At 71.4% G+C, this 49,673-nt stretch carries 47 protein-coding genes and 3 pseudogenes; 27 read left to right on the top strand and 23 right to left on the bottom strand.

Annotated features, from left to right (window positions below):
* Nucleotides 1–184: 184 nt before the first annotated feature.
* The 9 genes from pssA to U9R90_RS05855 form a co-directional block, all read right to left on the bottom strand.
* Nucleotides 185–1,045: a CDP-diacylglycerol--serine O-phosphatidyltransferase gene (gene pssA / locus U9R90_RS05895; RefSeq protein WP_411055313.1), complete on the bottom strand. Its 861-nt coding sequence runs from the start codon at nucleotides 1,043–1,045 to the stop codon at nucleotides 185–187.
* On the bottom strand, nucleotides 1,032–1,688 hold the full coding sequence (locus tag U9R90_RS05890) for a phosphatidylserine decarboxylase (RefSeq protein WP_411055312.1): 657 nt from the start codon (nucleotides 1,686–1,688) through the stop codon (nucleotides 1,032–1,034). Before U9R90_RS05890 ends, pssA begins: the two co-directional genes overlap by 14 nt.
* A 172-nt stretch (nucleotides 1,689–1,860) precedes the next feature.
* Nucleotides 1,861–3,066 carry an acyl-CoA dehydrogenase family protein gene (locus U9R90_RS05885; RefSeq protein WP_411055311.1) on the bottom strand — a complete coding sequence of 402 codons (1,206 nt, stop codon included), beginning with the start codon at nucleotides 3,064–3,066 and terminating at the stop codon, nucleotides 1,861–1,863.
* A 2-nt stretch (nucleotides 3,067–3,068) separates the two neighbouring features.
* Nucleotides 3,069–3,581, bottom strand: a complete 513-nt coding sequence (locus tag U9R90_RS05880) for a MaoC family dehydratase (RefSeq protein WP_411055310.1) — start codon at nucleotides 3,579–3,581, stop codon at nucleotides 3,069–3,071.
* 6 nt (nucleotides 3,582–3,587) lie between these two features.
* The gene (locus tag U9R90_RS05875; protein WP_411055309.1) at nucleotides 3,588–4,553 is read right to left on the bottom strand and encodes an HpcH/HpaI aldolase/citrate lyase family protein; all 966 of its coding nucleotides are present in this window, start codon (nucleotides 4,551–4,553) and stop codon (nucleotides 3,588–3,590) included.
* Nucleotides 4,550–6,577 carry a protein meaA gene (locus tag U9R90_RS05870; protein ID WP_411055308.1) on the bottom strand — a complete coding sequence of 676 codons (2,028 nt, stop codon included), beginning with the start codon at nucleotides 6,575–6,577 and terminating at the stop codon, nucleotides 4,550–4,552. The genes U9R90_RS05875 and U9R90_RS05870 overlap by 4 nt, the downstream gene beginning before the upstream one ends.
* A gap of 9 nt (nucleotides 6,578–6,586) precedes the next feature.
* Entirely contained in the window at nucleotides 6,587–7,924 is a 1,338-nt protein-coding gene (gene ccrA, locus U9R90_RS05865) for a crotonyl-CoA carboxylase/reductase (protein WP_411055307.1), read from the bottom strand.
* Between the two features lie 431 nt (nucleotides 7,925–8,355).
* The gene (locus U9R90_RS05860; RefSeq protein WP_411055306.1) at nucleotides 8,356–9,201 is read right to left on the bottom strand and encodes a TetR family transcriptional regulator; all 846 of its coding nucleotides are present in this window, start codon (nucleotides 9,199–9,201) and stop codon (nucleotides 8,356–8,358) included.
* 73 nt (nucleotides 9,202–9,274) lie between these two features.
* Nucleotides 9,275–11,059 carry a 3-hydroxyacyl-CoA dehydrogenase family protein gene (locus tag U9R90_RS05855; RefSeq protein ID WP_411055305.1) on the bottom strand — a complete coding sequence of 595 codons (1,785 nt, stop codon included), beginning with the start codon at nucleotides 11,057–11,059 and terminating at the stop codon, nucleotides 9,275–9,277.
* Between the two features lie 371 nt (nucleotides 11,060–11,430).
* Here U9R90_RS05855 and U9R90_RS05850 point away from each other — a divergent pair, with 371 nt between their 5' ends.
* Nucleotides 11,431–12,033, top strand: a complete 603-nt coding sequence (locus U9R90_RS05850) for a HEAT repeat domain-containing protein (protein ID WP_411055304.1) — start codon at nucleotides 11,431–11,433, stop codon at nucleotides 12,031–12,033.
* A gap of 62 nt (nucleotides 12,034–12,095) precedes the next feature.
* On the opposite strand, the gene U9R90_RS05845 is transcribed toward U9R90_RS05850, so the two are convergent.
* Both U9R90_RS05845 and U9R90_RS05840 read right to left on the bottom strand, forming a co-directional pair.
* Entirely contained in the window at nucleotides 12,096–12,611 is a 516-nt protein-coding gene (locus tag U9R90_RS05845; protein ID WP_411055303.1) for a GNAT family N-acetyltransferase, read from the bottom strand.
* 9 nt (nucleotides 12,612–12,620) lie between these two features.
* Complete coding sequence (locus tag U9R90_RS05840; protein ID WP_411055302.1) at nucleotides 12,621–13,142, bottom strand: SRPBCC family protein; 522 nt, start codon at nucleotides 13,140–13,142, stop codon at nucleotides 12,621–12,623.
* Between the two features lie 63 nt (nucleotides 13,143–13,205).
* Here U9R90_RS05840 and U9R90_RS05835 point away from each other — a divergent pair, with 63 nt between their 5' ends.
* The gene (locus tag U9R90_RS05835; protein ID WP_411055301.1) at nucleotides 13,206–13,802 is read left to right on the top strand and encodes a TetR/AcrR family transcriptional regulator; all 597 of its coding nucleotides are present in this window, start codon (nucleotides 13,206–13,208) and stop codon (nucleotides 13,800–13,802) included.
* Between the two features lie 78 nt (nucleotides 13,803–13,880).
* On the opposite strand, the gene U9R90_RS05830 is transcribed toward U9R90_RS05835, so the two are convergent.
* Together U9R90_RS05830 and U9R90_RS05825 are read right to left on the bottom strand one after the other, a co-directional pair.
* Complete coding sequence (locus U9R90_RS05830; protein ID WP_411055300.1) at nucleotides 13,881–14,282, bottom strand: RidA family protein; 402 nt, start codon at nucleotides 14,280–14,282, stop codon at nucleotides 13,881–13,883.
* 74 nt (nucleotides 14,283–14,356) lie between these two features.
* Complete coding sequence (locus tag U9R90_RS05825) at nucleotides 14,357–15,949, bottom strand: alpha/beta hydrolase (RefSeq protein WP_411055299.1); 1,593 nt, start codon at nucleotides 15,947–15,949, stop codon at nucleotides 14,357–14,359.
* 212 nt (nucleotides 15,950–16,161) lie between these two features.
* On the opposite strand from U9R90_RS05825, the gene U9R90_RS05820 reads away from it, so the two are divergent.
* From U9R90_RS05820 to U9R90_RS05775, 10 genes are all read left to right on the top strand, one after another.
* Nucleotides 16,162–16,605, top strand: a complete 444-nt coding sequence (locus U9R90_RS05820) for an SRPBCC family protein (RefSeq protein ID WP_411055298.1) — start codon at nucleotides 16,162–16,164, stop codon at nucleotides 16,603–16,605.
* A gap of 293 nt (nucleotides 16,606–16,898) precedes the next feature.
* Nucleotides 16,899–19,322, top strand: coding sequence for an MFS transporter (locus U9R90_RS05815; protein WP_411055297.1), 2,424 nt, complete (start codon nucleotides 16,899–16,901; stop codon nucleotides 19,320–19,322).
* A 379-nt stretch (nucleotides 19,323–19,701) separates the two neighbouring features.
* A complete protein-coding gene (locus tag U9R90_RS05810) occupies nucleotides 19,702–22,287 on the top strand; it encodes a SpoIIE family protein phosphatase (RefSeq protein WP_411055296.1) in 2,586 nt (861 codons plus the stop codon).
* A gap of 124 nt (nucleotides 22,288–22,411) precedes the next feature.
* Nucleotides 22,412–23,137, top strand: a complete 726-nt coding sequence (locus U9R90_RS05805; RefSeq protein ID WP_411055295.1) for a class I SAM-dependent methyltransferase — start codon at nucleotides 22,412–22,414, stop codon at nucleotides 23,135–23,137.
* 179 nt (nucleotides 23,138–23,316) lie between these two features.
* The gene (locus U9R90_RS05800) at nucleotides 23,317–24,150 is read left to right on the top strand and encodes a M55 family metallopeptidase (RefSeq protein WP_411055294.1); all 834 of its coding nucleotides are present in this window, start codon (nucleotides 23,317–23,319) and stop codon (nucleotides 24,148–24,150) included.
* On the top strand, nucleotides 24,143–25,459 hold the full coding sequence (locus tag U9R90_RS05795) for a M20/M25/M40 family metallo-hydrolase (RefSeq protein WP_411055293.1): 1,317 nt from the start codon (nucleotides 24,143–24,145) through the stop codon (nucleotides 25,457–25,459). Before U9R90_RS05800 ends, U9R90_RS05795 begins: the two co-directional genes overlap by 8 nt.
* 13 nt (nucleotides 25,460–25,472) lie before the next feature.
* Nucleotides 25,473–27,449, top strand: a complete 1,977-nt coding sequence (locus U9R90_RS05790; protein ID WP_411055292.1) for an LpqB family beta-propeller domain-containing protein — start codon at nucleotides 25,473–25,475, stop codon at nucleotides 27,447–27,449.
* On the top strand, nucleotides 27,446–28,390 hold the full coding sequence (locus U9R90_RS05785) for an LD-carboxypeptidase (RefSeq protein WP_411055291.1): 945 nt from the start codon (nucleotides 27,446–27,448) through the stop codon (nucleotides 28,388–28,390). Before U9R90_RS05790 ends, U9R90_RS05785 begins: the two co-directional genes overlap by 4 nt.
* 203 nt (nucleotides 28,391–28,593) lie before the next feature.
* Nucleotides 28,594–28,782 (top strand): hypothetical protein, encoded by a 189-nt coding sequence (locus tag U9R90_RS05780; RefSeq protein WP_411055290.1) that lies wholly within the window; start codon nucleotides 28,594–28,596, stop codon nucleotides 28,780–28,782.
* Nucleotides 28,783–28,851: 69 nt separating this feature from the next.
* Nucleotides 28,852–29,400, top strand: a complete 549-nt coding sequence (locus U9R90_RS05775) for a GNAT family N-acetyltransferase (RefSeq protein ID WP_411055289.1) — start codon at nucleotides 28,852–28,854, stop codon at nucleotides 29,398–29,400.
* A 35-nt stretch (nucleotides 29,401–29,435) separates the two neighbouring features.
* Here the strand turns inward: U9R90_RS05775 and U9R90_RS05770 are convergent, their stop codons facing one another.
* Nucleotides 29,436–29,789, bottom strand: a complete 354-nt coding sequence (locus U9R90_RS05770; protein ID WP_411055288.1) for a VOC family protein — start codon at nucleotides 29,787–29,789, stop codon at nucleotides 29,436–29,438.
* Between the two features lie 89 nt (nucleotides 29,790–29,878).
* Nucleotides 29,879–30,445, bottom strand: a complete 567-nt coding sequence (locus U9R90_RS05765) for a hemerythrin domain-containing protein (protein WP_411055287.1) — start codon at nucleotides 30,443–30,445, stop codon at nucleotides 29,879–29,881.
* A gap of 99 nt (nucleotides 30,446–30,544) precedes the next feature.
* On the opposite strand from U9R90_RS05765, the gene U9R90_RS05760 reads away from it, so the two are divergent.
* From U9R90_RS05760 to U9R90_RS05740, 5 genes and pseudogenes are all read left to right on the top strand, one after another.
* Nucleotides 30,545–31,027 (top strand): phage holin family protein, encoded by a 483-nt coding sequence (locus U9R90_RS05760; RefSeq protein WP_411055286.1) that lies wholly within the window; start codon nucleotides 30,545–30,547, stop codon nucleotides 31,025–31,027.
* Between the two features lie 75 nt (nucleotides 31,028–31,102).
* Nucleotides 31,103–31,432 (top strand): annotated as a pseudogene (locus U9R90_RS05755) (NAD(P)/FAD-dependent oxidoreductase); the annotation flags it as partial.
* A complete protein-coding gene (locus tag U9R90_RS05750) occupies nucleotides 31,422–33,269 on the top strand; it encodes a transketolase (protein WP_411055285.1) in 1,848 nt (615 codons plus the stop codon). The pseudogene U9R90_RS05755 and the gene U9R90_RS05750, both read left to right, overlap by 11 nt.
* A 29-nt stretch (nucleotides 33,270–33,298) precedes the next feature.
* Nucleotides 33,299–33,826, top strand: a pseudogene (locus tag U9R90_RS05745) (GvpL/GvpF family gas vesicle protein); the annotation flags it as partial.
* A 25-nt stretch (nucleotides 33,827–33,851) separates the two neighbouring features.
* Nucleotides 33,852–34,106 (top strand): annotated as a pseudogene (locus U9R90_RS05740) (gas vesicle protein K); the annotation flags it as partial.
* Nucleotides 34,107–34,141: 35 nt separating this feature from the next.
* On the opposite strand, the gene U9R90_RS05735 reads toward U9R90_RS05740, so the two are convergent.
* The 3 genes from U9R90_RS05735 to U9R90_RS05725 form a co-directional block, all read right to left on the bottom strand.
* Complete coding sequence (locus tag U9R90_RS05735; protein ID WP_411057650.1) at nucleotides 34,142–34,312, bottom strand: hydrophobic protein; 171 nt, start codon at nucleotides 34,310–34,312, stop codon at nucleotides 34,142–34,144.
* Nucleotides 34,313–34,399: 87 nt separating this feature from the next.
* Entirely contained in the window at nucleotides 34,400–35,221 is an 822-nt protein-coding gene (locus tag U9R90_RS05730) for a class I SAM-dependent methyltransferase (protein WP_411055284.1), read from the bottom strand.
* Between the two features lie 91 nt (nucleotides 35,222–35,312).
* On the bottom strand, nucleotides 35,313–36,773 hold the full coding sequence (locus U9R90_RS05725; RefSeq protein ID WP_411055283.1) for a bifunctional phosphatase PAP2/diacylglycerol kinase family protein: 1,461 nt from the start codon (nucleotides 36,771–36,773) through the stop codon (nucleotides 35,313–35,315).
* A gap of 120 nt (nucleotides 36,774–36,893) precedes the next feature.
* On the opposite strand from U9R90_RS05725, the gene U9R90_RS05720 reads away from it, so the two are divergent.
* Entirely contained in the window at nucleotides 36,894–38,513 is a 1,620-nt protein-coding gene (locus U9R90_RS05720) for an ABC-F family ATP-binding cassette domain-containing protein (protein ID WP_411055282.1), read from the top strand.
* 27 nt (nucleotides 38,514–38,540) lie between these two features.
* Complete coding sequence (locus U9R90_RS05715) at nucleotides 38,541–39,116, top strand: TIGR03086 family metal-binding protein (protein ID WP_411055281.1); 576 nt, start codon at nucleotides 38,541–38,543, stop codon at nucleotides 39,114–39,116.
* A 91-nt stretch (nucleotides 39,117–39,207) separates the two neighbouring features.
* Here U9R90_RS05715 and U9R90_RS05710 read toward each other — a convergent pair whose 3' ends face one another.
* Entirely contained in the window at nucleotides 39,208–39,648 is a 441-nt protein-coding gene (locus U9R90_RS05710; RefSeq protein ID WP_411055280.1) for a CBS domain-containing protein, read from the bottom strand.
* A gap of 167 nt (nucleotides 39,649–39,815) precedes the next feature.
* On the opposite strand from U9R90_RS05710, the gene U9R90_RS05705 reads away from it, so the two are divergent.
* Both U9R90_RS05705 and U9R90_RS05700 read left to right on the top strand, forming a co-directional pair.
* Nucleotides 39,816–40,046 carry a hypothetical protein gene (locus U9R90_RS05705; protein ID WP_411055279.1) on the top strand — a complete coding sequence of 77 codons (231 nt, stop codon included), beginning with the start codon at nucleotides 39,816–39,818 and terminating at the stop codon, nucleotides 40,044–40,046.
* Between the two features lie 38 nt (nucleotides 40,047–40,084).
* Nucleotides 40,085–40,879, top strand: a complete 795-nt coding sequence (locus U9R90_RS05700; protein WP_411055278.1) for an RNA polymerase sigma factor SigF — start codon at nucleotides 40,085–40,087, stop codon at nucleotides 40,877–40,879.
* A 70-nt stretch (nucleotides 40,880–40,949) separates the two neighbouring features.
* On the opposite strand, the gene U9R90_RS05695 is transcribed toward U9R90_RS05700, so the two are convergent.
* On the bottom strand, nucleotides 40,950–42,065 hold the full coding sequence (locus U9R90_RS05695; protein ID WP_411055277.1) for a PAS domain-containing protein: 1,116 nt from the start codon (nucleotides 42,063–42,065) through the stop codon (nucleotides 40,950–40,952).
* Between the two features lie 108 nt (nucleotides 42,066–42,173).
* Here U9R90_RS05695 and U9R90_RS05690 point away from each other — a divergent pair, with 108 nt between their 5' ends.
* The 4 genes from U9R90_RS05690 to U9R90_RS05675 all read left to right on the top strand — a co-directional run bounded on the left by U9R90_RS05690 (nucleotide 42,174) and on the right by U9R90_RS05675 (nucleotide 46,341).
* Complete coding sequence (locus tag U9R90_RS05690) at nucleotides 42,174–42,956, top strand: ANTAR domain-containing response regulator (RefSeq protein WP_411055276.1); 783 nt, start codon at nucleotides 42,174–42,176, stop codon at nucleotides 42,954–42,956.
* Between the two features lie 146 nt (nucleotides 42,957–43,102).
* Nucleotides 43,103–43,684 (top strand): hypothetical protein, encoded by a 582-nt coding sequence (locus tag U9R90_RS05685; protein ID WP_411055275.1) that lies wholly within the window; start codon nucleotides 43,103–43,105, stop codon nucleotides 43,682–43,684.
* A gap of 57 nt (nucleotides 43,685–43,741) precedes the next feature.
* Nucleotides 43,742–45,301: an aminotransferase class I/II-fold pyridoxal phosphate-dependent enzyme gene (locus U9R90_RS05680; protein ID WP_411055274.1), complete on the top strand. Its 1,560-nt coding sequence runs from the start codon at nucleotides 43,742–43,744 to the stop codon at nucleotides 45,299–45,301.
* Nucleotides 45,298–46,341, top strand: coding sequence for an MBL fold metallo-hydrolase (locus U9R90_RS05675; RefSeq protein ID WP_411055273.1), 1,044 nt, complete (start codon nucleotides 45,298–45,300; stop codon nucleotides 46,339–46,341). Before U9R90_RS05680 ends, U9R90_RS05675 begins: the two co-directional genes overlap by 4 nt.
* A gap of 61 nt (nucleotides 46,342–46,402) precedes the next feature.
* On the opposite strand, the gene U9R90_RS05670 is transcribed toward U9R90_RS05675, so the two are convergent.
* Together U9R90_RS05670 and U9R90_RS05665 are read right to left on the bottom strand one after the other, a co-directional pair.
* Entirely contained in the window at nucleotides 46,403–47,029 is a 627-nt protein-coding gene (locus U9R90_RS05670) for a DedA family protein (RefSeq protein WP_411055272.1), read from the bottom strand.
* Nucleotides 47,026–47,799 (bottom strand): MBL fold metallo-hydrolase, encoded by a 774-nt coding sequence (locus tag U9R90_RS05665; protein WP_411055271.1) that lies wholly within the window; start codon nucleotides 47,797–47,799, stop codon nucleotides 47,026–47,028. Before U9R90_RS05665 ends, U9R90_RS05670 begins: the two co-directional genes overlap by 4 nt.
* A gap of 101 nt (nucleotides 47,800–47,900) precedes the next feature.
* On the opposite strand from U9R90_RS05665, the gene U9R90_RS05660 reads away from it, so the two are divergent.
* The gene (locus tag U9R90_RS05660; RefSeq protein WP_411055270.1) at nucleotides 47,901–48,305 is read left to right on the top strand and encodes a hypothetical protein; all 405 of its coding nucleotides are present in this window, start codon (nucleotides 47,901–47,903) and stop codon (nucleotides 48,303–48,305) included.
* Here U9R90_RS05660 and U9R90_RS05655 read toward each other — a convergent pair.
* Nucleotides 48,290–48,928, bottom strand: a complete 639-nt coding sequence (locus U9R90_RS05655; protein WP_411055269.1) for a TetR/AcrR family transcriptional regulator — start codon at nucleotides 48,926–48,928, stop codon at nucleotides 48,290–48,292. The two genes, U9R90_RS05660 and U9R90_RS05655, sit on opposite strands and share 16 nt — an antisense overlap.
* A 142-nt stretch (nucleotides 48,929–49,070) precedes the next feature.
* Between U9R90_RS05655 and U9R90_RS05650 the strand changes: the two genes are divergently transcribed.
* The gene (locus tag U9R90_RS05650; protein WP_411055268.1) at nucleotides 49,071–49,514 is read left to right on the top strand and encodes a hypothetical protein; all 444 of its coding nucleotides are present in this window, start codon (nucleotides 49,071–49,073) and stop codon (nucleotides 49,512–49,514) included.
* Nucleotides 49,515–49,673 lie beyond the last annotated feature (159 nt).

Raw genomic sequence — 49,673 nt, 5'->3', positions numbered from 1 at the left:
CGGCCGGGCTGATTTCAGCCCGGCCGGCGTTTGAGGCCATCTTTCAGCCCGGCCGGCGAGGCCTTTCGGGAAGGGGCGGGGTGGGGGACAAAGCCCTGACGCCCGCCACGACCCGCCGTACCCCAACAACGCCGAAGGGGGTCCGAACCGTACGGTTCGGACCCCCTTCGGGGAACGCGGAAGGTTACGGCAGCTGCGCCGCCCGCGCCTCGCGACGGTTGTCGCGGAAGTTGTTGACACGGCGAGCCGTGGCGAACAACGGAATCACCGCACCGAGCACCAACTGCAGCGCACACCCCGTCTGCAGCAGCAGCTGACCACCGGGCGCCTCGAACGCCCAGGCCGCCAGCAACCCCATCGCGGACACGATCCACGCCAGCATCGCCACCGCCAGCGGCCCCCGCGGCTTCGGGTACTCGACCCGGCTGACCATCAGCCACGCCGTACCGATGATCGCCAGCAGCGTGGCGACGAACGGCAGCTCAAGCAGCACGATGGAGACGACCGTGAGCGCCCCGAAGGGGCTCGGCATGCCCTGGAAGGTGCCGTCCTTCACCGTGACGACGGAGAATCTCGCCAGTCGCAGCACGACCGCGAGCAGCACCACGATGGCCCCCACCGCGGCCACCCGCTGGTAGGCGCCGTCCGTGACCATGCCGTACACGAGCACGAAGTACGCGGGCGCGAGACCGAAGCTGATCAGGTCCGAGAGGTTGTCCAGCTCGGCGCCCATCGGCGAGCTGCGCAGCTTGCGTGCCACCAGCCCGTCGAAGAGGTCGAAGACGGCCGCGCAGAGCATCAGGATCACCGCGGTCGCGGCGGAGTGCCGGGCCATGCCGGTGACCTCGGTGCCGGTGACGTGCGGAATCAGGATGCCGGTGGTGGTGAAGTACACCGCCATGAAGCCACACGTGGCGTTACCGAGAGTGAGGGTGTCCGCTATCGACAGCCGCAGTGACAGCGGCATGTCCTCGGCGCGGTCCTCGCTCTCGTCCTCTGACTCCGGGACCCAGCCGGCCTGTGTGTCAGGATCAACCACGCTCAATGCGAGTCACCCCAGCCACGGTCTTCTGACCCACCTCGACGGCGACGTCGACCCCCTCCGGGAGATAGATGTCGACGCGCGAGCCGAAGCGGATCAGGCCGATGCGCTCGCCCTGCTCCACCTTGGTGCCCTGGGGGATGTACGGGACGATGCGCCGGGCGACCGCTCCCGCGATCTGCACCATCTCGATGTCGCCGAGCTCGGTGTCGAAGTGCCAGACGACGCGCTCGTTGTTCTCGCTCTCCTTGTTGAACGCCGGGACGAACCCGCCGGGGATGTGCTCCACGGACGTCACCGTGCCGGCCAGGGGCGCGCGGTTGACGTGGACGTTCAGCGGGCTCATGAAGATCGCGACGCGGGTGCGCCCGTCCTTCCACGGCATGATGCTCTGCACCACACCGTCGGCCGGCGAGATGATCTGGCCCTGGGCGATCTCTCGCTCAGGGTCGCGGAAGAACCACAGCATGCCCGCCGCGAGCGCCGTGGCGGGCACGGCCACGGCCGCGGCGCCCTTGGAACGGCGCGCGCGGGCGAGGCTCAGCGCTGCGGTGGCGACGGTCGGCAGGAGCCACGGCGATGCGCCACGCGCCAGACGACCCTTGAGGAAGCCTTCACGCGGTGCAGAGGTTTGGCTGTGGGGCATGGATGACCTTCGTAGCGGATGATGCCGCGCTTCAGAGGGGGGACGGCGGCGGCTTTCCCGGGATGGTATCGGTTGCGTGCCACAACTGGGCAAGCCACGAAGCCGAGTCGGCCGCCAAGAAGCGTTGACGGGGTGTGATCTTCGTCCCGACGAAAGCCCTCAAAAGGGACTTTCATCCCTGGAATCGGTACTCCTCGAGCAGTCGGCGGCCAATGATCATTTTCTGGATCTCGGCGGTACCTTCACCGATCAGCAGCATCGGCGCCTCGCGGTAGAGGCGCTCGATCTCGTACTCCTTCGAGAAGCCGTAGCCGCCGTGGATCCGGAACGCGTCCTCCACGACCTCCTTGCAGTATTCGGATGCGAGGTACTTCGCCATCCCTGCTTCAAGGTCGTTTCGCTCCCCGGAGTCCTTTTTGCGTGCTGCGTTTACCATCATCGCATGCGCGGCCTCGACCTTGGTCGCCATCTCGGCCAGCTTGAACTGGATCGCCTGGTGCTGGGCGATCGGCTTGCCGAAAGTGTGACGTTGCTGGGCATACGAGACGCCCAGTTCGAAAGCACGATGTGCGACACCACAGCCACGTGCGGCAACGTTGACGCGGCCGACTTCGACGCCGTCCATCATTTGGTAAAACCCTCGGCCGGTGGTCCCGCCAAGTACCCGATTGGCCGGAATGCGCAGTCCGTCCATGATCAACTCGGTGGTGTCCACCCCCTTGTAGCCCATCTTGTCGATCTTCCCGGGGATGGTGAGGCCGGGGCGGACCTCTCCGAAGCCGGGCTCCTTCTCGACGAGGAAGGTGGTCATCGACTTGTGCGGCGCGGTGCCCTCGGGGTGTCCTTCGTCACTTCGGCACAGGACGGCCACGAGTGTGGACGAACCGCCGTTGGTGAGCCACATCTTCTGACCGTTCAGGACGTACTCGTCGCCGTCCTTGACGCCCTTGGACGTGATCGCCGACACGTCGGAGCCGAGCGCCGGCTCGGACATCGAGAACGCGCCGCGCACCTCGCCCAGCGCCATCCGGGGCAGGAAGGTGTCCTTCTGCTCCTGGGTGCCGTGCTGCTTGAGCATGTACGCCACGATGAAGTGCGTGTTGATGATGCCGGACACGCTCATCCAGCCGCGCGCGATCTCCTCCACGCACAGCGCGTAGGTGAGCAGCGACTCGCCCAGACCGCCGTACTCCTCGGGGATCATCAGCCCGAACAGGCCGAGTTCCTTGAGGCCTTCGACGATCTGCGTCGGGTACTCGTCGCGGTGCTCCAGCTCGGTGGCGACCGGGATGATCTCCTTGTCGACGAAGTCCCGCACCGTGGACAGGATTTCCTGCTGGACGTCGGTGAGACCGGGGGTCTGGGCGAGTCGGCTCATCGTTACTTCTCCTGGCTCTTCAGCTCCGGGCGGCCGGGCTGCTCGCCGCCGCGCTCCTTGATGTACGTCTCGGTGGGGACCATCACCTTGCGGCGGAACACGCAGACCAGCGTGCCGTCCTGCTTGTATCCCTTGGTCTCCACATAGACGATCCCGCGGTCCGACTTGGACTTCGACGGCGTCTTGTCGAGCACGGTCGTCTCACCGTAGATCGTGTCGCCGTGGAAGGTCGGCGCCACGTGCTTCAGCGACTCGATCTCCAGGTTGGCGATCGCCTTGCCCGAGACGTCCGGGACCGACATGCCGAGCAGCAGCGAGTAGATGTAGTTGCCCACGACGACGTTCTTGCCGAAGTCCGTCGTCTTCTCCGCATAGTTGGTGTCCATGTGGAGCGGGTGGTGGTTCATGGTGAGCAGGCAGAAGAGGTGGTCGTCGTACTCGGTGACCGTCTTTCCCGGCCAGTGCTTGTAGACGTCCCCGACGGTGAACTCTTCGTAGGTGCGGCCGAACTGCATGGTGTCTTACGCCTCCGGGGCCTCGAACTTGGACGTGCGCTGCATGCCGGCGGCCCGGCCCTTGCCGGAGATGACCAGGGCCATCTTGCGGCTGGCTTCGTCGATCATCTCGTCGCCGAGCATCGCGGAGCCCTTCTTGCCGCCCTCTTCGGACGTGAAGTAGTCGTAGGCGTCCAGGATCAGCTCGGCGTGGTCGTAGTCCTCCTGGGAGGGCGAGAAGACCTCGTTGGCCGCGTCGACCTGGCCGGGGTGCAGCACCCACTTGCCGTCGAAGCCGAGGGCCGCGGCGCGCTGCGCGACCGCCTTGTAGCCCTCGATGTTCTTGATCTGGAGGTACGGGCCGTCGATGGCCTGCAGGTTGTGGGTGCGGGCGGCCATCAGGATGCGCATCAGGATGTAGTGGTACGCGTCCGCCGGGTAGCCCGGCGGCTGCTCGCCGACGACCAGGGACTTCATGTTGATGGACGCCATGAAGTCGGCCGGGCCGAAGATGATGGTCTCGGTACGCGGCGAGGCGGCCGCGATCTCGTCGACGTTCACCAGGCCCTTGGCGTTCTCGATCTGCGCCTCGATGCCGATCTTGCCGACCTCGAAGCCCATGGTCTTCTCGATCTGCGTGAGCAGCAGGTCCAGGGCGACGATCTGCTGGGCGTCCTGGACCTTCGGCAGCATGATGCAGTCGAGGTTCTGGCCGGCGCCCTCGACGACCGTGATCACATCGCGGTACGTCCAGTGGGTCGTCCAGTCGTTGACGCGCACGACACGGGTCTTGCCCGTCCAGTCACCCTCGTTCAGGAACTTCACGATGGTGTGCCGGGCGTCCGGCTTGGCCAGCGGCGCGCAGGCGTCCTCCAGGTCCAGGAAGACCTGGTCGGCCGGGAGGCCCTGGGCCTTCTCCAGGAAGCGCGGGTTCGAGCCGGGGACCGCGAGGCAGGAGCGGCGCGGACGAAGGCGATTCACGGGCTGGGTCATGCGGGGACCTCCAGAGGGTCGAGCTTGTTCGCTTTCCGGATCTCGTCGACGATACGGCCGATGATCTCCGTGATACCGAAGTCCTTCGGGGTGAAGACGGCGGCCACGCCCGCGCGCTTCAGTTCTTCGGCGTCGGCGTTCGGGATGATCCCGCCGACGATCACCGGGATGTCGGCGGCGCCCGCTTCGCGGAGCCGTTCCAGCACATCCGGCACCAGCTCGGCGTGCGAGCCGGAGAGGATCGACAGGCCCACGCAGTGCACGTCCTCCGCGAGCGCGGCGGAGACGATCTGCTCGGGCGTGAGCCTGATCCCCTGGTAGACCACTTCGAAACCGGCGTCACGCGCGCGTACCGCGATCTGCTCGGCGCCGTTGGAGTGCCCGTCCAGGCCGGGCTTGCCGACCAGCAGCCGCAGCCGCCCGGAACCCATCTCCTCAGCGGTCCTGGCGACCTTCTCGCGGACGACCGCGAGCGGGGTGCCCTCCTCGGCCGTGACCGCCACGGGAGCCGACGAGACGCCCGTAGGAGCCCGGAACTCGCCGAACACCTCCCGCAGGGCCCCAGCCCACTCGCCGGTCGTGACACCGGCGCGTGCGCATTCCAGGGTGGCCTCCATCAGGTTCGCGTCGGTGGCGGCGGCCTCCTTCAGCTTCTCCAGGGCCTTGCAGGGCCGCGGGTGGTTGAAGGGCGGCTGGTAGCGGTTGTCGCGCCAGTCGCGCAGCGCCGCGGTGACCCGGCCCTCGACGGCCGGGTCCACGGACATGATCGAGCCGTCCAGGTCCGCGGTGAGCGGGTTCGGCTCGGTGGACTCGTAGCAGTTGACACCGACGATCTTCTCGTCGCCCGACTCGATCCGCGCCCGCCGCTCGGCGTGCGAGGAGACCAGCTGGGACTTGAGATAGCCGGACTCGACGGCCGCCATCGCACCGCCCATCTCCTGGATACGGTCCATCTCGGCCAGCGAGTCGGTCACCAGGGCTGCCACCTTGGCCTCGATCACATGCGACCCGGCGAAGATGTCCTCGTACTCCAGCAGGTCCGACTCATGGGCCAACACCTGCTGGATGCGCAGCGACCACTGCTGGTCCCAGGGGCGCGGCAGCCCGAGTGCCTCGTTCCACGCCGGGAGCTGCACGGCACGCGCGCGTGCGTCCTTGGAGAGGGTGACGGCCAGCATCTCCAGGACGATCCGCTGGACGTTGTTCTCCGGCTGCGCCTCGGTCAGACCGAGCGAGTTGACCTGGACGCCGTAGCGGAAGCGGCGCTGCTTGGCGTTCTCGATGCCGTACCGCTCACGCGTCACCTGGTCCCAGATGCGGCCGAACGCCCGCATCTTGCACATCTCCTCGACGAAGCGGACGCCCGCGTTCACGAAGAACGAGATCCGGGCGACCACATCGCCGAACTTCTCCGGCGGCACCTGCCCCGAGTCCCGTACGGCGTCGAGCACGGCGATCGCGGTGGACATCGCGTACGCGATCTCCTGCACCGGCGTGGCCCCGGCCTCCTGCAGGTGGTAACTGCAGATGTTGATCGGGTTCCACTTGGGGATGTGCGCCACCGTGTACGTGATCATGTCGGTGGTCAGCCGCAGCGAGGGCCCCGGCGGGAAGACATGCGTCCCGCGCGAGAGGTACTCCTTGACGATGTCGTTCTGCGTCGTGCCCTGCAACTGGCTGATGTCGGCGCCCTGTTCCTCGGCGACGACCTGGTAGAGCGCCAGTAGCCACATGGCCGTGGCGTTGATCGTCATCGAGGTGTTCATCTGCTCCAGGGGGATGTCCTGGAACAGCCGCCGCATGTCACCGACATGGGAGACCGGGACCCCGACCCGGCCGACCTCGCCGCGGGCGAGGATGTGGTCGGGGTCGTAGCCGGTCTGCGTCGGCAGGTCGAACGCGACCGACAGGCCGGTCTGGCCCTTGGCGAGATTGCGCCGGTACAGCTCGTTGGACGCCTCGGCGGTGGAGTGACCGGCGTAGGTCCGCATCAGCCACGGCCGGTCCTTCTGGCGCTCTGTCATCGGGTGACCTCAGACGTTCCGGAAGCGGTTGATGGCGTCGATGTGCTGGGCGCGCTTCTCCTCGTCGCGCACACCGAGGCCCTCGCGCGGGGCCAGAGCCAGCACGCCGACCTTGCCCTGGTGGAGGTTGCGGTGCACGTCGTACGCGGCCTGCCCGGTGTCTTCGAGCGAGTACACCTTCGACAAGGTGGGGTGGATCTTGCCCTTGGCGATGAGGCGGTTGGCCTCCCAGGCCTCGCGGTAGTTGGCGAAGTGGGAGCCGACGATCTTCTTCAGGGACATCCACAGGTAGCGGTTGTCGTACTCGTGGTTGTACCCGGAGGTCGAGGCGCAGGTGACGATCGTGCCGCCCTTGCGGGTGACGTACACGCTCGCGCCGAAGGTCTCGCGGCCCGGGTGCTCGAAGACGATGTCCACGTCCTCGCCGCCGGTCAGCTCGCGGATGCGCTTGCCGAAGCGCTTCCACTCGCGCGGGTCCTGGGTGTGCTCGTCCTTCCAGAACTTGTAGCCCTCGGCGTTGCGGTCGATGATCGCCTCGGCGCCCATCTTGCGGCAGATCTCCGCCTTCTGGTCGCTGGAGACGACACAGATCGGGGTGGCGCCGCCGGCGAGCGCGAACTGGGTGGCGTAACTGCCGAGGCCGCCGCTGGCGCCCCAGATCAGTACGTTGTCGCCCTGCTTCATCCCGGCGCCGTTGCGGGACACCAGCTGGCGGTACGCGGTGGAGTTCACCAGGCCGGGGGCCGCGGCCTCCTCCCAGCTGAGGTGGTCGGGCTTGGGCATCAGCTGGTTCGACTTGACCAGGGCGATCTCCGCGAGGCCGCCGAAGTTGGTCTCGAAGCCCCAGATGCGCTGCTCGGGGTCGAGCATCGTGTCGTTGTGGCCATCCGACGATTCCAGCTCGACGGAGAGGCAGTGCGCGACGACCTCGTCACCGGGGTTCCAGGCGTTCACGCCGGGCCCGGTGCGCAGGACGACGCCCGCGAGGTCGGAGCCGATGACGTGGTACGGCAGGTCGTGCCGCTTGGTGAGCTCGCTGAGCCGGCCGTACCGCTCCAGGAAGCCGAAGGTGGCCATCGGCTCGAAGATCGAGGTCCAGACGGAGTTGTAGTTCACGGAGGAGGCCATCACGGCGACCAGAGCCTCGCCCGGACCGAGTTCGGGCACGGGCACCTCGTCGAGGTGCAGCGACTTGCGCGGGTCCTTGTCGCGGGTGTCCAGGCCTTCGAACATCCCGGTCTCGTCCTTGTGCACGGTGATCGCGCGGTACGACTCGGGGATGGACAGGGCCGCGAAGTCGGCGGCCGAACTGTCCTGCGATTGGATCGCGTCCAGGATTTCCTTCACGGGGTGCCTCCGGCGAAGCGTTTGTTTCGGGAACGCTTGAGGGGAACGTCGGGATGGTGCTGTGGAGGTGTGCCGTCGGTTCGGCGGAGGTGGTGCTTTGGCGGCGCCTTGGTGTGGCGCGGGAGGTGCCTGTGACGCAGGCGTCCGGGCGGTTGAGGGGACAGCCGGCGTACGGAGGTTCGCTGCACGCCGGCCGCCCGGACAACATCAACGTATGACACCCGGTGCCAGTCGGCAAGACACTGAGTGCCAGTAATTTCTCTCACCTGTCATCCGACGGCAACAAATGAGCGATGATCGATCATTGCAGGTCAGAGAGGGTGTTCGCGGTGCACACAAAGCGGACATAGAACGCAAAAGATACCGGACGGGCTCAATTTGAGCCCGTCCGGCGATTGATGACAAAGGGGGCTGGGGCGGAGCCCCGGAAGCTAGCCGCGCTCGCGCAGCGCGTTTTCAATCGTGCGCATGACCTCGTCCAGGGGTGCGTCCGTGCGGGCCACGGTCACCAGGACCTCGCCCTGCGCCCGCACCGAAGCCGCGGCGTGCGACTGCGTCTCCGACGAGCGACCCGCGCCGATGCCCGTGCCGAAGGTCTTGCGGACGATCGCGAAGGCCCGGTCGAGTTGGGTCTCCACATCGCCCTGGCCGCCCGCCCGCAGCCAGCGCCGCAGTACGTGGTTGTGCGCGGTGACCACCGCGGACGCGGCGACCTCGGCGAGCAGCGGGTCGTCGTTGCCGTCGTGGTGCGCGTGCTCGTCGAAGTGGCCGAGCAGATAGCGGGTGAACAGCCGCTCGTACCGGGCGACCGACGCGATCTCGCGCTCGCGCAGGGTCGGTACCTCGCGGGTCAGCCGGTAGCGCTCGACGGACACCGTCGGCTGGGCCGCGTACATCTTCATGACTTCCTTGATGCCGCGGCACACGGTGTCCAGCGGGTGCTCATGCGGCGGCGCCGCGTTCAGCACCGCCTCCGCGCGGATCAGGGTGTCGTCGTGGTCCGGGAAGATCGCCTCTTCCTTGGAGCGGAAGTGCCGGAAGAAGGTCCGGCGGGCGACCCCGGCGGTGGCGGCGATCTCGTCGACGGTCGTCGCCTCGTAGCCCTTCGTCGCGAACAGCTCCATGGCCGCGGCGGCCAGTTCCCGGCGCATCTTGAGCCGTTGCGTCGCGGCGCGGCTGCCCGCGGAGTTCTCCGGGGCGGCGTCGGGCGTGGCGGGCGTACGCGAAGGCCGTCGGCCAGGATCTGTGGGCTGGGGCATGCACCGAACGTACTGCATGTACGCAGTCGGGGGCGGACCCGGGACGGTACTGCCCGAGGGCTCGAGCAGCCCGCCCCAGTCCGCGTGCGACTCAGCGCCTGGCATATTCGCGGAAGCCGCGCCCCGTCTTCCGCCCCAGGCACCCCGCGGCCACCAGATGCTCGAGCAGCGGTGCCGGGGCCAGGCCCGGGTCGCGGAACTCGCGGTGCAGCACCTGCTCGATGGCGAGCGAGACATCGAGGCCGACGACGTCCAGGAGCTCGAAGGGCCCCATCGGGTAGCCGCCGCCGAGCTTCATCGCGGCGTCGATGTCGTCGAGCGTCGCATAGTGCTCCTGCACCATCTTGATCGCGTTGTTGAGGTACGGGAACAGCAGCGCGTTCACGATGAATCCGGCGCGGTCGCCGCAGTCCACCGGGTGCTTACGGACCTTGGTGCACACCTCGCGGACGGTGGCGTGGACATCGTCCGAGGTCAGCACGGTGCGGACCACCTCGACCAGCTTCATGGCCGGGGCCGGGTTGAAGAAGTGCATCCCGATCACGTCCTGCGGGCGCGAGGTGGCGCGGGCGCAGGCCACGACCGGCAGCGAGGACGTGGTGGTCGCGAGCACAGCGCCCGGCTTGCACACCTTGTCGAGCGTGGCGAAAAGCTGCTGCTTGACAGCCAGGTCCTCGGCCACCGCCTCGACGGCCAGATCGACCTCGGCGAAGGCGTCGAGCGTGCCCGCGGGGGTGATCCTGGCCAGCACCTCGTCGGCCGCGTCCTGGGTCATCCGGCCCTTGCTGACCGAGCGCGAAAGCGACTTGGCGATACGGGACTTGGCGATCTCCGCCTTCTCCAGGCCGCGGGCCGCGAGCACGGTCGCGTACCCGGCCTTGGCGAAGACCTCGGCGATACCGGACGCCATGGTGCCCGAGCCCGCGACACCGACCGACTCGACGCTGCGGCCCGGCGTGACCGGCGCGTCCGCCAGCGGCGTGAGCGCGTCCCGCACCACGGTGGCGCTGCCCGCCTCCTCGTACGTGTAGAAGCCGCGGCCCGACTTGCGTCCGGTCAGCCCCGCCTCGCTGAGCTGCCCCAGGATCGGGGCCGGTGCGTGCAGCCGGTCGTGGGAGTCGGCGTACATCGCCTCCAGGACCGTACGCGCGGTGTCGACGCCGATCAGGTCGAGCAGCGCGAGCGGGCCCATCGGCAGCCCGCAGCCCAGCTTCATCGCGGCGTCGATGTCCTCGCGGGAGGCGTACTTCGCCTCGTACATCGCGGCGGCCTGGTTGAGGTAGCCGAACAGCAGCCCGTCCGCGACGAATCCGGGCCGGTCGCCGACCGACACCGGCTCCTTGCCGAGGTCCAGGGCGAGCGAGGTCACGGCCTCGACCGCCTGCGGGTCGGTGAGCACCGAGGAGACCACCTCGACCAGCTTCATCGCCGGGGCCGGGTTGAAGAAGTGCAGTCCGAGCACCCGCTCGGGGCGTTCCGAGTCGGCGGCGAGCCGGGTCACGGACAGGGCGTTGGTGCCGGTGGCCAGGATGGTGTCCGGGCGGACGATCGCGTCGAGTTCACGGAAGACCTGGTGCTTGATCTCGTAGGACTCCGGGACCACCTCGATCACCAGATCGGCGTCGGCCGCCGCCTGCAGGTCGCAGAAGGTACGGAAGCGGGCCAGTGCGCCCTGCCGTTCCTCCTCGGTGAGCAGCTCGCGCCGCACGGCACGGGCCGTCGAGGACTCGACCGCGGACACCGCCTGGGCGGCCGCGGCCTCACTGATGTCGATGCCGATGACCTCGCGTCCGGCGCGGGCCAGCACCTCGGCAATTCCGGTGCCCATGGTGCCGAGGCCGACGACGGCCACGGTCTGCAGGGAGGGACGGTCCATCGCGGACTCCAGGAATGAGTGGGTGACGACTGAGAGGGCACACGCGGACGGGCGGAGGCGGGGTGCCGAGCAGTGACTGCTGGGTGCGCCAAGGCGGGTACCGCGTGCGGGAGTTGCGTGTCGTGGCCGGGCGCGGAAAGCGCGCCCGTAAGAGGCCGACGGGCTCTGTCCCAAGCCGCGTCGTACTGATCGTGCTGAATACCGAACCGACAGAGCACTCGCGGCGGCTGCGTCACCAGGCCGCCGAGAGGTGCGGGGGTAACCCGCTCGTATGAGCTTAACTGGCTGGTAACGAGCGCGCCAGTCCCAGGACGTTGTGAGTTGAATCGCTCGGGAAGGCTGGGTTCAAAGCACCCCCTAAGGTGTCAGCCATGGATGAGGAGTTGCGGACGGTAACGGAACGTTTACGGATGGAAGCCGCCGCGGCTTCCTCGACCGAGGGCGCCAAGGTGCCCCTCCAGGCGTACGAACGCCTACGCGCCACCCGTGATCTCGGCGAGCTCGCCCAGGTGCTCACCGAGCCGGGGCAGCCCCTGTGGGCGCGCGAGATCGCCGCCTTCCGGCTCGGCCGCGCCGGCGACCGGCGGGCCTTCGAGACGCTCGTCCTGCTCCTCAACCACCGCGACCCCGAGCGCTGCGCCGCGGCCGCCCACGCGCTGGCCCGGCTCGGGGACCCGCGCACCGCGCGGGCGGCGGCCGCCCTCGCCACCAACGAACTCCGGGTCGCCTACGCGCTGCACCCGGTGCGGCTGCTGACCGCGCTGCGCGCCCCCGAGTCGGTGCCCGCGCTGATCACGGTGCTGGAGCGCCGCCTGAGCACCCCGCGCGACCCGTACTGGCGGGTTTCGCTCGCCTGTGTCGAGGGGCTCGGCGCGCTGGGCGACGGGCGCGCCGGGCCCGCGCTGACGGCGGCTCGCACCCATCCGCGGCTCGCGGCGGCGGCCACGGCGGCCCTGGCGCGGGTCGGCGGCTGAAGCCTGTCTTCGAGAGCCTGTCTTCGAGAGCTTGTCTTCGAGGCAGGCTTTGGCGGTCGCCGTCAGGTCAGCTCCCGTACGTACCGCACCTCGGGTACGGACACGCCCTGCACCTCGAAGGGCTCCTCCGCGCCGTCCGGCGTGAACCCGGCGCGTTCGTAGAAGCGCCGGGCGCGGGCGTTCCGCTTCAGGACCCAGAGCAGCAGGCGCGGCCAGCCGGCCGCGGCCGCGGCGCGCTGGGTCGCTGCCATCAGCGCGCGCCCGGCGCCGGTGCCGATGTACTCGGGGTGGACGTACAGCGCGTACAACTCGCCGTCCGCGGTGTGCGTTTCACCCTCGCGGTACGGGCCGTGGCAGGCCCAGCCGACGACGCTGCCCGCCCGCTCGGCGACCAGATCGACGCGCGGCCCGCCCGCTGCGAGCCGCCGCCGCTGCCGGGCCGCGTCCTCGGCGACACTGAGCGCGTCCAGATACGCCTGCGGGACCATGCCCCGGTACGCGGTCTGCCAGCCCCGTATCCGGATCTCGGCCACGGCGTCGCAGTCTGCGTCGGTCATCTCCCGTATGCGCAGGTCCATGCGCGCACCCTAGGTGCGGGTGCCCTGGCCAGGCGACGGACTTTCCCGGCGGGCGGCCAGGCGGCGCAGCAGTCGGACGTACGGGCTCCAGCGGGACGGGCGCGCGACCGTGCCGGTGAGGGCGTGCTCGGCGCGGTCCAGGCTGTCCTCCAGTACCGCGTCATGGCAGGCGCGGTAGAAGAGGGGCCAGGCGAGCCGGGCCGGACCGCGGGGGCGCAGGGTGAGGGTGTGGCGCAGCACCGTGCGCTCCTCGTCGACCGGATGGACGGTGTACTCGTGGAACCCGTGAAGGCCCCGCGGCCCGCTGAAGGTGAAGCGGACCCACTGCTGTGGGGCGTACGCCGAGACGGTGTACCGGACGGGGCCGTGGCCGCCCCGTGCGCCGGGTGACAGCTCGCGGTCCAGGCGCATCGGCGGCCACGCGTCGCCGGGCCACAACAGGTCGCCGGGTCCGGCGAGTCCGTCCAGGAGGGCGCCGACCTCGCTCGGCTTGGCGGGCAGGAGTCGTTCGTGGACGTTGAGCACGGCCATGGTGCCTGGTACCTCCCGTAGTAGAGAGTGCTCTCTAGAATTATGGAGGGTACTCTCCAATACATGGCGAGGCCACCCCAATACGACATCCACCGACTCCTCGACGCGGCCCTCGCGCTGGCCGCGGACGCGGGCCCGCCCGCGGTGACCATGGCGGCGGTCGCCAAGGCAGCGGGCGCGCCCAGCGGTTCGGTGTACCACCGCTTCCCGTCCCGCGCCGCTCTGCTGGCCCAGCTGTGGCTGCGTACCGTCGAGAGGTTCCAGGAGGGCTGGTTCGCGGTGCTGGAGTCGGAGGACGACCCCCGCAGAGCGGCCGCCGCCAGCTCGCGCCATGTCGTCGCCTGGTGCCGCGGACACCGTGCGGAGGCGGCCGTCCTGCTCTACGGGGCCGCGGACTTCGGCCGGGACGGCTGGCCCCAGGAGTACGTGCGCCGCATGGACGAGGGCAATCGCCGCGTCCGCGACGCACTCGGCGCGCTCGGCGCGTCCCTCGGTGCGCGGGGGCAGTTGGAGGCCGACCGGATCGCCCTGGCCGTGCTCGACCTGCCGGTGACGGTCGTCCGACGGCAGCTCAGGTCGGGCGCGCCGATCGAGGCGCGTACCGAGGAACTGGCCGAGCAGAGCACGCTGGCCCTGCTCGTGGATGTGGGGGAGCGGTAGCGCTTGGTCAGCGCTCGTGGATGTGGGGGAGTGGTAGCGCCTGGTCAGCCCTCGCGGATGTGGGGGAGCGGCGCTTGGTCAGTGCTCACCGATCACCGCGAACGCCTCGATCTCCAGCAGGAATTCGGGCGCTACCAGCGCCGCGACCTGGACCGCCGAGGAGGCGGGGAGCCGCTCGGGGTCGATGAACTCGTCCCGCGCGGCCCGCACGGCGGGCATGAACGCGGTGTCCGTGACGAAGTACGTCAGCTTCACCACGTCGTCGAAGTCCGCGCCCGCCGCCGCCAGGCAGTGGCGCAGATTCCGGAAGACCTGCCGGGCCTGGGCCGCCGGGTCGCCCGGCCCGACCAGCTCGCCCGCCGCGTCCAGGGCGAGTTGGCCGGATATCGCGACGAACCTGCCGGTGCCCAGCACCACATGGGTGTACGCGGTGGCAGGGAAGACGCCGTCGGGGTCGGGGATGCGGGTGAGTCGGCTCATGGGCTCATCCTCGCCCATGACGGCAGCCGCGCTCAGCTGCATGCCCACCCCCGACGGCACTCAGGTCAGGCCGGTCAGGACCTGAAGCCCAGCAGGCCGTGCAGCGTGGAGCCGCCCGTGCCGTTGCCGGTGCCCGCCGCCTTGGCCGAGGTGGCGGCCTCCAGCGGCTTGGGGTCGGGCAGTGCTGCGCAGACCGCGTCCGCGTCACCGCCGTCCCCGCGCGGGACCGTACCGTCGGTCAGATACTGCGCCAGATAGCCGTCCAGGCACTCGCTTCCGCTGAGCGTGATGCCGTGGTTTCCACCGCCCTGCTCGACCACCAGGCTGGAGCCGTGCAGCTTGTGTTTGGTGGTCACCGCGCCCTCGTACGGCGTGGCCGCGTCATCGGTCGCCTGGAAGAGCAGCACCGGCGGCAGCGCCGAGTTGGACACGTCAGGCGGGGTCAGCGAGCCCGTCGGCCAGAAAGCGCACGCGGCGTTGTACCAGGCGTTGTTCCAGGTCATGAAGGGTGCCTCGGAGTGCACCTTCCACGTGGTGCGGCGCCACTGGTTCCAGTCGCGCGGCCAGGGGGCGTCACGGCACTCCACCGCGGCGTAGACCGAGTACCCGTTGTCGCCGCTGGCGTCCACCGAGGCGAAGTTCTCGTACGCCTCGACGAGCGGTTCGGTGTCCTTGTCGTTGACGTACGCCGCGAACGCCTCGGCCAGATACGGCCAGTAGCCGTTGTAGTAGCCGCCGGGCAGGAAGGTGTCCTCCAGCTCGGACGCGCCGACCTTGCCGCCCGCGGGCCGCTTGGCGAGGGACTTGCGCATCTTGTACCAGGTGGCCTCGACCCTGGCCGGGTCGGTGCCGAGCCCGTACGCCGCGTCGTGCCCCGCGACCCAGGCCGCGAACGCCTTGTGCCGGTCGTCGAAGGCGTAGTCCTGCTTGAGGTTGACCTGCTCCCAGATGCCGGTCGGGTCGACCACGGAGTCGAGGACGGCCCGGCGTACCCGCTCGGGGAAGAGCTTCGCGTAGACAGCGCCCAGATACGTCCCGTACGAGTAACCGAAGTAGTTGATCTTCTCCGCGCCCAGTGCCCGGCGGATGACGTCCATGTCCGTGGCTGAGCTGACCGTGTCGATGTACTTGAGGAGGTGGCCGTACTTCTTGCCGCAGGACTCGGCGAAGGCCTTCGCCCGGGCGAGGTTGGCCCGCTCCAGCTTGCGCGTCTTGGGCACCGACGCGGGCCGTACCGGAGCGAAGTGGTCCGGGCGGCAGTCGAGCGCCGGCTCGCTGGCCCCGACGCCCCTGGGGTCAAAACCGATCACGTCGTACTGTGCCGCGACCTTCTTGGGCAGCGACTTGGCCACGAATCCGGCCAGGTTACGGCCGCTGCCGCCCGGTCCACCGGGGTTGACCAGCAGCGGGCCCTGGTAGGTCTGCGCGGTGTGCGGCACCCGGGACAGCGCGATCTTGATCTTCTTGCCGTGCGGTTTCGCGTGGTTGAGCGGCACCTTCACCGAGGAACACTGCAACGTCGGATAGTTCGCCGTGGCGCAGTCGGTCCACTTCAAGGTGGTGCGCGGAGCCGGGGCGTCACCGGGACTGGCTGCGGACGGAACGGCCGAGACCATTCCGCCGACCACCGCGGCGACACCGAGCAGCGCCAGTGCGTGCTTTCTCATCTGGCCTCCCGAGCTGGGGGGTTCGGACTGTGCATGTCACAGCCCCCGGCGCATCGTGCCCGAAACCCAGCCCGGAAGGACATGTTCTGCCGAGATTTGACCAGATTGAGGGTCCGTCATGTGGCGCGTGGCCCACCCGCGCCGGTCCACAATAGGACGAAGCAGGACCCCCAGCACCCGAGCAGCACCCGAGCACCAGTGGAGGAAGTGCCATGGCACAGGTCGAGGCCGTGACCGAGCGGACCATCACGGCGGAGCCGGACGACGTCTTCGACGCGCTGGCCGACTACAGCGGCACGCGCGCGAAGCTGCTGCCCGAGCACTTCAGCGAGTACGAGGTGCGCGAGGGCGGCGACGGCAAGGGCACCCTCGTCCACTGGAAGCTCCAGGCCACCAGCAAGCGCGTCCGGGACTGCCTGCTCGAGGTCGACGAGCCGACCGACGGGCAGCTCGTCGAGAAGGACCGCAACTCCTCGATGGTCACCACCTGGACCGTGACCCCGGCAGGTGAGGGCAAGGCGCGCGTGGTCGTCACCACCGTGTGGAACGGCGCGGGCGGCATCGGCGGCTTCTTCGAGAAGACCTTCGCGCCCAAGGGCCTCGGCCGGATCTACGACCAGGTCCTCGCCAAGCTGGCGGCCGAACTGGAGAAGTGACCACCCCTGGTGACGCCGGAGACGTGACCATCCGGTGGCACCGGGTACGTGACCACCCGGTGGCACCGGAGACGTGGCCAGGCGGCTCCAGTGACCCCCGGCGGCGCCGGCGCACTCACCGTTTCGAGTGGTTCTCACCCCTGGGGCGTTAGCCCGCCCCAGGGGCTCCCACCGGCGATGACTCCCCCTCAGGCCCCGTTCCGTACACGCTCGTCGCGCTTGCTCCCAGTTGTCGCGTAATGCGAGAAATGGGCGGCGCATGGGTGGTGCGGACGCGACGATGGGGAGCTGACGTGGGTGGGACGACGCTGGTGCAGGCCGAGGCCGATAAGGCCGAGCGCACCGATCAGGTCGCGGTAGCCGACGCACCCCCGCCCCCGGCCGGCCCCACGCCTCAGCCGGCCCAGGTGGCCCACGCGCTGAGCCCGCGCCGGGTGCGGCTGGTCTTCGGCGGGCTGATGCTCGCGTTGCTGCTCGCGGCCCTGGAGCAGATGATCGTCGCCACCGCGCTGCCGAAGATCGTGGGGGAGTTGCACGGCCTGGACAAGATGTCCTGGGCGATCACCGCGTATCTGCTGACCTCCACCATCGTCCTGCCCATCTACGGCAAGCTGGGCGACCTCTTCGGGCGCAAGGGCGTCTTCCAGTTCGCGATCGTCGTCTTCGTCATCGGCTCGGCGCTGGCCGGCTGGTCCCGCACCATGGAGCAGCTGATCGCCTCCCGGGCGATCCAGGGCATCGGCGCGGGCGGCCTCTTCATCGGCGTACAGGCGATCATCGCCGACATCGTGCCGCCCCGGGAACGCGGCCGCTACATGGGCGTCATCGGGGCGGCCTTCGGCCTCGCCTCGGTCGCGGGACCGCTGCTCGGCGGCTTCTTCACCGACCACGCCTCCTGGCGCTGGTGCTTCTACTTCAACGTCCCCTTCGGGCTGCTGACCCTGGCGGTCGTCTCCGTCGTACTGAAGCTGCCCAAGCCGACCGCCAAGCCCCGCCTGGACGTTCTGGGCGCGCTGTTGCTGGCCGCCGCGTCAACCTGTGTGGTGTTGCTGACCAGTTGGGGCGGTACGGAGTACGCGTGGGGCGACCGCGTGATCCTCGGGCTCGCCGCGGGCGCCGTCGCCGCCACGCTGCTCTTCCTGCTCGCCGAGCACTTCGCCGCGCAGCCGCTGATCCCGCTGCGGCTGTTCCGTGACTCGACCTTCAACGTCACCAGTCTGATCGGGGCGGTCGTCGGGGTCGGTCTCTTCGGCGCGGTCAGCTACCTGCCGACCTTCCTGCAGATGGTCGACGGGGCGAGCGCTACCGAGTCCGGGCTGCTGATGCTCCCCATGATGGGCGGGATCGTCGGCGCCTCGATCATCTCGGGTCAACTCATCAGCCACACCGGGCACTTCCGGAGCTACCCGATCATCGGCGGGGCCGTCTCGGTCGTCGGCATGTGGCTGCTCTCCCGGCTGGAAGCGGACACCCCGCGGCTGCACTACAGCATCTGGATGGCCGTACTGGGCGTCGGCATCGGCCTGGTGATGCCGGTCCTGATCGTCGCCGTACAGAACGCCGTGCCGCCCGCCGACCTCGGCATCGCCACCAGTGCCAACAACTACTTCCGGCAGATCGGCGGCAGCGTGGGCGCCGCCGTGTTCGGCACGCTCTTCGCCAACCGGCTGGTCGACGCGCTCGGTGACCGGCTCCCGGCCGACGCCGACCTGCCCGACCCCGAGTCGCTCACCCCGACGCTGGTCCACCAGATGCCCGACGCCCTGCGCGACGGCTACATCCAGGCGTACGCCGACGCGATGCCGCGGATCTTCCTCTACCTCGTGCCGGTGCTTCTGCTCGGCCTGCTGATCGCCTTCTTCCTCAAGGAGACCCCCCTGTTGTCCAGCGCAGCGCACCACCCCGCATCCGACGCCGAGCCCGCCGCCGCCATCCCCCGGGCCCGTACGGCGCAGACCGCGGGGGTACCCGTCTGCGGCACCGTCCAGCACTCCGACGGCAGCAGTGTGCCCCGCGCGGCACTCACCCTCATCGATGTCACCGGGGAGCAGATCGGCCGGGGCGCCAGCGGCGAGGACGGCCGCTACGCCCTGTCGACGCCGGGCTCCGGCAGCTACGTACTGATCGCGGCCGCGGGCGGACACCAGCCGCAGGCCGTCTCGGTCACCGTCGGCGAGCGCCCGGTGGAACTGGACGTGGTGCTCGGCGGCGCCGGCCGCCTCGCGGGCCAGGTGGTCACCGCGGACGGCTCACCGGTCAGGGGCGCGGCGGTGACCCTCACCGACGTACGCGGCGAGGTGGTCGCCAGCACCCGCAGCGGACGCGAAGGGGGCTATGTCATCTCCGACTTGGTGGCCGGTGAGTACACCCTGGCCGGGAGCGCGCCCGCCTTCCGCCCGGCCGCGCTGCCGGTGAGCGTCCAGGCGTCCCGCGGGACCCGCCAGGACGTCGAACTCGCGGGCGGCGCCGTGCTGCGCGGCACTGTGCGGGCCGGTGGCGGCCGCGCGGTGGAGGACGCGCGCGTGACGCTTCTGGACGCGGCGGGCAATGTGATGGACACCCTCACCACCGGGCCCGACGGCACCTTCCGCTTCGTCGACCTGTCCTCCGGTGAGTACACGGTGATCGCGGCCGGATACCCGCCGGTGGCGACCGTGCTCCAGGTCGCCGGAGGCGGGCGCACGGAGCGAGACCTGCAGCTGGGACACGAGGACTGAGCTAGGGCCTGTCTGACAATTCCCGTCTGCCTCGCGACGCCATGCACGCGCCCCCAAGCTCTCGGCTGCGCTCGAGCAGGGAGGGACCCCCTTCGCCGCACCGGGCGCAGACCCAAGTACGTCCAGTACGAGGGTCTACACCCGGCACGCCGAGAGCACGCACCTCGGTGACGTCAGCTGCTGGCGCAGCGGGCGCGAGGCCGCCCTCCGGGCGACGACGGGAATTGTCAGACAGGCCCTAGGGGGCGCCACCGGGGCGCGCCCCGGGGCGCGCGGGCGATCGCCAATTAGCGCGTTGCCGCACATGGCAACCCGCGCTGGTCGTACCGTGGTTGTGGTGGCGCGGATCTTGCGCCGCCGCGGGAAGGAGCCCAGTCCAATGGAGCGTGGCACTCCACAGGGACCGACCGCACCGGCCGGCCGCATTCCGCTGGCCGTGGTCGTGGTGGACGACGCGGGCCTGGTGTCGCACTGGAGCGCCGGTGCGCGCAGGCTCTTCGGCCATGCCCGGGAGGAGGCCGTGGGGCGGGCGGCCGTCGATCTGCTGCCGGTCTCCGGCGCACTGCCCGACGCCGACGCGGAGCAACCCCGGGCGGCGTACGAGGACTACGGCGCGTACCAGGACTACGGCGCGCAGGACGAGCATCGGGCGTACGGCGAGGATCGGGCGTACGGCGAACGCGGTGCGTACGGCGAGCGAGGTGCGTACGGCGATCTCGGCGGTCCCGAGCTGGAAGCCTCGTTGGACGGCCAGACGCCCTACCCGGCAGCCGGACGGGCCCGCCTCTCGGTGCCGGGGCGCGGCCGGGTCGACGTCCTGTGGTGGGCCTACCCGCTCATCGGCCCAGGGCCCGAGCGCCTCCTGGTGCTCGCGGCGGACGCGGACCGGCTCGACGGCCAGGATGCCGACGCCCCCGCCGCCGGGGCACAGGAGCGCATCGCGCCCGGCTTCGCGCTGCACACCGAGTTCCCCGGCGCCGACGACCTGGCGCGTAGGCTGCCCGAGATCCTGCCCAGTATGAGCGTCGGCGAGGGCTCGCGGATCGTGTCCCAGGTGCTGGAACTGGGCTATCCGGTCCTGGAGTTCAGCCAGCAGGACCGGGTGCCGGTGACCCCCGACTGGGGCGTGCCCCGGCGCGCCGAGCGGCTGGCACGGCGGCAGCGCGCGGCACGGGCGGCGGCCATGGGACTGCCCCTCGTACGGGAGAGCGGCCCGGACGGCGACCACACTGGCGAGGACGCCGAGTACGCCGAGGACCTCGAATACGCCGCTGTGCGCGAGCGTCTGGAGTTCCTCAACGAAGTCAGCGGGCGGATCGGCTCCTCGCTCGATCTGTCCCGGACGATCATCGAGGTCAGCCGGGCCGTCGTGCCGCGCTTCACCGACGTCGCCGGGACATATCTGCGCGAACAGGTCGTCGCGGGCGAGGGTTTCCCCGAAGGCCCGCCGGACGCCACCACCATGTGGCACCGGGTTGCCTTGGAGCACACCGACGAACCGGGACGCTGGGACGATGTCGTCCCGGTCGGCGAGTCCATGCCGTTCCCGGTGCACACCCCGTTCTTCCAGTGCATGACCACCGGGGAGCCGGTGCTCGTACCGCGGATCAGCGAGGAGATGGGCACCGCGATCGCCGCGCAGTTCGAGAAGCGCGACATCCGGCCGCTGATCACCAACCGCTCGATGCTGGTCGTCCCGCTCAAGGCGCGCAATGTCGTGCTCGGCTTCATGATCCTGCTGCGCCACCCCGAGCGGCGCCTGTTCAACGACATGGACCGTGTCACCGGCGCCGAACTCGCCGCCCGCGCCGGGCTCGTGCTGGACAACGCGCGCATGTACACCTACCAGGAGAGCGTCGCCGAGACCCTCCAGGACTCCATGCTGCCGCACATCGCACCCCGGATGTCCGGCTGCGACATCGCCACCCGCTACCTGCCGGGCACCTTGCTCGGCCGGGTCGGCGGCGACTGGTTCGACTCCGTCAAGCTGCCCGGATCGCGGACCGCCCTGGTCGTCGGTGACGTCATGGGCCACGGTCTCAACTCGGCCGCGATGATGGGCCAGTTGCGTACGGCCGTGCAGACCATGGCGGCCCTCGACCTGCCGCCCGCGCAACTCCTGCGCAACCTGGACGACCTGGCCCAGCGGCTCGGCGAGCAGTATCTGGCGACCTGTCTGTACGCGGTGTACGACCCGATCGCCGGCGAGCTCGAGATCGCCAACGCCGGTCATATCCCGCCGGTCGTGGTTCGTGCCGACGACGGCCGCAGCGAGCTCCTCGACCTGCCGACCGGCGCGCCGATAGGGGTGGGCGGTGTGCCCTTCGAGTCGGTACGGGTCCCGGTCGCACCCGGCGACCGGCTGGTGATGTGCACCGACGGCCTGGTCGAGGTGCGCGGCGCGGACATCGGCGTGGGCCTGGCCACGCTGTGCGAGTCCGCGGCCCACCCCGCGGCCTCCATGGACGACGCCTGCGACACCATCATCCGTGCCCTGGCCGCGACGTTCTCGGCGGCGGGCCATGGCGACCGCAAGGACGATGTCGCCCTGCTGATGGCCCGGCTGAACGGCATCGCACCTCGGGACGTGGCGAGTTGGCGGCTCACGCCCGACCCGCGGGAGGTGCGCGAGGCGCGCTTGCTGGTCCGTGAGCAGCTGCGGTCCTGGGGGCTGTCCGAAGACCTGGCGCAGACCGCGCGACTGCTCGCCGGTGAGCTGGTCACCAACGCCGTACGGCACACCCGGAGCTGTCAGATCCAACTGCGCCTGGTGCGTACCGATGTGCTGCTCTGCGAGGTGGAGGACGAGGACCACACGCTGCCGACGCTGCGCAGCGCCGGGCCCACCGACGACGCCGGGCGCGGCCTGCGGATGGTGAGCGGCTTCGCCAGGGAGTGGGGCACCAACCGCACGGGTAGGGGCAAGTCGGTGTGGTTCGAGTTGCCGTTGTCCAGGGGGAGTTGACGCCCGGGAGGCGCGTCTTGGCGCACGCGTATCGAACGATCAGTGAAGGTATGCGTCGCCTGCTTGTCCGGACAACCCAGGCGCGATAGACCGATCTTTACGGTCACAACCTGGGGAGCTGGTCATGAGCGCGACGCGTCGGTACAAGGACGCCTGGGAAGCCTTCTGGAGCGAGGCATCCGACGAACAGGGATCCGTCTTCTGGGACGCGGAGCCCGCCCTCACCGCGGGACTCCATCTCGCGCTCTTCGAGCCGCACATGGCGGCCATCGGCCTTCCGCTGATCGACCTCGGCTGCGGCAACGGCACCCAGACGCGCTTCCTCGCCGACCGTTTCCGGCATGTCGTGGGCGCTGACCTGTCGGCCGAGGCACTGGAACACGCCCGGCAGGCCGACCCTGCGGGGCAGGCCGAGTACCGGCAGCTCGACGCCACCGACAAGGGCGAGATCGAGCAGCTGCACGCGGAGCTGGGTGACTCCAACGTCTATATGCGCGGGGTACTCCATCAGTGCGAGCCCGAGGGCCGCCAGCCGCTCGCCGATGACATCGCGACCCTGGTGGGCGAGCGCGGCCGGGCCTGCGTGGTCGAGCCGTGCCAGGCCGCAGGACCGCTGCTGATGGGCCTGGCGCAGAGCCCCGACGGCCCGCCGCCGAAGATGGAGCCGGTGCTGCGGCACGGCATCGCTCCGCTGGAGGTGTCGGACGCGGAGATCCTGGAGATCTTCCGGAGCGCGGGCCTTGAGATCCTGGCGAGCGGCGAGCTGCCGCTGACCACCACCGACTACGCCCCCGACGGCTCCCGGATCGAACTGCCGTCGCGGTGGCTGGTCGTGGGCCGTCCGGGCTAGGGTCTGTCCGCCGGACAGGCCCTGAAGCGGGCCTGCCGGGGGCAAATGCGGGCCGGGGCGGGTCGAACCTTCGTCCAAGTGGCTGGTCGGAGAGGTGGCGGTGGCATCACTGGTCTACTCCAGTGAGAGTTATCCACAGGCCTGGTCCAGCTGTTCGGCGACGCGTACGGTTTCGTTCCATGAAGATCCTCATCAGCGCCGACATGGAGGGCGCCACGGGCGTGACCTGGCCCGCCGATGTGCTCCCCGGCACCTCGCAGTGGGAGCGCTGCCGTTCGATGTTCACCTCCGATGTGAACGCGGCGGTGCGCGGCTTCTTCGACGGTGGCGCCGATGAGGTGCTCATCAACGAAGCGCACTGGACCATGCGCAATCTGCTGCTCGAACACCTCGACGAACGGGCCGAGATGCTCACCGGGCGCCACAAGTCCCTGAGCATGGTCGAAGGCGTCCAGCACGGCGACGTGGACGGTATCGCCTTCGTCGGCTACCACGCGGGCGCGGGCATGGAGGGGGTGCTCGCGCACACCTATCTCGCCAACTCCATCACCGGTGTCTGGGTCAACGACATACGGGCCAGCGAGGGCCTGCTGAACGCTCATGTGGTTGCCGAGTACGGTGTACCGGTGCTGCTGGTCACCGGTGACGACCTCGCGTGCGAGGACGCGCTCGGGTACGCGCCCGAGGCGCGCAAGGTCGCGGTCAAGGACCATGTCTCGCGGTACGCGGCCGTCTGCCGGACCCCCGCGCGCACGGCCGCCGAGATCAGGGCCGCGGCCAAGGAGGCCACTTCGCTGGCCAGGCGGTACGAGCCGGTGCGCGGCGGGCCCTTCACCGTGGCGCTCGAGTTCGACGCCGAGCACCTGTCCCTGGCGGCCACGGTCGTTCCGGGCGTGGCGCGCACGGGGGAGCGGAAGGTCGCGTACACCAGCGACACGATGTACGAGGGCATTCGCACGTTCAAGGCGGTCACCACGATCGTGTCCGCCGCGGTGGAGGAGCAGTATGGCTGACGGACAGGCACTTGAAGAGGTCGTACGGTTCACCTCGGACCTGATCCGGATCGACACGACCAACCGCGGGGGCGGCGACTGCCGTGAGCGCCCCGCCGCCGAGTACGCCGCCGAGCAGCTGGCCGGGGCCGGGCTCACCCCCACCCTCCTGGAGCGCACCCCGGGGCGGACGAACGTGGTGGCGCGGATCGAAGGCACCGACCCGTCGGCCGACGCGCTGCTGGTGCACGGTCATCTGGACGTGGTCCCCGCCGAGGCCGCCGACTGGCAGGTGGACCCCTTCTCCGGGGAGATCCGCGACGGCGTGGTCTGGGGGCGCGGCGCCGTCGACATGAAGAACATGGACGCGATGATCCTCGCGGTCGTACGGTCCTGGGCGCGCGGCGGCGTACGCCCCAGGCGCGATGTGGTGATCGCCTTCACCGCGGACGAGGAGGCCAGCGCCGAGGACGGCTCCGGGTTCCTCGCCGACCGGCACCCGGACCTCTTCGAGGGCTGCACCGAAGGCATCAGCGAGTCCGGCGCCTTCACCTTCCACGCGGGCCCCGGCATGGTGCTCTATCCGATCGCGGCGGGGGAGCGCGGCACCGGCTGGCTCAAGCTCACCGCGCGCGGCAGGGCGGGGCACGGCTCCAAGGTCAACCGCGCCAACGCGGTGAGCAGGCTGGCCGGGGCGATCGCACGGATCGGCGAGCACGAGTGGCCGGCGCGACTGACCCCGACCGTCAAGGCCGCGCTGCGCGAACTCGCCGCGCTGCACGGCGTCGAGGCGCCGGTGGACGCCCCGGACTTCGACGTGGACGCCCTGCTCGCCAAGCTGGGCCCGGCGGCCGCGCTGGTCGAGCCGACCGTACGGGGCAGCGCCAACCCCACGATGCTGCAGGCCGGCTACAAGATCAACGTGGTTCCGGGGGAAGCGGTGGCCTATGTCGACGGCCGGTATCTGCCCGGCGGCGAGGAGGAGTTCGCCGACACCCTCGACCGGCTCACCGGGCCCGACGTGGAGTGGGAGTTCCACCACCACGAGGTCGCGCTCCAGTCGCCGGTCGACACCGCGACGTACGCCAAGATGCGCGCGGCCGTCGAGGAGTTCGCACCGGAGGGGCATGTCGTGCCGTACTGCATGGCGGGCGGCACCGACGCCAAGCAGTTCTCCCGGCTCGGCATCACCGGCTACGGCTTCTCACCGCTGAAGCTGCCCGAGGACTTCGACTACTGGGCCCTCTTTCACGGCGTCGACGAGCGGGTGCCCGTCGACGCGCTGCACTTCGGCACCAAGGTGCTCGACCGCTATCTGCGCACGGCCTAGGGGAGTGGGGGACATGGTACGGACGCTGCCGTACGGAGCCTGGACGTCACCGATCGACGCGGCCCTGGCCGCCTCGCACGACGGCCGCCCCGAGTATGTGGGCTTCGTCGGCGACGAGGTGTGGTGGACCGAGCCGCGCCCCACGGAGGGCGGACGGCGCGCCCTGGTGCGCAGGACCGGCGAGGGCGAGCGGTCGGTGCTGCCCGCCCCGTGGAACGTGCGCAGCAGGGTCATCGAGTACGGCGGCCAGCCGTGGGCTGGAGCCGCGCGACCCGACGGCCCGCTGGTGGTGTTCGTCGACTTCGCCGACCAGCGGCTGTACGCCTACGAGCCGGACACCCCCGGCGCCGCGCCCCGGCCGCTCACACCGCTCTCGCCGGTCGGTGACGGCCTGCGCTGGGCCGACCCGCAGATCCACCTCGACCGGGGCGAAGTGTGGTGTGTCCTGGAGGAGTTCACCGGCAGCGGGCCGAGCGAGGTGCGCCGGGTCGTGGCCGCAGTGCCGCTGGACGGCTCCGCCGCCGACGAACGCTCGGCCGTGCGGGAACTGTCCGACGGACGGCACCGGTTCGTGACCGGCGCCCGGCTCTCGCCGGACGGGCGGCGCGCGGCCTGGGTCGCCTGGGACCACCCGCGCATGCCGTGGGACGGCACCGAGCTGATCCTCGCCGATGTCGGCGCGGACGGGCTGCTGCGCCAGGCGTGGACCCTCGCCGGAGGCGAGGACGAGTCGATCGTCCAGGCTGAATGGGCGCCGGACGGCACGCTGTTGTTCGCCTCGGACCGCAGCGGCTGGTGGAACCTGTACCGCGCCGACCCGCACCGGGGCACCGTCGCGCTCTGCCCGCGCGACGAGGAGTTCGCCGGGCCGCTGTGGAAGATCGGCCAGCGCTGGTTCACGCCGCTGGCGAGCGGGCTGATCGCCGTGGTGCACGGCATCGGCGCCACCGGGCTCGGCATCCTGGACCCGGAGAGCAGCGAGGTCGTCGACACGGCAGGGCCCTGGACGGAGTGGGCCCCGACCCTGGCCGCGCACGGCTCCCGGGTGGTCGGTGTCGCGGCCAGCCCGCGCAGCGCGTACGAGGTGGTGGAGCTGGACACCGCCACCGGTCACGCCCGGGTGATCGGCGCCGAACACGACGACCCAGTGGACCCCTCGTACTACCCGGAACCGCAGATCCGCACCTTCGCAGGCCCCGCCGGGCGCGAGATCCACGCGCACATCTACCCGCCGCACAACCCCGGCCACCGGGCGCCCGACGCCGAACTGCCGCCGTATGTGGTCTGGGCGCACGGCGGACCCACCGGGCACGCCCCGCTCGTCCTGGACCTGGAGATCGCCTACTTCACCTCGCGCGGCATCGGCGTCGCCGAGGTCAACTACGGAGGCTCGACCGGATACGGCCGCGCCTACCGCGACCGGCTGCGCGAACAGTGGGGCGTCGTCGACGTCGAGGACTGCGCGGCCGTCGCGCTGGCCCTGGCCGACGAGGGCACCGCCGACCGGGCCAGGCTCGCGATCCGCGGCGGCAGCGCCGGCGGCTGGACCGCGGCCGCCTCACTCGCCACCACCGATGTCTACGCCTGCGGCACCGTGCAGTACCCGATCCTCGACCTCACCAGCTGGGGGACGGGTGAGACCCATGACTTCGAGTCGCAGTACCTGCACTCGCTGGTCGGGCCGATCGACGAGGTGCCGGGCCGCTACCGAGAGCGCTCACCCATCGAGCACGCCGAGCGGATCACCGCGCCGTTCCTGCTGCTCCAGGGCCTGGACGACGTCATCTGCCCGCCCGCCCAGTGCGAGCGGTTCCTCGCCAAGATGGCCGGGCGCCGGGTACCGCACGCCTATATCGCCTTCGAGGGCGAGAGCCACGGCTTCCGGCGCGCGGACACGGTGATCCGCTGTCTGGAGTCCGAACTCTCGCTGTACGCACAGACCTTCGGCATCACCCCGCCCGGTATCCCGACGCTGGAGCTCAGCAAATGACCCCGCCCCAGCCGCCACCCGTACGGCCGCTCACCCGGCCCCGTCGGCTGGCCGCGGGCGACCGGGTGGCCGTGGTCGCCCCCTGCGGGCCGGTAGCCGAGTGCCGGCTCCAGGCGGGGCTCGATGTGCTGCGCGGCTGGGACCTGGAGCCGGTCCTCACCCCCCATCTGCTCGACGAGCACCCCGAGTTCGGCTATCTGGCGGGCACGGACACCGACCGCGCCCGCGATCTGCAAGACGCGTGGTGCGACCCCGCGGTCGCGGCCGTGTTCTGCGCCCGTGGCGGCTACGGCTCCCAGCGCATGGTCGACCTGCTGGACTGGGACGCGATACGGGCGGCGGGGCCGAAGGTCTTCCTCGGCTTCAGCGACGTGACCGCCCTGCATGAGGCGTTCGCGGTGCGCGCGGGCCTGGCCACGCTCCACGGACCGATGGTCGCGGGCACCGACCTGGCCAAGCAGACCCGCTCCCAGGATCAGCTGCGCGCCACCCTCTTCGCACCCGAGACGGTCCGGACGATCGAGGGCGGCCGGACGCTGGTCCCCGGCCGGGCGGCGGGTGTCACCTTCGGCGGCTGCCTCCCGCTGCTCGCCGCCGAACTCTGCACCCCGCATGCCAGGCCGTCGGCGCGGGGCGGGCTGCTCTGCCTGGAGGACGTCGGCGAGGAGCCGTATCGCATCGACCGCGCGCTCACCCACCTCCTGCGTTCCGGCCTGCTGGACGGTGTGGCCGGGATCGTGCTCGGCTCCTGGGCGGAGTGCGGACCGTATGCGGAGGTGCGTGCCGTGCTGCTCGACCGGCTCGGGGGGCTTGGGGTGCCGGTGGTGGAAGAGCTCGGGTTCGGGCACTGCGAGGGTGCGCTGACCGTGCCGCTCGGGATACCCGCGGTCCTGGACGCGGACCGGGGCACGCTCACCTGCGAGGTACCGGCGCTGCGGTAGGCGCGGGCGCCCACGGCGGATCCGTCACCCGTACGGCCGCCCGCCGTGCGGGAACCGCGAACGGCTGCCCATCCTGGTCCCAGGGGCGGACGCCGTACCTCCGAGGGAAGGGTCTTCACATGAGCGCGGCCAAAGGCTCGTCCAGTGGCGGAGGCAGAACGGGATCGTCCGGGCGCGGAGGCGGCGGCAGAGTGCGCGAGCTGATGACGCCCGGTCGCCTGACCGTCGCGGCCCTCGGCGTGCTCGGCCTCATCTTCATCTTCGAGAACACCCGCCACACCAAGATCCGGCTGCTGATCCCCGAGGTGACCCTGCCGCTGTGGGTGGCGCTGCTCAGCACAGCGGTGATCGGAGCCGTATGCGGGGCCTACTTCGTCAAGCGACGCCAATGACGTCAACGACGCCAAGAGCGACGCCGACGCCGACGGCGCGTGGTCCCGACCCACCGGTACCGTGCGGGCATGATCCACGACGTCACCTACCTCGCCGAAGGGTCCCGTGTCGGCATACGGGCGCTGACCCACGCCGACGGTGAGGCCTTCACCGCCCGCGCCCGCGAGAGCCGGGAACTGCACCGCCCCTGGCTCTTCCCGCCGTTGAGCGCCGAGGAGTACGCGGTCTTCGCGGACCGGCTGATCGGGAACGAGATCAGGGCGGGGTTCGTCGTCTGCGAGCGGGACACGGGGGAGCTGGCGGGGTTCATCAACATCGGCAACATCGTCCGGGGCGCCTTCCTGAGCGGCACCCTGGGCTACGGCGCGTTCGCGCACGCGGTGGGCCGCGGGCTGATGACCGAGGGGCTCGCCCTGCTCGTCCGGTACGCCTTCGGGCCGCCGCTCGGCCTGCACCGCCTGGAGATCAACGTCCAGCCGGGCAACACGCCATCCATCGCGCTCGCCCGCCGCTGCGGTTTCCGCCTCGAAGGCTTCTCGCCGGACTTCCTCTACATCGACGGCGCCTGGCGCGACCACGAACGCTGGGCGCTGACCCGCGAGCTGCTGCCCGGCTGACGGCTGGGCCTGTCCGGCAGATCAGGGCCTAAGCCTCAGGGCGTGGCCTGTCGGTCCACGTACTCGAAGACCGAACCGTCCGGGTGGACCGCGATCAGGTTCCGGCCCGCAGGGGTCGGTACCGGGCCCGCGATGATCCGCGCGCCGGACGCGCTGAGCACCGCGTGTGCCTCGTCGACGTTCTGCACCGCGATGGTCGCCGCGACCTTGCGCAGGACGACGAGCTCGGCCGCGGGACCGCTCATCAGCAGGAAGCAGCCGACGGCGGCGACGGACACACCGCCGCGCTCGAAGCGGAGCGCCTTGCTGCCCGAGAGGCGTTCGTAGAACGCGACCGAAGCGTCCAGGTCATCGACGCATACACGCAGCGTGGTACCCAGGATCTCCATGCGGAGAAGCCTAGTTGGCCGCGGGGCAGGGTGTGATCGTTTCGCTGGAACGCGGCGGCGTAGCGCGGCCCGGCCGGGCCGCGCGAGTGTCAGCCCTCGTCAGTCGGCCTCTTCCTGGCCGCGCGTATCGCGTCCCGGGTCCGGTCGGCGATCGCTGCGAAGGGGCCGGCCACCAGGTGCTTCGCAGGGGTGTCCAGGCCCGGGTGCGGCCGTGTCGGCGCGACGGCCTCGGCGGCCTTGACCGCGGTGGCCAGGTTTTCGAGCTTCGCGCGGTCCGCGTGGTTCTGCAGGTGCGCGAGCTCGTGCCGCTCCTCGGCGTCGGCGTGGGCGAGTACGTCCTGCCGTAGCGCGGCGAACAGGTCGAGGAACTCCGGGGAGTCGGTGTCCTTGTCCTCCAGCTCCACCAGGGCCCGCTTGACCTTCTCCTCCTCGGCGACCCGGTCGTTCACGACCGCCTCGCCGCCTTCGAGGTTCTTGCGGGCGAAGGGGTGGACGATCTCCGCCTCGGCCGTCTCATGGACGGCGAGCAGCCGTACGAGTTCCTGGAAGGCGCTCTGGCGCTCGTCGCCCTTGGTCGCCGGTACCTGGTCGAGCAGTGCGCGAATCGCCGTGTGCTGCTCCTTGAGCAGCGTCACCACGTCCTTGGTCTCCGGCATGGAAGCCTCCATATCGGTGGGGAGCATCGGTGCGTGGAGCCGTCCGAGTACCCCTGCTGGGCGGCGTTACGCCCACGAGTGGCCGGGTACCCGGCCCGCATGGACCGCATGGAGAACCTGAGCAAGGAACTTTCCGACGACATCGCGCGGATCGTCCGGGAGGCCCTGCGGGACGAACTCCGCGAACAGACCCGCGAGCGGCGCCGCAGCCTCAGGCTGCACGCCGTCTCGGCCGCCACCGCGCTGTACGCGGGCGCGGCTCTCGTGCTCGGCCTGGGTCTTGTGCTCGCTCTGGGCGTCCCCGACTGGGGCGCCGCGCTGATCACGGGCGCGTTGCTCGCCCTGGCGGCCTATGCGCTGCGGCGGGCCGCCCGCCCAGGGCACACGCCGCACGCCGTCGCGGGCGACCCGTACGCCGCGGCCGACGGGGCGAGGGACCCTCGCGCACCGGGAGCGCCGCCCAGTGTCGACCCCGGAGGCCCGGGCGCCCCGCTCGTACCCCCGCCCATACCCCCGGTCGTGCCGCCCGGCATGCCCGGCACCACGGAGCAGCCCTTCCCGCCCCAGCGCCCCGACCGGTGATCGGCGCCCTGACCGGTGAACCGGGACAACACCCTCCGGAGGCACATGGTGAGCAGCCGGAACCGAGTCGTGATCATCGGGCGCCCCATGGAGCGTGGCCGGCTCGTCGTCGACCGGTACCTCAATGTGCCGGGCCACCCCGAGGCGTTCGCCTGCGGCGACGCGGCTGCCGCGTCCGATCTGCGCAACCCCAAGCGTTCACGTCGATGACCGCGCAGCACGCCTGGAGTCAGGGCGAGGCGGCGGCCCGCGATGTCGCCGCCGACTGGCTCCTTGACGCCCTGCTGCCGCGCCAGGCCGTCCAGCTGGGCCTGGTGCGCTCCTGGGTCGGTGCCGCTGGACACCGCGTCCCCCGAACTCGCCCGCGTACCCGGAGCCCCTGGAGAGGATTCCGATGCACACTGACCAACTCCACGAACTCGGCCAGCAGTTGCGGGTGGACTCCGTCCGCGCGGCCGCCGCAGCGGGTTCCGGGCACCCCACGTCCTCGATGTCGGCGGCCGACCTGATGGCGGTGCTCATCGCCCGCCATCTGCGCTACGACTTCAGCCGCCCCGAACACCCCGGCAACGACCGCTTCATCCTCTCCAAGGGCCACGCCTCGCCGCTGCTGTACGCCGCGTACAAGGCGGTCGGTGCCATAGACGACGCCGAACTGCGCACCTTCCGCGCCCTGGGCAGCCGCCTTGAGGGCCACCCGACACCCCGGGCACTGCCCTGGGTCGAGGTGGCCACCGGCTCACTCGGCCAGGGGCTGCCCATCGGGGTCGGCATGGCCCTGGCGGGCAAGCGCCTGGACCGGGTCGGCTACCGGGTGTGGGTGCTGTGCGGCGACGGCGAGTTCGCCGAGGGCGCGATGTGGGAGGCCGCCGAGCACGCCGGACACGAGCACTTGGAGAATCTGACCGCGTTGGTCGATGTGAACCGTCTCGGCCAGCGCGGGCCCACCCGGCACGGGCACGACCTCGGCGCGTACGCCCGCCGGCTGCGGGCCTTCGGCTGGCACACCACCGAGATCGACGGCCACGACCCGGACGCGATCGACCGCGCCTGCAACGAGGCCCGCTCCACGGCCGGGCAGCCCACCGCGATACTCGCCCGTACCCTCAAGGGCCGCGGAGTGGCGTCGGCAGAGGACAGGGAGGGCCTGCACGGAAAGCCGTTGAGCGACCCCGAGGCGGCGATCGAGGAGCTCGGCGGCCGCCGCGAGGTGCGCGTCGAGGTCCAGCAGCCGCCCGCCGCACGGTCGTTGCACGCGGCGCGCAGCGGGCACCTGTCCCTGCCGCGCTACGGAGTGGGTGACGCGGTCGCCACCCGTACCGCCTACGGCCAGGCGCTCACCGCACTCGGCCACGCGCGCGGCGATGTCGTCGCGCTGGACGGCGAGGTCGGCGACTCCACGCGCGCGGAGTACTTCGCCAAGGAGCACCCCGAGCGCTACTTCGAGTGCTACATCGCCGAACAGCAGCTGGTCGGGGCCGCGGTGGGGCTCGCCGCCCGCGGCTGGATCCCGTACGCCGCGACGTTCGCCGCCTTCCTCAGCCGTGCGCACGATTTCCTGCGGATGGCCTCGATCGGAGGTGCGTCCCTCATCGCCATCGGCTCGCACGCTGGTGTGGCGATCGGTCAGGACGGGCCGTCCCAGATGGGCCTGGAGGACCTGGCCCTCTTCCGCGCACTGCACGGCTCCACGGTCCTGTACCCCTGCGACGCGAACCAGACGGCCCAGTTGGTGGCCCAGCTGGCGAACGGCTCCGGCATCCGCTACCTGCGGACCACGCGCGGGGCCACCCCGGTGATCTACGGCCCGGACGAGGAGTTCCCGGTCGGCGGCTGCAGGGTGCTGCGCGCATCCGACGCCGATCGCGCCACGGTCGTCGCAGCAGGGGTCACCGTGCACGAAGCCCTGGCGGCCGCCGAGACCCTGGCGGAGTTCGGGATCCCGGTCCGGGTCATCGACCTCTACTCGGTCAAGCCGGTCGACCGCGACACCCTGCGCGAGGCCGCCGAACGCACCGGCTGCCTCCTCACCGTCGAGGACCACCGCGAGGAGGGCGGCCTGGGCGACGCGGTGCTGGGCGCCTTCACCGACGGGCGCCCGGTGCCACGTCTGGCCCGGCTCGCGGTCCGTACGATGCCGGGCTCGGCCGCGCCGGACCAGCAGCTGCACACGGCGGGCATCGACGCCGAGTCCATCGCGGCGGGGGTCCGGCTGCTGGTGGAGCATGGGGTGGTGAAGTGAACGAGGCGCGCTCCCGTCCCTGGCACGGCCGTCTGGCCACCGTCTTCCGTGGTGACAGCGGCGTCCGCACCCTGCTGGAGCAGGACGGAGAGCGGTTCCGGCGCGCGCTGGACCGGCTCGACGGGCGGATCGAGTGGGGCGTCAAAGTCCATATACGCGACGAGCCAGCCCCGCCGCTCGCCCCTGCGGCGCCTGCCACCGGCCGCGACTATCTGCGCAGGCGCCGTGACCAGCGGCGTACGGAGGAGTGGACCTGGGAGCGCGCCGAGGCCTTCGCCCGGCGGCTGCACGAGGAGCTCTCCCGGTGTGCGGAGCTCTCCCGGCTGCACCCGCCACAGAACCCCGCGCTGTCCCGGGCGCCGGGGCGCAATGTGCTGAACGCCGCGTATCTGGTGTGCCGACGGGACTCCGAGGCCTTCGTAGAGCTGGTGGACCGTACGAAGGACGAGGAGCCGGGCCTGTGCGTCGAACTGACGGGCCCCTGGGCCGCGTACTCCTTCGCCGAGCCGGCCGACCTGGCCGACCTGGGGGACGCCGACCTGGAGCAGCGGTCGTGACCGTCGTCGAACACCGTGAGGTGGCCCTCGTCGATCTGAACGGGACCTGGTCAAGCTCGTGCTGACGGTTGTCGAGCTGCTGCGCCAGCTGATGGAGCGCCAGGCGCCGCGCCGGTTCGACACCGGAGAGCTGACGGAGGAGCAGGAGGAGCGGATCGGGCTGACACTGATGCTCCTGGAGGAGCGCATGGCGGAGTTGCGGGAACGCTATGGCCTGCGTCCTGAGGACCTCAATATCGACCTCGGTCCACTGGGGCCCCTGCTCCCCAGGGAGGACTAGCCTCCCCAGGGGGCAGTAGCCGACAGGCCTGGCGGCTACCAGCGATACCAGCGGGACCTGGTTCCGGTCGGTGTGGTGGAGCGCACCAGGAAGCCGAGCAGCCAGATGACCAGCACGGCAACGGCGATCCACCAGAGGACCTTCACCGCGAACCCGGCCCCGAAGAGCAGCAGCGCGAGTAGCAGAACAAGCAGGATGGGAACCACAATGCACACCTCCTGCTCTCCGGGTATCCCGGAGAGGGGAGATGACACCGCGCTACCTCGTACCGCTACGTCATATGCGGCAGAGTGTCATACGCGGCAGAGGACCTCCCCGTGCAGCACCGAGAACCAGCCGTCCTCCTGCCGCCCCCACTCCCGCCAGGCCTCGGCGATGTCCGCCAGCTGTGCCGCGCTCGCGTGGCCGCCGTCCACGGCGAGGCCCGCGTACGCCGAAGCCGTCGTGCGGTCCGCCCACAGTCCGCTCCACCAGGCGCGTTCCTCCTCGGTGCTGAAGGTCCAGGCCGTCGAGGTGGCCGTGATGTCGGTGAAACCGGCGTGCAGGGCCCAGGACTTGAGGCGGCGTCCGGCGTCCGGCTCGCCGCCGTTGGCACGGGCGACCCGTTCGTAGAGCTCCAGCCAGTCGTCCAGGCCGGTGGGGCACGGATACCAGGTCATGGCCGCGTAGTCCGATTCACGGACCGCGACCAGGCCGCCGGGTGCGGCCACCCGGCGCATCTCGCGCAGGGCCCGCACCGGGTCGCCCACATGCTGCAGCACCTGGTGGGCGTGCACGACGTCGAACGAGCCGTCCGGGTAGTCCAGGGCGTGTACGTCGGCCACGGCGAACTCCGCGTTGTGGAGGCCGCGTTCGGCGGCGGTCGCGCGGGCCTGGTCCAGTACGTCGGCCGCGGCGTCCACGCCCGTGACATGTCCCCCCGGCACCAGCTCCGCCAGGTCCGCGGTGATGGTGCCGGGCCCGCAGCCGATGTCCAGGACCCGCATGCCGGGCTTCAGTTCGCCGATGAGGTACGCCGCCGAGTTGGCCGCGGTGCGCCATGTATGCGAGCGCAGCACCGACTCGTGATGTCCGTGGGTGTAGACGGCGGTCTCCTGTGCGGGGTTCTTCGGCATGGCGGGACTCCTTCCGCTGGACTTCGAGCCTGCGCTCGACGCGAGAGGATCACCGTACGCCGCGATGTCGAAATATGAGACCTGCGTCTCGCTATATGGTCAGCGGTGCGTAGACGCTCAGTGCCTCATGGGCCTTGTCGATCACCAACTCGTGCCCTGCCACCGTGACTTCGCCGTCGTAGCCGAGTGATGTGCCCGGCGCGATGCCGTCCACCCGCAGCCGGGTGCGCCGTACGGCGGCGTGGAAGGGGGACCGCGACAGCGGACCGGCCAGCGCCGCGGCGAGCAGCCGCGCGCCCGGCGTACGGCCGCCGTGCACCACGCGCACATCGAGCAGACCATCGGCGAGATCGGCCCGCCGCGTCGGCAGCAGCCCCATCCCCTGGTACGTGCAGTTGCCCGCGAACAGCAGCCAGAGCGGCCGGTGTTGGCCCTGCCTGTCGGGACGGGTCCGCAGCGGTCGTTCATGGCGCAGGACGTGTACGGCCGCCAGCACATCGGCGGCCCGCCCCCCGATCCAGTGCGCCCGGCGCGCCCGCTCGCGCACCAACTGCGGGTAGACGCCGAGGCTGAGCGCGTTCAGGAAGTACCCACTGGTGTCCGCTGAGCGGAACCTGCCCACGTCCACCGCCACCGCGTCGCCGTTCTCCACGGCGCGGAAGAGGTCCCGGGGCTCCTCGACGCCGAGGTCGTACGCGAAGTGGTTCACCCGGCCGCCCGGCAGCACCGCCAGCGGCAGCCCGTACCGCAGCGCCACACCGGCCGCCGCGTTGACCGAGCCGTCCCCACCGCACACCCCCAGTGCCCGGACCCCGTCCGCGGCGGCGGCCTTCTCCAACTCCCCGGTCAGCTCGGGGCCCTCGCACACCACGACCTCGGCGAGCGGTAGCGCGTTCCGCAGCGCCCCCACCCGGTCCGCCGAGTCGGCCGACGTGTTGACCACCATGGTGAGGCCGCGGCCACCGGGCAGCGCGGGCGCGCCCACCACCGGCCGCCCGGGCGCGGGCAGTTGGGCGCGAGTCGGCACCAGACCGCGTACCGCGAACGCCGCCCCGGCCCCCAGCGCCGCACCCGCCAGCACATCGCTGGGGAAGTGCACACCGGTGTAGACCCGGGACAGCCCCACCGCGAGGGCGACCGGCGCCACCGCCGCGCCCCAGCCGCGTGACTCCAGGGCGACCCCGGTCGCGAAAGCCGCCGCGGACGCGGCGTGCCCGGAGGGGAACGACGTGGTGATCGGCTGCCGCGCCAGGCGCCGGACCAGCGGCACCGCGTCGTATACGGGCCGCGCGCGTCGCACGGACCGCTTGCCGAGGGTGTTGACCGTCGCGGAGGCGACCGCCAGCGAGGCGAGGCCGCGGGCGGCGGCACGCCGGGCCCTGGGGGTCCTGGCCCCGGCGATCCCCGCGGCCGTGGCGAACCACAGCACACCATGGTCGGCGCTGCGGCTGAGCCGGGGCAGCAGGAGGTCAGCGCCCCGCCAGTGCCGGGCCGCGACGCCGTCGAAGACCCGGCAGTCCAGTGCGAGAATCCAGCTTGCTTCGGAATTCATACCGGGTGGGTACCCCTCGGCACGGCGGCGTCACGGGGCCCGGGTTCAAAGACAGCCTCTAAGAGCCTGTTTCTAAACCCGTTTGCCGTATGACCTCCGCGCCGATGACAATGCGTGACCATGGGACATCTGGAAGCCGCGCATCTCGAGTACTACCTGCCTGACGGGAGGGAGCTGCTCGGTGATGTCTCCTTCCGGGTCGGCGAGGGCGCCATCGTCGCCCTGGTCGGCCCGAACGGCGCGGGCAAGACCACCCTGCTGCGGCTGATCTCCGGCGATCTGCAACCGCACGGCGGCACCGTCACGGTCAGCGGCGGGCTCGGCGTGATGCCCCAGTTCGTGGGGTCCGTACGGGACGAGACCACCGTCCGCGACCTGCTGGTATCCGTCGCGAACCCCCGCATCAAGCAAGCCGCCGCGGCCGTCGACGCGGCCGAGTACGCGGTCATGACCGTGGACGACGAGGCCGCGCAGATGCGGTACGCCCAGGCGCTGGCCGACTGGGCCGAGGCGCAGGGCTACGAGGCCGAGACGACCTGGGACATCTGCACCACCGCCGCCCTCGGCATCCCGTACGACAAGGCCCAGTTCCGCGAGGTGCGCACACTCAGCGGCGGCGAGCAGAAGCGCCTCGTCCTGGAATCCCTGCTGCGCGGCACCGACGAGGTCCTGCTGCTCGACGAGCCGGACAACTACCTGGACGTGCCGGGCAAGCGGTGGCTGGAGGAGCGGCTCAAAGAGACCCGTAAGACCGTCCTGTTCGTCTCCCACGACCGGGAGCTGCTCGCCCGCGCCGCCGAGAAGATCGTCAGCGTCGAGCCGGGCCCCGCGGGCGCCGACGCCTGGGTGCACGGCGGCGGCTTCGCCACGTACCACCAGGCCCGCAAGGAGCGCTTCGCGCGCTTCGAGGAGCTGCGCCGCCGCTGGGACGAGAAGCACGAGCAGCTGAAGAAGCTGGTCCGCAATCTGCGCCAGGCCGCCGAGAACAGCCACGACATGGCCTCGCGCTACCACGCGGCGCAGACCAGGCTGCGCAAGTTCGAGGAGGCGGGCCCGCCGCCGGAGCCGCCGCGCGAGCAGGACATCACGATGCGGCTGCACGGCGGCCGCACCGGCGTACGGGCCGTGACCTGCCAGGGCCTGGAGCTGACCGACCTGATGAAACCCTTCGACCTGGAGGTCTTCTACGGCGAACGGGTCGCGGTCCTCGGCTCCAACGGCTCCGGGAAGTCCCACTTCCTCAGGCTGCTCGCGGGCGACGACGTACGGCACACCGGCGCCTGGAAGCTCGGCGCGCGCGTCGTGCCCGGGCATTTCGCGCAGACCCACGCGCACCCCGAGCTGTTCGGCCGCACCCTGCTCGACATCCTGTGGCGCGAGCACGCCCAGGACCGCGGGGCCGCCATGTCCCGGCTGCGGCGGTACGAGCTGACCGGCCAGGCCGAGCAGCGCTTCGAGCGGCTCTCCGGCGGGCAGCAGGCGCGCTTCCAGATCCTGCTCCTGGAGCTCGAAGGCGTCACCGCGCTGCTTCTCGACGAGCCCACCGACAACCTCGACCTGGAGTCGGCCGAGGCGCTCCAGGACGGCCTGGAGGCCTTCCAGGGCACGGTGCTCGCGGTTACCCACGACCGCTGGTTCGCCCGCTCCTTCGACCGCTTCCTGGTCTTCGGCAGCGACGGCCGGGTACGCGAGACGGCGGAGCCGGTGTGGGACGAGCGCAGGGTCGACCGGGTGCGCTGAGCCCCGCCTCGGGGAGAGGATGGGGTTATGGCTCACACCAGACTGCTCAAGCGGCACGCGGCGGCGATCGAGCTCTTCACCGACCGGGTGCATACGGTCGGCGCGGGTCAGTGGGGTGATCCGACGCCGTGCACCGAATGGACCGTGCGTGACCTGGTCAACCACCTCGTGGTGGAACAGCTGTGGGTGCCGCCGCTGGTGAAGGACGGCGTCACCATCGAGTCGCTCGGCAGCGCCTTCGACGGCGACCAGCTCGGCACCGACCCGGTCGCCGCCTGGGACACCTCGGCGCGCGCCGCCCAGGACGCCTTCCGCGCACCCGGCGCCCTCGATCGCACCGTCCACCTCTCCTTCGGCGAGAGTCCCGCCGCCCACTACTGCGCGCAGATGGTGACCGACCTGGTGGTACACGCCTGGGATCTGTCCCGCGCGATCGGGGCCGATGAGCGGCTCCCGGACGACCTCGTCCGCTACGCGGTACGCGAGGTCTCGCCGTACGCCGCCGACCTGGCCAAGAGCGGACTCTTCGACCCACCGGTCGAGGCGCCGCCCGGCGCGGACGTACAGACCAAGTTCCTCTGCCTCCTCGGCCGCCGTCCCTGACCGGTCTCGGACTTTGACCGGTCTCGGACTTTGACCGGTCTCGGTCTTTGAGCGGTCTCGGTCCCTCCGGTCTCGGTCCCTGACCGGTCTCTCAGCCCGGAGTCGTGCCCGGCTCGTGGTCGGGCCGGGCCCGGCTGATGGCCGCCAGAGCGGAGTGCGGGTCCTGCGCCACCGCGAGGTCCCCGAGGCTGACCATCCCCACCGGGCGGCCGTTCTCGACCACCGGCAGCCGCCGCACCGCGTGCTCCCGCATCAGCGAGACCGCGGACGACACCGGTGCCTGAGCCTCGACCAGCACCGGGGCCGGGGTGCAGACGGTCTGGGCGCTGATGGTCAGCGGATCCGCGCCGATCGCGACGGCACGCAGCGTGATGTCCCGGTCGGTGAGCACCCCGAGCACCTGGCCGTCGGCGGCCACCAGCACGTCGCCGATGTCCCGCGCGCGCATCAGCTGCGCCGCTTCCACGAGTGAGGCGTCGGGGCCCACCGCGACGACGCCTGGGGTCATGACTTCCCGCACGATCTCGGCCATGGTTCTCGGCCCTTCCTGAAATCTCGGTACGTACGTGGCGTACGCGTCTTGGTGACCCTGCCCGCAGTACCCCTGATGGGCCGGGCCATGCCTCGCACGGGCTCGGTGGTTTGCGCCGGCGCCGCCTGGTCACCCGACTTCCGACACCCCTCGGGGAAGGACAGGCCATGGCACTGATCGCGTTGCTGATTCCGGTGCTGATGCTGGGCGTGGTCCTCGCGCTCGGCAGGTACGAGGAACTGCTGCTGCCACCCGAGGAGTCGGCCGAACCCGCGGGGTTTGCGCCCCGGGTCGCGGGGCAGCCGAAGTATGTGCTTCGGACCGGAGGCACGTCCGTGGGAGCGGCGACGCCTCCCCCGGGTGTGTCCCCGGGTACAGGTGCGCCCCTCTCGCGGTGATTCCCCCACCCGCGAAGACAACGGAGTTGCGACGCACTATGCGACCGACCGCAGGGGCAAGGCACCACCCGCACGACGACGCGCCCGACACCACCGAGGACTTCCTGAGGCTCGCCCGGCTGCCCGACGGGCCGGAGCGGGACATGTTGCGCCAGGAGGTCGTACGGGCCTGGCTTCCCATGTCCGAGCGGATCGCCGGGCGCTTCCGCAACCGTGGCGAGTCCTTCGAGGACCTGCGCCAGGTGGCCGCGCTCGGCCTGGTCAAAGCCGTCGACCGCTACGACCCGGAGCTGGGCACGGCCTTCGAGAGCTACGCCGTGCCGACCGTGACCGGCGAGATCAAACGGCACTTCCGCGACCACACCTGGTCCCTGCATGTGCCGCGGCGGGTCCAGGACCTGCGCAACCGCGTCAGGAGCGCCTGCCGGGACCTGTCCCAGACGCTTCCCGGACGCGCTCCCACCATCGCCGCGATCGCCGAGTACGCGCACCTGAGCGAGGACGACGTACGTACCGGCCTGGAGGCGCTGGACAGCTACACGGCGCTGTCCCTGGACGCCGAACTCCCGGGCGGCGACGACGGATACGCGCTGCGTGACGCGCTCGGCGCCACCGACCCGGCGCTGGACACCGTGGTCGACCGCGAGGCCGTCAGGCCCAGGCTGCGCGCCCTGCCCGAGCGTGAGCGGACCATCCTGTACCTGCGGTTCTTCGGCGATATGACGCAGAGCCGGATCGCCGAGGAACTGGGCATCTCGCAGATGCACGTCTCCCGGCTGATCAGCCGCTGCTGCGCCCGGGTGCGGGACGAGACGCTCCGGGACGCGGCGTAGCAAGGGAGCCCCCGAGAGGGCCCCCTCGCGGGTGCCCCCCCGCGAGGGCGCCGCCCCCGGCGGTGCGGCGTCACACCGGACGCCGTAGCGCCAGGGCGATATGCCGTGACATCACATCGACCGTCCGCGCCTCGGCCAGCGAGAACGCCCGCCTGGCGCCGGTACGCAGCAGTGTGAGCACGCCCTGCGGCGGTCCGCCCTCCGGGGCGCTGAGCGGCACACACAGCAAGGACGTGACACGCGCGCGGACGAGCAGGGGCGCGCCCGACGCGTCCTGGCCGAGTGCGTCCGGGTCGGGTGGGCGCACCTGCAGGGCGCTCGCCCCGCCGCGCGCCGTCTCCATGACCAGGGGGCACCCGGCGGGGTCCTGCTCCAGCAGCGCGTCCAACAGCGCGTCGTCCGGCCCGAGAGCGACCGCGCGCACCAGACGTGCGGTGCCCGCGTCGGCCACCACCCAGTCCGCGAACCTGCCGTGCAGCACCCGCGCGGCGCAGGTGAGCACGGCGGTCCGGTCACCGGGGCGCACGGTCAGCAGCGCCGACGTCATGGCGTCCACCAGGTCGAGCAGCGCCGCGTGCCGGGTCGCCTCGGCCAGATCGGGCGCGGGCGCGTGCACACCGGCGAACCGCGGCACCGCCCCGGCGGACTGCAGGACGACGAGCACCGCGGCGCGCGGCTCTCCGCTGGGCCGCAGCGCGGTGAGGGTGGCGTACACCGGCACGCCGGGCCGGTCCCGCAGCCGGACGGTGAGACTCCGGTCGCCCTCGCCACGGGCGACCGCCGCGGTCTGCGAACGGAAGGCCGCCCGGTCGGCCTGCGCCAGAAACCCGGCCAGCGGCTGGCCTGTCGCATAACCCGCCCGTACGCCGGTGAAGTTGACCGCGGCGAAGTTCATCCGCCGTACCCCGGTCTCCCGGTCGAGGAGCAGCACGGGCAGCGGCAGCCGCTGGAAGATCGCCCGCAGCAGCCGCTGCTCCCGGTGGTCGGCGGACGCACCGGTCCCACCGGGGGCCGTGAGCCGCTGGTAGCGCGGCCACAACCGCTCGGCCGCATGGTCGAGTTCGAAGAGCGCGGCGTCCAGGACGGTGCGCGGATCGCCGTCCGGAGCGGTGCGTGCCGTCCTGAGCTCGGCCACCCGGCGTACGAAGTCCGCGAGCTCCTCGTCGAATTCGTCCGCCTGTGTCATGTCAAGCAAGCTATCCCCATGCGCCGTTTTCCGGGGGTGGCGGCGGGCAGGCGACTGGATGGAGACCCAGGTACATCTGGTCGAGTGAGCGGAACGGAGGAGCATCGCATGTCGGCATCCCCACTCCCACCCGCACCGGCACTCACACCCACGCCCACGCCCACACCCACGCCCACACCCACGCCCACACCCACACCCGCATCCGACGGGCCGGACTCCGCGCTGCCGGGGCGCCGGCTGAGTGAGCTGGCCGAGCACGCCGTACGCTGCACGGTCGCCTGCTGTGGGGCGGGCGCGACCGTCGCCGATGACGCGGCGGACTCCGATCGGCCCGCCGCGGTCACCCACCCCGATCTGGCCGCGGTCGTCTCCGTACAACTGCGCTCCGGCGAAGGCCCGATTCCGGCGTCGGTGGCCCGCGGCGAGCCCGTGGACACGACGGACCTGCTGCGCGAACAGCGCTGGCCGGACTACCGAGCGGCGGCGCTCGACGCGGGCGTACGCTCCAGCGTCACCCTGCCCTTCCTCCGCGCGGGCCTCACGGTCACCCTGAGCCTGTACAGCTTCCGCCCCGGCACCCTGAACGCAGCCGGGCACGGCCCCGCCCGGGCACTCGGCGACCTCGCGGTGAGCGGGCTGATCCGCGACCGGCGCTACCGCGCGGCCCTCGCCGAGATCGACCAGCTGGATACCGCGCTGCGCACCCGCCCCGTCGTGGACCAGGCCTGCGGCATCGTGATGCACATGCTGGGCTGCGGCGCCGACGAGGCCTTCGCCGTGCTGCGCCGCATCTCCCAGGGCACCAACCGCAAACTGAGCGACGTCGCCGGCGCACTCGTCCGCACCCGCGGCCGCGGCCTGGAGCGGGAACTGGCGTCCCTGACCACCTGACGTCACGGCTCCTCACCCGTGCGGCGGCGCGCGTACCGCGAATGGTGTCCCGTCCCGCGCGCGGTGGGGGAATGTCGGGTTTGTATGGGCTTCGTGGCGTGGACCTCCGCGCCTGCTCGTCAGTCGCCAGAAGGAGCCCCCCAGTCATGCGCATCGCCCGTTTGCTCGCCGCCACCGCACTGGCATCGGCCGCTGTCGGGTTGGCCGCGCCAGCCGCGTTCGCGGACTCGGCCGAGGTCAGCCCACGTACCGTCGCGCCCGGTGGCACGGTCACCGTCTCCGTCACCTGCGACACGCCCAGCGACAACCCACCGGCGACCATCAGCGCCAACTCCCAGGCCTTCGAGCAGGGCCGGGTCCGGCTGGCGCTGGTGCCCGGCAACGACAACGCGGTCTCCGGCCCCGCCTACAACGGCACCGCCAAGATCGCCTCGGCCGCCAACTTCTCCAGCACCGGCCCCAACCCGGTCGGCGAGACCTCCGAATGGGCCGTCGACGGCACCTGCCCGGGCGGCAGAGCGTGGACGACGACCTTCACCGTCCACCGCACGTCACCGACGCAGACACCGACGCCGACGCCGACACCGACGGCGGGTGTACGCGGCGGACTCGGCGGCAGCTTCACGGACTCCGGTACGACCGTGATCATCGGGGGTGCCCTGGTCGCCTGTGCGGTCGGCGGCACGGTCTACGTCATCCGCCGCCGGCAGTCCAGGGCGCAGGGCTGAGTGCCCGCCCACGGCCCACTGAGATACGGCCCGCCCGCCGCGGGCCCAGAACTGCCGGTGCTCCCGGAACTGGCCGCGGTGCTCGCCGCGGCGGCGGGCCGTGCGTACGCCGAGCCACCGGGCGGCGGGCCCGCACTGCTGGACGCGGCCTGCGGCTACTTCGGCCGCCGCGGGCTGCCGGGCGAGCGCGCCCAGGTCGCCGCGGCACCCGGTGCCCCGCTGCTGCTGCTCGCGCTGAGTGCGGCGGTCGGCGGCGACGTACTGCTGCCGCGCCCGTGTGCCGCCTGGTGGGCGCCGGGGGACCGGCTGCTGGGCCAGGGGACGTTCCATGTGCCGACTCCCGCCGAGTGCGGGGGAGTTCCGGACCCGTACGCCCTGCTGGAGACCGTCCGACGGGTGCGTGCGGAGGGCGGTGACCCGAGGCTCCTGGTGCTCTCTGTCGCCGATGACCCGACGGGCACGGTGCCGCCACCGGAGGTGCTGCACGAGGCGGTGGAGGCGGCGGCGGGCGAGGGGCTGCACATCGTCGCGGACGAGACCTGGCGCGACACGGTGCACGGCGCTTCCGATGAGGCCCGGCAGCCCGTCCAGCCCCACTCGGCCCGGCCGTCTGCCGGGCAGCCCGGCACACTCGGCCATCGAGCGCCCGGCCCTGGCTCCCACGCGGCACGACCCGGTGGTGACTCGGGTTCGCCTCGGCGCTCCGCCGGGGAGTCCGGCGCGTCCGGGCCCGGAGCGCCCGGTGCTGGAGCACTCGATGCCGGGCCCCACGAGGCCGGGCCGTCCGCTGCCGACGAGGCTCGGGGGCGCGGCTGGTCCGGCCCGGCCCGGCAGCCCGCCGACGTGCCCGGTGGCGCCGGGTCCGGCGCACCCGGCACCACGCGGCCGGGCGTCCCGCAGCAGTCCCCCGACGTGCTGATCAGCCCCGCCGAGATGCTGCCCGGCCAGGTCACCCTGCTCACGGACCTGTCCGGCGCCTTCCTGCCCGCCGACTGGCCCGCCGCCGTCGCCCGCTTCCCGGACACCGCGGCAGGTGCCGTACTGCGCGCCCGTACCCTCGACGTGCTCACCGCACTCGGTGCCATCGTCGCCGCGCCCGTCGCCGCGGCCGCCGCCCATGCGCTCGGCGAACCGGAAGAGGTCACCGCCCGGCTGACGGCGGCCGCGCGGCTGCACGCGCGGGTGGCCGGTGCCGCCTACCGCGCCGTACGCGCGGCAGGCGGGCACGCCCGTCCGCCGCAGGCCGGGCGCCACCTCTACGCGGACCTGGAGCCCCTGCGGTCCGCGCTCGGCGCTCGCTCGGTCGCCGACGCGATCGAACTGGAGGACCACCTCACCGACCGGCTCGGGATGCCGGTGGCCGGTGGGCACCGGTTCGGCGACGCTCTGGGCGCCCTGCGCGTACGGCTGTCCACCGGGCCGCTGATCGGTGCCACGGACCAGGAGCGGCTGGAATCGCTCACCTCGCCGGAACCCTTGGAATTGCCGCATGTGCGGCGGGCGTTGAGCATGCTCGGGTCGACCCTCGACGATCTCCGCGCCGATGCCAGGGAGAGGGAGGAAGCGGAGCGGGCCGACGCAGCCCTGGACGCCCAGCGAATGGAGCCGCCTCGATGACGCAGCAGTCCGAGCCGATGACGTCCCGCGTCCCCTCGGTCACGACACCCACGCCGCCGTCGCGCTCTCCCGTACTCCGCCCGCTCGGTGAGCTACGCACCTGGCCCAGGTCCTTCGTCGACCGGCTGACCGCCCCGCTGCCCGGCGTGCAGGCCTTCGCCCGGTTCGCCCGCGAGGGCTCGATCCGGCCACGTCCGCAGGGCCTGCGGGACATCCCCCGACTGCCGTTCGCGCCGGGGCCGTTGCCGGGGGCCGGGGTCTCGGACATCGCGGTGACCTGGGCCGGGCACGCCAGCTGGGTGCTGCGGGTCGGCGGGCTCACCGTACTCACCGACCCGGTGTGGTCGCGCCGTATCCTCGGAACTCCCGCCCGGATCACGCCCGTTGGCGTGGCCTGGGGCGCGCTGCCCCGGATCGACGCCGTCGTCATCAGCCACAACCACTACGACCACCTGGACGCGCCCACGCTCAGGCGACTGCCGCGCGACACCCCGGTGTTCGTACCCGCGGGCCTCGGCCGCTGGTTCCGGCGCCGCCGCTTCTCCTGTGTCACCGAGCTCGACTGGTGGGAGGCCGCGGAGCTGAGCGGGGTGCGGTTCAGTTTCGTACCCGCGCACCACTGGTCCAAGCGCGGCCTCATCGACACCTGCCGCACCCTGTGGGGCGGTTGGGTACTCACCGACGCGGCCGGGCGTGAGGTGTACTTCGCGGGCGACACCGGGTACGGGCACTGGTTCACGGAGATCGGGCGCCGCCACCCCGGGATCGACCTCGCGCTGCTGCCGATCGGCGCCTACCACCCCCGCTGGTGGCTGCGCGATGTGCACTGCGACCCCGAGGAGGCGGTACGGGCGGCCGACGACCTCGGCGCGCGGCGCCTGGCGCCGATGCACTGGGCCACGTTCCTGCTGTCGGCCGAACCGGTTCTGGAGCCGCTGATCCGCGTACGGGCGGCCTGGGAGAAGGCGGGCCGACTCCGCGATGACCTGTGGGATCTCCCGATCGGAGCGTCCCGGGTCCTCACCGCCGACGCCATCTGACTCCTCTTGTGCCGCTATCCCGCTATGCCGCTATGCCGCTATGCCGCTATGCCTCTAGGTTCTAGGCCTCGCTCTTCTGCGGCCCGCGCACCCTCCGCCACACCGACGGCGCACCGCTGATCACCACCGTCAGTACGACGACCGCGATCAGGCCCTGCCACGGCTCCGCGAAGAGCGACCCGCCGAGGATGCCGATCAGCTGGTACGTCGCCGCCCAGGCCAGGCACGCCGGTGCGTTCCCGCGGATGAAGCGGCGCAGCGGCAGCTTGCCCAACAGGCACGCCAGCATCACCGGAATCCGGCCCGCCGGGATCAGCCGGGACGCCACCAGGACCGCGACCCCGTGGTCGTGCAGCTTCCCCTGGGCCTGGGCGATGCGCTCGGCCGGGGCGCGGTCGTACAGCGCCCGCAGCCAGCGCGAGCCGTTGCGCGAGCGCATCCCGCGCTGCCCGAGCCAGTACAGGCCGACATCCCCGGTGAACGCGGCGAGCGACGCCACCAGGAACACGAACAGCAGCGTGAGCGGCGCCGTCTGGTGGAACGCCACCACCGCCGCCGAACTCACCACCGCCCCCGTGGGCACCACCGGCACCAGCGAGCCCAGCACCACCAGCAGGAACAGCGAGGGATAGCCGACCGCCTGCTGGGTCGTCTCCGGAATGAGCGAGACCGCCGCGGCGAGGATCACTTGGCGACCTCCGGCCGGACGCTCTCGCCGTGCCCGAGCAGATGCACCGCCACGTCCGGCGCCCGCAGCGCCGCCTGCCGTACGAACTCGTCGCCCGGGCCGTGGAACTCGTGCGGCCGCACCGCGTCCAGGCCGATCGGCCAGTACGTGCCGTAGTGCACCGGCACCGCGCTGCGCGGCGCGATCCGGGCCAGCGCCCGGGCGGCCCGCGGCGCGTCCAGGTGGCCGTCGCCCAGATACGGTCCCCAGCCACCGACGGGCAGCAGCGTCACATCCACCTCGCCGACCGCGTCGGCCATCTCGTCGAAGAGCCCGGTGTCCCCGGCGAAGTACGTCCGGGCCTCACCGCTCACCACGTAGCCGAGCGCCCGGCAGCGCTGCGGCCCCAGCGGCAGCCGCCGCCCGTCGTGCCGCGCGGGCACCGCACGTACTGTCACATCCCCGATCCGCACCTCGTCCCCGGCGGTGACCTCGGTGATCCGCAGGCCGTCCAGCTTCCGCAGCCCCGGCACGGCGGCCGTGGCGCCGCGCGGCACCAGCACACGCGTGCCGGGCGCGAGCCGGGCCAGCGAGGGAAGGTGCAGATGGTCGGCGTGCAGATGCGAGACGAGCACCGCGTCCGCGACGGCGGCCTGTGGCGGCGGCAGATCGCCGCGGCGTCGGCGCAGATGCCCAAGACGGCGCGCGAAGAGCGGGTCCGTCAGCACCCGGACCCCCGCATCCTCGACGGTGCAGCTGGCATGGCCCCACCAGGTGATCTCCACCGGCACGCACCGGCTCCCTTCGATTGCTTCTGTGGGCCCTCGGCCACTGCTACGAGCGTACGGCGAGTAGTAGTGTCTGCGGCGAAGGCCGAGGTGAGGGAGACGGCATGGCCGAGATCCGGGTCACGGCGATCGCCAGCCTGACGCCGCTCGAGGAGCTGGACAAAGATCCCTTCCTCGTGGACTGCCGCAGCCAGCACGCGATGTGCGCCCTCTGGGCCGCGGACCGCGGCTATGTGGTCACCCGCGAGCTGTTGGTGTACGGGCTGCGCACCGACCACCGCAGCCTGTGGGCCGACGTCGACGCGGGCCTGGTCGACCTCTTCGTGGCCCCCAGCCGCCGCGTCCTGGAGCGGGCCCTGGTCTCCGTGGACGACTTCAGCGCGGAGTGCGCCCGGCGCGGGGTGCGCCTGGAGACGGTGGGCCTGGACGAACCGGCCTACGACGCGGGGATGAAGGCCCGTGTCCACCGCCGCCTCTCGATGCCCACCGCGGGCTACGACGGCAGCTGACCCGACTGCCCCAACTGCCCGAGCTGCTCCGGCTGCTCCGGCGGCCTGCCTACTGCCGCCGCGATGCCGTCGACCAGCGTGTCCAGGCCCTCCTTGATGCGGTCCAGCGGCCAGCCGCGCTGCTCCCGCTGGAAGTCGAACAGGCCCGGCGTGTACGCCATGAGCAGCAGGTCTGCCAGATAGGAGCTGTCCGCCCCGGACGCCAACTCGTCGATCAGCTGCCCCAGTTGTTCGTGATGGCGGCGGTAGGGGCCGCTGTGGTAACGGCCCGCGGGGACGCTGGCCTCGGCGAGCAGCAGCAACTCCCGGTTGGCTTCGACCAGTTCGGCCATCCCGTGCAGAAAGGCGCGCAGCCGTTCGCGGGGCGGGGCGTCGGCGTGCGCGGTGAACTCCTCCTGGAAGCGGGTCTCGTTGTCGTCGATCAGCTCATAGACCAGCCGTGCGCGGTTCTCGAAGCGGCGGTACACCGTGCCGACCCCGACACCGGCCTCCTTGGCGACCGCGTCGAGGGAGAGGGCGGCGGACCCCTCGGCGGTCAGGACACGGGTGGCCGCGTCCAGGATCTTGCGGCGGTTGCGGGCGGCGTCGGCGCGCTCGGGCCGGTCGGGGCGTGCTGCGGTCATGGTCGAGAGCTTAGCGGAGGGTTCTCCGCTTAACCGGTTGCCAACCGGAGATCTCTCCACTTACGCTCCATCAAGCGGAGAATTCTCCGTTTAACGTTTCTCGTCCCTGCCCATCCCTGTGCGTCCCCACCAAGGAGCGGTCATGTCTCGTACTCCCGTACTACTCAACAGCCAGCTGATCGGCCAGGCCCACTACGCGACCGTGCCCCTGCGTGAGCGCCTGCTGGCCAGGTCCGGCCTCACCTTCCACCAGTCGGTGGCGCTCAACACCGTCGCGGCGGACGACGGTTCCGTCGCGCGCGGTGATGTCGTCGACCGGCTGACCGGCACCCTGAAGATCGACGAAGCGGCGGCGGACGAGACGCTCGCCGCCCTGACCTCCAAGTGCCTCGTCGAGGAGCCGCCCGGCGACGCGTCCCGGCTGCGCGCCACCGGGCAGGGCCGGGCCCTGCACAAGGAGTTCACCGCCGCGGTCGCCGGCATCGCGGCCCGCGTCTACGGAGACATCCCCGCCGCCGACCTGGAGACCGCGGCCCGCGTGCTCCTGCTGGTCATGGAGCGCGCCAACGCGCTGGCCGCCGAGTAGGGGGCAGGACCCGTGCACAGCCCGCACGGACAGGTTCTTACGCCGGTCGTGGCGTCGGGTGTGCCAGGCTGGGCCGCGAGGTCCGGCCGCACCGTGCCGGTCCTGAGCGCGGACGCGAGCGGAGTGTGGCGTGGCCGAGGGGCGGTGGCACGGGGCGGG

Origin of the sequence: Streptomyces sp. E11-3, assembly GCF_046540415.1 — a bacterium.
Lineage (GTDB): Bacteria > Actinomycetota > Actinomycetes > Streptomycetales > Streptomycetaceae > Streptomyces.
This window is presented reverse-complemented; position numbering and strand designations above follow the sequence as displayed.

What these genes read in the sequence shown, in the direction of transcription:
- U9R90_RS05890 (WP_411055312.1), bottom strand. Translation starts at nt 1,688, where the DNA reads ATGCCCCACAGCCAAACCTCTGCACCGCGTGAAGGCTTCCTCAAGGGT.
- U9R90_RS05885 (WP_411055311.1), bottom strand. Translation starts at nt 3,066, where the DNA reads ATGAGCCGACTCGCCCAGACCCCCGGTCTCACCGACGTCCAGCAGGAA.
- U9R90_RS05880 (WP_411055310.1), bottom strand. Translation starts at nt 3,581, where the DNA reads ATGCAGTTCGGCCGCACCTACGAAGAGTTCACCGTCGGGGACGTCTAC.
- U9R90_RS05875 (WP_411055309.1), bottom strand. Translation starts at nt 4,553, where the DNA reads ATGACCCAGCCCGTGAATCGCCTTCGTCCGCGCCGCTCCTGCCTCGCG.
- U9R90_RS05870 (WP_411055308.1), bottom strand. Translation starts at nt 6,577, where the DNA reads ATGACAGAGCGCCAGAAGGACCGGCCGTGGCTGATGCGGACCTACGCC.
- U9R90_RS05860 (WP_411055306.1), bottom strand. Translation starts at nt 9,201, where the DNA reads ATGCAGTACGTTCGGTGCATGCCCCAGCCCACAGATCCTGGCCGACGG.
- U9R90_RS05855 (WP_411055305.1), bottom strand. Translation starts at nt 11,059, where the DNA reads ATGGACCGTCCCTCCCTGCAGACCGTGGCCGTCGTCGGCCTCGGCACC.
- U9R90_RS05850 (WP_411055304.1), top strand. Translation starts at nt 11,431, where the DNA reads ATGGATGAGGAGTTGCGGACGGTAACGGAACGTTTACGGATGGAAGCC.
- U9R90_RS05845 (WP_411055303.1), bottom strand. Translation starts at nt 12,611, where the DNA reads ATGGACCTGCGCATACGGGAGATGACCGACGCAGACTGCGACGCCGTG.
- U9R90_RS05840 (WP_411055302.1), bottom strand. Translation starts at nt 13,142, where the DNA reads ATGGCCGTGCTCAACGTCCACGAACGACTCCTGCCCGCCAAGCCGAGC.
- U9R90_RS05835 (WP_411055301.1), top strand. Translation starts at nt 13,206, where the DNA reads ATGGCGAGGCCACCCCAATACGACATCCACCGACTCCTCGACGCGGCC.
- U9R90_RS05830 (WP_411055300.1), bottom strand. Translation starts at nt 14,282, where the DNA reads ATGAGCCGACTCACCCGCATCCCCGACCCCGACGGCGTCTTCCCTGCC.
- U9R90_RS05825 (WP_411055299.1), bottom strand. Translation starts at nt 15,949, where the DNA reads ATGAGAAAGCACGCACTGGCGCTGCTCGGTGTCGCCGCGGTGGTCGGC.
- U9R90_RS05820 (WP_411055298.1), top strand. Translation starts at nt 16,162, where the DNA reads ATGGCACAGGTCGAGGCCGTGACCGAGCGGACCATCACGGCGGAGCCG.
- U9R90_RS05810 (WP_411055296.1), top strand. Translation starts at nt 19,702, where the DNA reads ATGGAGCGTGGCACTCCACAGGGACCGACCGCACCGGCCGGCCGCATT.
- U9R90_RS05805 (WP_411055295.1), top strand. Translation starts at nt 22,412, where the DNA reads ATGAGCGCGACGCGTCGGTACAAGGACGCCTGGGAAGCCTTCTGGAGC.
- U9R90_RS05800 (WP_411055294.1), top strand. Translation starts at nt 23,317, where the DNA reads ATGAAGATCCTCATCAGCGCCGACATGGAGGGCGCCACGGGCGTGACC.
- U9R90_RS05795 (WP_411055293.1), top strand. Translation starts at nt 24,143, where the DNA reads ATGGCTGACGGACAGGCACTTGAAGAGGTCGTACGGTTCACCTCGGAC.
- U9R90_RS05790 (WP_411055292.1), top strand. Translation starts at nt 25,473, where the DNA reads ATGGTACGGACGCTGCCGTACGGAGCCTGGACGTCACCGATCGACGCG.
- U9R90_RS05785 (WP_411055291.1), top strand. Translation starts at nt 27,446, where the DNA reads ATGACCCCGCCCCAGCCGCCACCCGTACGGCCGCTCACCCGGCCCCGT.
- U9R90_RS05780 (WP_411055290.1), top strand. Translation starts at nt 28,594, where the DNA reads ATGACGCCCGGTCGCCTGACCGTCGCGGCCCTCGGCGTGCTCGGCCTC.
- U9R90_RS05775 (WP_411055289.1), top strand. Translation starts at nt 28,852, where the DNA reads ATGATCCACGACGTCACCTACCTCGCCGAAGGGTCCCGTGTCGGCATA.
- U9R90_RS05770 (WP_411055288.1), bottom strand. Translation starts at nt 29,789, where the DNA reads ATGGAGATCCTGGGTACCACGCTGCGTGTATGCGTCGATGACCTGGAC.
- U9R90_RS05765 (WP_411055287.1), bottom strand. Translation starts at nt 30,445, where the DNA reads ATGCCGGAGACCAAGGACGTGGTGACGCTGCTCAAGGAGCAGCACACG.
- U9R90_RS05760 (WP_411055286.1), top strand. Translation starts at nt 30,545, where the DNA reads ATGGACCGCATGGAGAACCTGAGCAAGGAACTTTCCGACGACATCGCG.
- U9R90_RS05750 (WP_411055285.1), top strand. Translation starts at nt 31,422, where the DNA reads ATGCACACTGACCAACTCCACGAACTCGGCCAGCAGTTGCGGGTGGAC.
- U9R90_RS05730 (WP_411055284.1), bottom strand. Translation starts at nt 35,221, where the DNA reads ATGCCGAAGAACCCCGCACAGGAGACCGCCGTCTACACCCACGGACAT.
- U9R90_RS05725 (WP_411055283.1), bottom strand. Translation starts at nt 36,773, where the DNA reads ATGAATTCCGAAGCAAGCTGGATTCTCGCACTGGACTGCCGGGTCTTC.
- U9R90_RS05720 (WP_411055282.1), top strand. Translation starts at nt 36,894, where the DNA reads ATGGGACATCTGGAAGCCGCGCATCTCGAGTACTACCTGCCTGACGGG.
- U9R90_RS05715 (WP_411055281.1), top strand. Translation starts at nt 38,541, where the DNA reads ATGGCTCACACCAGACTGCTCAAGCGGCACGCGGCGGCGATCGAGCTC.
- U9R90_RS05710 (WP_411055280.1), bottom strand. Translation starts at nt 39,648, where the DNA reads ATGGCCGAGATCGTGCGGGAAGTCATGACCCCAGGCGTCGTCGCGGTG.
- U9R90_RS05705 (WP_411055279.1), top strand. Translation starts at nt 39,816, where the DNA reads ATGGCACTGATCGCGTTGCTGATTCCGGTGCTGATGCTGGGCGTGGTC.
- U9R90_RS05700 (WP_411055278.1), top strand. Translation starts at nt 40,085, where the DNA reads ATGCGACCGACCGCAGGGGCAAGGCACCACCCGCACGACGACGCGCCC.
- U9R90_RS05695 (WP_411055277.1), bottom strand. Translation starts at nt 42,065, where the DNA reads ATGACACAGGCGGACGAATTCGACGAGGAGCTCGCGGACTTCGTACGC.
- U9R90_RS05690 (WP_411055276.1), top strand. Translation starts at nt 42,174, where the DNA reads ATGTCGGCATCCCCACTCCCACCCGCACCGGCACTCACACCCACGCCC.
- U9R90_RS05685 (WP_411055275.1), top strand. Translation starts at nt 43,103, where the DNA reads ATGCGCATCGCCCGTTTGCTCGCCGCCACCGCACTGGCATCGGCCGCT.
- U9R90_RS05675 (WP_411055273.1), top strand. Translation starts at nt 45,298, where the DNA reads ATGACGCAGCAGTCCGAGCCGATGACGTCCCGCGTCCCCTCGGTCACG.
- U9R90_RS05660 (WP_411055270.1), top strand. Translation starts at nt 47,901, where the DNA reads ATGGCCGAGATCCGGGTCACGGCGATCGCCAGCCTGACGCCGCTCGAG.
- U9R90_RS05655 (WP_411055269.1), bottom strand. Translation starts at nt 48,928, where the DNA reads ATGACCGCAGCACGCCCCGACCGGCCCGAGCGCGCCGACGCCGCCCGC.
- U9R90_RS05650 (WP_411055268.1), top strand. Translation starts at nt 49,071, where the DNA reads ATGTCTCGTACTCCCGTACTACTCAACAGCCAGCTGATCGGCCAGGCC.